At 58.4% G+C, this 56,396-nt stretch carries 52 protein-coding genes, 1 tRNA gene and 1 other RNA gene (2 of these 54 only partly in view); 40 read left to right on the top strand and 14 right to left on the bottom strand.

Annotation, left to right across the window (positions count from 1 at the left end; genetic code table 11):
* The 5 genes from ACQZ5Y_RS06545 to ACQZ5Y_RS06565 all read left to right on the top strand — a co-directional run.
* Positions 1-950 carry the 3' portion of a tetratricopeptide repeat protein gene (locus ACQZ5Y_RS06545; protein ID WP_019564913.1) on the top strand. Its footprint begins 151 nt before the window's first position, so only the last 950 of its 1,101 coding nucleotides appear in the window; the start codon falls outside the window, past its left edge; its stop codon occupies positions 948-950.
* A gap of 164 nt (positions 951-1,114) precedes the next feature.
* Positions 1,115-1,915 (top strand): inositol monophosphatase family protein, encoded by an 801-nt coding sequence (locus ACQZ5Y_RS06550; protein WP_003511424.1) that lies wholly within the window; start codon positions 1,115-1,117, stop codon positions 1,913-1,915.
* A gap of 200 nt (positions 1,916-2,115) precedes the next feature.
* Complete coding sequence (locus ACQZ5Y_RS06555; protein ID WP_174060106.1) at positions 2,116-3,135, top strand: flagellar motor protein MotA; 1,020 nt, start codon at positions 2,116-2,118, stop codon at positions 3,133-3,135.
* A 2-nt stretch (positions 3,136-3,137) separates the two neighbouring features.
* On the top strand, positions 3,138-4,169 hold the full coding sequence (locus tag ACQZ5Y_RS06560; RefSeq protein ID WP_003511422.1) for a peptidoglycan -binding protein: 1,032 nt from the start codon (positions 3,138-3,140) through the stop codon (positions 4,167-4,169).
* A gap of 89 nt (positions 4,170-4,258) precedes the next feature.
* Positions 4,259-5,893, top strand: coding sequence for an FAD-binding dehydrogenase (locus tag ACQZ5Y_RS06565; protein WP_174060105.1), 1,635 nt, complete (start codon positions 4,259-4,261; stop codon positions 5,891-5,893).
* Between the two features lie 24 nt (positions 5,894-5,917).
* On the opposite strand, the gene ACQZ5Y_RS06570 is transcribed toward ACQZ5Y_RS06565, so the two are convergent.
* On the bottom strand, positions 5,918-7,717 hold the full coding sequence (locus tag ACQZ5Y_RS06570; RefSeq protein WP_174060104.1) for an ABC transporter transmembrane domain-containing protein: 1,800 nt from the start codon (positions 7,715-7,717) through the stop codon (positions 5,918-5,920).
* Between the two features lie 261 nt (positions 7,718-7,978).
* On the opposite strand from ACQZ5Y_RS06570, the gene rpmE reads away from it, so the two are divergent.
* Entirely contained in the window at positions 7,979-8,200 is a 222-nt protein-coding gene (gene rpmE, locus ACQZ5Y_RS06575) for a 50S ribosomal protein L31 (RefSeq protein ID WP_003506183.1), read from the top strand.
* 152 nt (positions 8,201-8,352) lie between these two features.
* Here rpmE and rcdA read toward each other — a convergent pair whose 3' ends face one another.
* The 3 genes from rcdA to ACQZ5Y_RS06590 form a co-directional block, all read right to left on the bottom strand.
* Positions 8,353-8,868 (bottom strand): protease adaptor protein RcdA, encoded by a 516-nt coding sequence (rcdA, locus tag ACQZ5Y_RS06580; RefSeq protein ID WP_003511419.1) that lies wholly within the window; start codon positions 8,866-8,868, stop codon positions 8,353-8,355.
* Between the two features lie 405 nt (positions 8,869-9,273).
* On the bottom strand, positions 9,274-9,465 hold the full coding sequence (locus tag ACQZ5Y_RS06585) for a DUF1192 domain-containing protein (RefSeq protein WP_003511418.1): 192 nt from the start codon (positions 9,463-9,465) through the stop codon (positions 9,274-9,276).
* Complete coding sequence (locus tag ACQZ5Y_RS06590; protein WP_003511417.1) at positions 9,462-10,751, bottom strand: MFS transporter; 1,290 nt, start codon at positions 10,749-10,751, stop codon at positions 9,462-9,464. The genes ACQZ5Y_RS06585 and ACQZ5Y_RS06590 overlap by 4 nt, the downstream gene beginning before the upstream one ends.
* A 136-nt stretch (positions 10,752-10,887) precedes the next feature.
* Between ACQZ5Y_RS06590 and ACQZ5Y_RS06595 the strand changes: the two genes are divergently transcribed.
* A complete protein-coding gene (locus ACQZ5Y_RS06595) occupies positions 10,888-11,043 on the top strand; it encodes a hypothetical protein (protein ID WP_013761835.1) in 156 nt (51 codons plus the stop codon).
* Between the two features lie 56 nt (positions 11,044-11,099).
* Here ACQZ5Y_RS06595 and ACQZ5Y_RS06600 read toward each other — a convergent pair whose 3' ends face one another.
* The 3 genes from ACQZ5Y_RS06600 to ACQZ5Y_RS06610 form a co-directional block, all read right to left on the bottom strand.
* Positions 11,100-12,125, bottom strand: coding sequence for a class I fructose-bisphosphate aldolase (locus ACQZ5Y_RS06600; RefSeq protein ID WP_003511414.1), 1,026 nt, complete (start codon positions 12,123-12,125; stop codon positions 11,100-11,102).
* Positions 12,126-12,315: 190 nt separating this feature from the next.
* Positions 12,316-13,518 (bottom strand): phosphoglycerate kinase, encoded by a 1,203-nt coding sequence (locus tag ACQZ5Y_RS06605; protein WP_112391344.1) that lies wholly within the window; start codon positions 13,516-13,518, stop codon positions 12,316-12,318.
* 68 nt (positions 13,519-13,586) lie between these two features.
* Positions 13,587-15,452 (bottom strand): potassium/proton antiporter, encoded by a 1,866-nt coding sequence (locus ACQZ5Y_RS06610; protein ID WP_026330715.1) that lies wholly within the window; start codon positions 15,450-15,452, stop codon positions 13,587-13,589.
* Positions 15,453-15,838: 386 nt separating this feature from the next.
* On the opposite strand from ACQZ5Y_RS06610, the gene ACQZ5Y_RS06615 reads away from it, so the two are divergent.
* Complete coding sequence (locus ACQZ5Y_RS06615) at positions 15,839-16,105, top strand: hypothetical protein (protein ID WP_003511410.1); 267 nt, start codon at positions 15,839-15,841, stop codon at positions 16,103-16,105.
* Between the two features lie 199 nt (positions 16,106-16,304).
* Here ACQZ5Y_RS06615 and gap read toward each other — a convergent pair whose 3' ends face one another.
* Together gap and tkt are read right to left on the bottom strand one after the other, a co-directional pair.
* The gene (gap, locus tag ACQZ5Y_RS06620) at positions 16,305-17,315 is read right to left on the bottom strand and encodes a type I glyceraldehyde-3-phosphate dehydrogenase (protein WP_003511409.1); all 1,011 of its coding nucleotides are present in this window, start codon (positions 17,313-17,315) and stop codon (positions 16,305-16,307) included.
* A 62-nt stretch (positions 17,316-17,377) separates the two neighbouring features.
* Positions 17,378-19,360: a transketolase gene (gene tkt, locus ACQZ5Y_RS06625; protein WP_174060103.1), complete on the bottom strand. Its 1,983-nt coding sequence runs from the start codon at positions 19,358-19,360 to the stop codon at positions 17,378-17,380.
* A 324-nt stretch (positions 19,361-19,684) separates the two neighbouring features.
* On the opposite strand from tkt, the gene ACQZ5Y_RS06630 reads away from it, so the two are divergent.
* From ACQZ5Y_RS06630 to ACQZ5Y_RS06660, 7 genes are all read left to right on the top strand, one after another.
* Positions 19,685-19,957, top strand: a complete 273-nt coding sequence (locus ACQZ5Y_RS06630; protein WP_003511407.1) for a DUF4164 domain-containing protein — start codon at positions 19,685-19,687, stop codon at positions 19,955-19,957.
* An 11-nt stretch (positions 19,958-19,968) separates the two neighbouring features.
* Positions 19,969-20,346: a cell division protein ZapA gene (locus tag ACQZ5Y_RS06635; RefSeq protein ID WP_003511406.1), complete on the top strand. Its 378-nt coding sequence runs from the start codon at positions 19,969-19,971 to the stop codon at positions 20,344-20,346.
* A gap of 78 nt (positions 20,347-20,424) precedes the next feature.
* Positions 20,425-20,583, top strand: a non-coding RNA gene (gene ssrS / locus ACQZ5Y_RS06640) — 6S RNA.
* A gap of 234 nt (positions 20,584-20,817) precedes the next feature.
* The gene (locus ACQZ5Y_RS06645) at positions 20,818-22,080 is read left to right on the top strand and encodes a hemolysin family protein (RefSeq protein WP_003511405.1); all 1,263 of its coding nucleotides are present in this window, start codon (positions 20,818-20,820) and stop codon (positions 22,078-22,080) included.
* Complete coding sequence (locus ACQZ5Y_RS06650; protein WP_003511404.1) at positions 22,080-22,661, top strand: 5-formyltetrahydrofolate cyclo-ligase; 582 nt, start codon at positions 22,080-22,082, stop codon at positions 22,659-22,661. Before ACQZ5Y_RS06645 ends, ACQZ5Y_RS06650 begins: the two co-directional genes overlap by 1 nt.
* Positions 22,662-22,766: 105 nt before the next feature.
* Positions 22,767-23,591, top strand: a complete 825-nt coding sequence (locus tag ACQZ5Y_RS06655) for a TIGR00282 family metallophosphoesterase (RefSeq protein WP_003511403.1) — start codon at positions 22,767-22,769, stop codon at positions 23,589-23,591.
* 127 nt (positions 23,592-23,718) lie between these two features.
* Positions 23,719-24,561: an MBL fold metallo-hydrolase gene (locus ACQZ5Y_RS06660; protein WP_174060102.1), complete on the top strand. Its 843-nt coding sequence runs from the start codon at positions 23,719-23,721 to the stop codon at positions 24,559-24,561.
* Between the two features lie 37 nt (positions 24,562-24,598).
* Here ACQZ5Y_RS06660 and ACQZ5Y_RS06665 read toward each other — a convergent pair whose 3' ends face one another.
* The gene (locus ACQZ5Y_RS06665; RefSeq protein ID WP_003511401.1) at positions 24,599-25,102 is read right to left on the bottom strand and encodes a pyridoxamine 5'-phosphate oxidase family protein; all 504 of its coding nucleotides are present in this window, start codon (positions 25,100-25,102) and stop codon (positions 24,599-24,601) included.
* Between the two features lie 200 nt (positions 25,103-25,302).
* On the opposite strand from ACQZ5Y_RS06665, the gene ACQZ5Y_RS06670 reads away from it, so the two are divergent.
* Positions 25,303-26,049 carry a YebC/PmpR family DNA-binding transcriptional regulator gene (locus tag ACQZ5Y_RS06670; RefSeq protein ID WP_003497595.1) on the top strand — a complete coding sequence of 249 codons (747 nt, stop codon included), beginning with the start codon at positions 25,303-25,305 and terminating at the stop codon, positions 26,047-26,049.
* A gap of 54 nt (positions 26,050-26,103) precedes the next feature.
* Here the strand turns inward: ACQZ5Y_RS06670 and ACQZ5Y_RS06675 are convergent, their stop codons facing one another.
* Positions 26,104-27,105, bottom strand: coding sequence for an LLM class flavin-dependent oxidoreductase (locus ACQZ5Y_RS06675; protein ID WP_019564904.1), 1,002 nt, complete (start codon positions 27,103-27,105; stop codon positions 26,104-26,106).
* Positions 27,106-27,237: 132 nt separating this feature from the next.
* Entirely contained in the window at positions 27,238-29,547 is a 2,310-nt protein-coding gene (locus tag ACQZ5Y_RS06680; protein WP_174060101.1) for a methyl-accepting chemotaxis protein, read from the bottom strand.
* Between the two features lie 248 nt (positions 29,548-29,795).
* Between ACQZ5Y_RS06680 and ruvC the strand changes: the two genes are divergently transcribed.
* The 24 genes from ruvC to ACQZ5Y_RS06800 all read left to right on the top strand — a co-directional run bounded on the left by ruvC (position 29,796) and on the right by ACQZ5Y_RS06800 (position 54,133).
* Positions 29,796-30,308 (top strand): crossover junction endodeoxyribonuclease RuvC, encoded by a 513-nt coding sequence (ruvC, locus tag ACQZ5Y_RS06685; protein WP_003511398.1) that lies wholly within the window; start codon positions 29,796-29,798, stop codon positions 30,306-30,308.
* A 31-nt stretch (positions 30,309-30,339) separates the two neighbouring features.
* A complete protein-coding gene (gene ruvA / locus ACQZ5Y_RS06690) occupies positions 30,340-30,957 on the top strand; it encodes a Holliday junction branch migration protein RuvA (RefSeq protein WP_003511397.1) in 618 nt (205 codons plus the stop codon).
* Positions 30,958-31,083: 126 nt separating this feature from the next.
* On the top strand, positions 31,084-32,124 hold the full coding sequence (ruvB, locus tag ACQZ5Y_RS06695) for a Holliday junction branch migration DNA helicase RuvB (protein ID WP_003511396.1): 1,041 nt from the start codon (positions 31,084-31,086) through the stop codon (positions 32,122-32,124).
* 52 nt (positions 32,125-32,176) lie between these two features.
* Positions 32,177-32,395 carry a hypervirulence associated TUDOR domain-containing protein gene (locus ACQZ5Y_RS06700; RefSeq protein WP_075807662.1) on the top strand — a complete coding sequence of 73 codons (219 nt, stop codon included), beginning with the start codon at positions 32,177-32,179 and terminating at the stop codon, positions 32,393-32,395.
* Positions 32,396-32,432: 37 nt separating this feature from the next.
* On the top strand, positions 32,433-33,011 hold the full coding sequence (locus ACQZ5Y_RS06705) for a DinB family protein (RefSeq protein ID WP_111801837.1): 579 nt from the start codon (positions 32,433-32,435) through the stop codon (positions 33,009-33,011).
* On the top strand, positions 33,011-33,538 hold the full coding sequence (locus ACQZ5Y_RS06710; RefSeq protein ID WP_174060100.1) for an NUDIX hydrolase: 528 nt from the start codon (positions 33,011-33,013) through the stop codon (positions 33,536-33,538). Before ACQZ5Y_RS06705 ends, ACQZ5Y_RS06710 begins: the two co-directional genes overlap by 1 nt.
* Complete coding sequence (locus tag ACQZ5Y_RS06715) at positions 33,535-34,071, top strand: NUDIX hydrolase (RefSeq protein WP_111801836.1); 537 nt, start codon at positions 33,535-33,537, stop codon at positions 34,069-34,071. Before ACQZ5Y_RS06710 ends, ACQZ5Y_RS06715 begins: the two co-directional genes overlap by 4 nt.
* Positions 34,068-34,508, top strand: coding sequence for a tol-pal system-associated acyl-CoA thioesterase (ybgC, locus tag ACQZ5Y_RS06720; protein ID WP_003511391.1), 441 nt, complete (start codon positions 34,068-34,070; stop codon positions 34,506-34,508). Before ACQZ5Y_RS06715 ends, ybgC begins: the two co-directional genes overlap by 4 nt.
* Before the next feature lie 261 nt (positions 34,509-34,769).
* On the top strand, positions 34,770-35,489 hold the full coding sequence (tolQ, locus tag ACQZ5Y_RS06725) for a protein TolQ (protein WP_003511390.1): 720 nt from the start codon (positions 34,770-34,772) through the stop codon (positions 35,487-35,489).
* Between the two features lie 46 nt (positions 35,490-35,535).
* A complete protein-coding gene (tolR, locus tag ACQZ5Y_RS06730; protein WP_003511389.1) occupies positions 35,536-35,994 on the top strand; it encodes a protein TolR in 459 nt (152 codons plus the stop codon).
* An 8-nt stretch (positions 35,995-36,002) separates the two neighbouring features.
* Positions 36,003-37,172, top strand: coding sequence for a hypothetical protein (locus ACQZ5Y_RS06735; protein ID WP_013761817.1), 1,170 nt, complete (start codon positions 36,003-36,005; stop codon positions 37,170-37,172).
* Between the two features lie 20 nt (positions 37,173-37,192).
* The gene (gene tolB / locus ACQZ5Y_RS06740) at positions 37,193-38,500 is read left to right on the top strand and encodes a Tol-Pal system beta propeller repeat protein TolB (RefSeq protein ID WP_003511387.1); all 1,308 of its coding nucleotides are present in this window, start codon (positions 37,193-37,195) and stop codon (positions 38,498-38,500) included.
* Between the two features lie 210 nt (positions 38,501-38,710).
* The gene (gene pal, locus ACQZ5Y_RS06745) at positions 38,711-39,244 is read left to right on the top strand and encodes a peptidoglycan-associated lipoprotein Pal (protein ID WP_003511386.1); all 534 of its coding nucleotides are present in this window, start codon (positions 38,711-38,713) and stop codon (positions 39,242-39,244) included.
* Between the two features lie 158 nt (positions 39,245-39,402).
* Positions 39,403-40,395 (top strand): tol-pal system protein YbgF, encoded by a 993-nt coding sequence (ybgF, locus tag ACQZ5Y_RS06750; RefSeq protein ID WP_003511385.1) that lies wholly within the window; start codon positions 39,403-39,405, stop codon positions 40,393-40,395.
* A 30-nt stretch (positions 40,396-40,425) separates the two neighbouring features.
* Complete coding sequence (gene tilS, locus ACQZ5Y_RS06755; RefSeq protein WP_174060099.1) at positions 40,426-41,763, top strand: tRNA lysidine(34) synthetase TilS; 1,338 nt, start codon at positions 40,426-40,428, stop codon at positions 41,761-41,763.
* Positions 41,764-41,917: 154 nt separating this feature from the next.
* Positions 41,918-43,882: an ATP-dependent zinc metalloprotease FtsH gene (gene ftsH / locus ACQZ5Y_RS06760; RefSeq protein ID WP_013761814.1), complete on the top strand. Its 1,965-nt coding sequence runs from the start codon at positions 41,918-41,920 to the stop codon at positions 43,880-43,882.
* A gap of 188 nt (positions 43,883-44,070) precedes the next feature.
* Positions 44,071-45,423 (top strand): phosphoglucosamine mutase, encoded by a 1,353-nt coding sequence (gene glmM / locus ACQZ5Y_RS06765; RefSeq protein ID WP_003511381.1) that lies wholly within the window; start codon positions 44,071-44,073, stop codon positions 45,421-45,423.
* A 188-nt stretch (positions 45,424-45,611) separates the two neighbouring features.
* Positions 45,612-46,457, top strand: a complete 846-nt coding sequence (locus ACQZ5Y_RS06770) for an outer membrane protein (RefSeq protein ID WP_174060098.1) — start codon at positions 45,612-45,614, stop codon at positions 46,455-46,457.
* Positions 46,458-46,673: 216 nt separating this feature from the next.
* Entirely contained in the window at positions 46,674-47,852 is a 1,179-nt protein-coding gene (locus ACQZ5Y_RS06775) for a phosphoserine transaminase (protein WP_003511379.1), read from the top strand.
* Positions 47,853-47,935: 83 nt separating this feature from the next.
* A complete protein-coding gene (serA, locus tag ACQZ5Y_RS06780) occupies positions 47,936-49,531 on the top strand; it encodes a phosphoglycerate dehydrogenase (RefSeq protein WP_003511378.1) in 1,596 nt (531 codons plus the stop codon).
* Positions 49,532-49,756: 225 nt separating this feature from the next.
* Complete coding sequence (locus ACQZ5Y_RS06785; protein WP_111788882.1) at positions 49,757-50,839, top strand: Tim44 domain-containing protein; 1,083 nt, start codon at positions 49,757-49,759, stop codon at positions 50,837-50,839.
* A gap of 489 nt (positions 50,840-51,328) precedes the next feature.
* Positions 51,329-52,519 carry an OpgC family protein gene (locus ACQZ5Y_RS06790; RefSeq protein WP_035199646.1) on the top strand — a complete coding sequence of 397 codons (1,191 nt, stop codon included), beginning with the start codon at positions 51,329-51,331 and terminating at the stop codon, positions 52,517-52,519.
* Positions 52,520-52,724: 205 nt separating this feature from the next.
* Positions 52,725-53,921, top strand: a complete 1,197-nt coding sequence (gene mnmA, locus ACQZ5Y_RS06795) for a tRNA 2-thiouridine(34) synthase MnmA (protein WP_003511375.1) — start codon at positions 52,725-52,727, stop codon at positions 53,919-53,921.
* A 135-nt stretch (positions 53,922-54,056) separates the two neighbouring features.
* Positions 54,057-54,133, top strand: a tRNA-Met gene (locus tag ACQZ5Y_RS06800).
* A gap of 849 nt (positions 54,134-54,982) precedes the next feature.
* On the opposite strand, the gene ACQZ5Y_RS06805 is transcribed toward ACQZ5Y_RS06800, so the two are convergent.
* On the bottom strand, positions 54,983-55,465 hold the full coding sequence (locus ACQZ5Y_RS06805; RefSeq protein WP_448781367.1) for a formyltransferase family protein: 483 nt from the start codon (positions 55,463-55,465) through the stop codon (positions 54,983-54,985).
* A 62-nt stretch (positions 55,466-55,527) separates the two neighbouring features.
* Positions 55,528-56,396, bottom strand: the 3' portion of a protein-coding gene (locus ACQZ5Y_RS06810) for a GNAT family N-acetyltransferase (protein ID WP_174060096.1). It continues 253 nt past the right edge of the window; 869 of the gene's 1,122 nt are visible here — the last part of the coding sequence; the start codon falls outside the window, past its right edge; its stop codon occupies positions 55,528-55,530.

The following is a 56,396-nucleotide window of genomic DNA, read 5'->3' on the forward strand; positions in this document are numbered from 1 at the left end:
GTCAGGGCAGGGTGCAGTCCGAAGAGCAGAAGGACTTGCAACCGTCGCAGGGCGTCAACGTCTATCAGCGCATGGGCGCGGACCTGCCGGCCTTGCCGCCTGAAAAGGAGTTCAAGGGCCGGGTGGATGAGGCCTATGGGCATTTCCAGCGCGGCGAATATGTCCAGGCGCTCGACAAGGCGCTCAACCGTGCGCAGAACGGCGATGCGGCCGCCCAGACGCTGGTGGCGGAAATGATGTCGCGTGGTCTCGGCATCGCCCGCGACGAAAAGACCGCGGCCTTCTGGTACCAGCAGGCGGCACAGGGTGGCGATCCCGTCGCGATGTTCAAATTCGCCCTCATTTTGATGGAGGGCAAGTTCGTTACCCGCGACAAGGCGAAGGCCGACGATTACATGCACCGTGCGGCGGAAGCCGGCAATGCTTCGGCTCAGTTCAACTGGGGGCAGATACTGGTTTCGGAAAATCCCGGCGTAAAGGGATTGCTGATGGCCATGCCGTATTATGAAAAGTCCGCCGAGCAGGGCATTGCCGACGCGCAATATGCGGTGTCGCAGATCTACCACTCGGTCAAGGATGTGCCGGCCGAAAAGAAGGCCAAGGCGCGCGATTGGCTGACGCGGGCCGCAAAGGCCGGCTACGATACCGCGCAGGTTGATCTCGGCATCTGGCTGGTCAACGGTTTTGGCGGCGAGCGAAATCTGGATGAAGGCTTCCGCTGGCTTTACGGTGCTGCGCAGCGCGGCAATGTCGTGGCGCAGAACAAGGTGGCGCATCTTTACATTCAGGCGCTCGGCACACGGCCCGATCCGGTGGAGGCGGCCAAATGGTACGTGCTTTCCCGCCGCGCCGGGCTGAAGGATCCCTCTCTCGAGGATTTTTATCTCGGGATCACCGACGAGCAGCAGAAAAAGGCTATCGAGGCGGCAAATCGTTTCCGTCCGATGTGATGCAAGGCCGGTTGTTCTGCGCCAGCGTGCATGTGCAGGCTTTTTGCCTTGAATTTCCGCGCGTTTTGTGGTCTTGAACCGCAAACTTTCAGTTCAAGAAAATAATGACGTTCCTGCCCGGCTAGCTTGCGGGTGGTTCGCAAGCTTTCCAGGAAACAAATTCGATGGCACGTTCAGCCCTTCTCAATGTGATGGTTCAGGCCGCCCTCAAGGCGGGTAAGTCTTTGTCGCGTGACTTCGGTGAAGTGCAGAACCTTCAGGTTTCGGTCAAGGGACCGAGCGATTTCGTATCGCAGGCGGACCTCAAGGCTGAAAAGATCGTGCGCGACGAGCTGATGAAAGCCCGCCCCACCTACGATTTTCTGGGTGAGGAAGGCGGCGAGGAAAAGGGCAGTGATGGTGCGCATCGCTGGATCGTCGACCCGCTGGATGGCACGACCAACTTCCTGCACGGCATTCCGCATTTCGCCGTTTCCATCGCGCTCGAGCGTAACGGCGAAGTCGTAGCCGGCGTGATTTTCAATCCCGCGACCGACGAACTCTACACCGCCGAGCGTGGCGGCGGCGCGTTCCTTAACGATCGTCGTATCCGCGTTGCCGCGCGCAAGGCGTTGACGGATTGCGTCATCGGCTGCGGTGTGCCCCATCTCGGTCGCGGCAATCACGGCAAATTCCTTGTCGAACTTCGCCATGTCATGGGTGAAGCAGCCGGCATCCGCCGCATGGGTGCTGCAGCACTCGACCTTGCCTATGTTGCAGCAGGTCGCCTCGACGGTTTCTGGGAAGCAGAGCTTTCGCCGTGGGATATGGCGGCCGGTCTGGTGCTGATTCGCGAAGCTGGCGGGTTCACCTCCGACGCCAAGGGCGGCGCGGATATCTTCGGCAGCGGAAGTGTTGCTGCCGGAAACGAATATATCCACAAGGCACTTGTGGAAGTTGCCAACCGTCCGATTCCGGGTCGTTGATCGATTTCGGCAGAAAACCTGCCGTTTAATCCAGGTTTTAGGCGCCCGGCGAACTATCGCCGGGCGTTTTTGTTTTTTCGGTCTTCGGTCAAGCCGGCTTTCGTGAAATGCCTGTGACGAAAGACAGGCTTTTCGCTTCAAATCGTCGCAATTTTCAAATAGCGTCCGGTTGATACGTGACCGAAGGGAATGCGAACGTTATGGCGGATTCGGAGTTGCTCGAGCTCGGCGTGGAAAAGCCGGTGACCACACGGCAATACAGCCACAAGCTGTCCAGCCCCACACCGTTTCTGTGGACGATGGTTCTGTTTCTGATCCTCGTCGGCTTTCTGGCGGCCATTCTTTACCGGCAGGCGCACACGGCCTTCATGACGAATCCGGGCTTGAACGGCTTCATTCTCGGCGTTCTCGTCATCGGCATCATTCTGGTATTCACGCAGACCATGAGCCTGCGTTCGGAAGTCCGCTGGTTTAACGCATTCCGGGCCGCCGGCAGCGCCGAGAAAGTCGGCCGCGCTCCAAAACTGCTGGCCCCCATGAGCACGTTAATCGGCAAGCGTGGCGAAGTCCGGCTTTCTGCAGTTACGCAGCGGACAATTCTCGATTCCATCGCGACACGCCTTGATGAATCGCGCGATACTTCACGTTATCTTGTCGGCCTTCTGGTGTTTCTCGGCCTGCTCGGCACCTTCTGGGGTCTGATCGGCACCATCGGCGCCATCAGCAATGTCATTCAGTCGCTCGATCCCAGCGCCGGCACCAGCAACGATATTCTAAGCTCGCTCAAGACCGGTCTCACCGCGCCGCTTTCCGGCATGGGAACGGCGTTTTCCTCGTCGCTCCTCGGCCTTTCAGGCTCGCTGATCCTCGGTTTCCTCGATCTTCAGGCCGGCCGTGCCCAGAACCGTTTTTACACCCAGCTCGAAAACTGGCTGTCGTCGGTGACGGATACGTCGGCGGATGGGCCAAGGGAATTCAACGCTGAACCCGGCGCAATGGTCAGCACTGAGCGCTCGCTTGCCGCCATGACGAGTCTTGCTGAAGGCATTCAAGGTCTGGTCAAGAACATGCGCAGCGAGCAGCAGATGTTGCGTGACTGGATCGAGGCGCAGCAGGAGGAATCGAAATCGCTTCGCCGCACGCTCGACCGGTTGTCGACACGTATCGACGGCGAGACAAAATCCTCCGGACGCACCCGGCACGATAACGGGAGCGAGTAGCCATGGCGCTTGCGCGCAACCGCCGCCGCGACAGGGGTGTGGATTATTGGCCGGGTTTCGTCGATGCGCTGTCGACGCTGCTCATGGCCATCATGTTCCTGCTGACGGTCTTCGTGCTGGCGCAATTTGTTCTGTCGCGGGAAATTAGTGGCAAGGACGAGGTGTTGACTCGCCTCAACAGCCAGATTGCCGAATTGACTGAACTTCTGGCCATGGAAAAGGGCAGCAAGCAGGATATCGAGGATGCGCTGGCGAGCCTGCAATCAACCCTTGCCGCATCTGAAAGCGAGCGCTCACGTCTGCAGTCGCTTCTCGATGCGGGATCGGGCAACAATGCAAGCGCCAATGCCCGGATTGGCAGCCTGACCGGCGAGCTGGATGACCAAAGACAGGCCAATTCCCGCGCCTCCGCACAGATCGAATTGCTCAACCAGCAGATTGCGGCGCTCAGGGCGCAGATCGCATCGGTGGAAGCCGCCCTGCAGGCGTCGGAAGCCAAGGATACCTCATCACAAGTCAAGATCGCCGATCTCGGCCGCCGTCTCAATGTTGCGCTGGCGCAGCGGGTTCAGGAACTCAACCGCTATCGTTCTGATTTTTTCGGGCGTCTGCGTGAAATCCTCTCGGATCGCGAAAACATTCGCATCGTCGGCGACCGCTTTGTCTTCCAGTCCGAAGTGCTCTTTCCATCCGGTGGTAACGACCTCAATCCGCAAGGGCAGGCGGAGATGGAGAAGCTGGCGGCCGCGCTGATCGATCTTGCCAAGGAAATCCCCACCGAGATCAACTGGGTTCTGCGCGTGGATGGCCACACGGACAATGTCCAGCTTTCCGGGTCCGGTCGCTTCCGTGACAATTGGGAACTTTCCTCGGCACGCGCAACCTCCGTGGTGAAGTTCCTGATCTCCAAGGGTGTTCCGGCCAACCGGCTGGTCGCTGCCGGTTTCGGTGAATATCAGCCGATTGCCGAAGGCGACACGCCGGAAGCACGCCAGCAGAACCGCCGTATCGAACTGAAACTCACCGAGCGCTGACACCTTAAGCCGTATCATAGCGGTTGCCTTGAGCTGCAAGTGAATTTACGTTCGCGTAAACGTAATTCTGTCGCATCTGGGAGGAGCTGATGGAGCGATATGATGTGATCGTTGTCGGCGCGGGGCTTGCCGGTCTGGTCGCAGCGACAGAGGCTGTTGAGCGCGGTTTCAGTGTTTGCCTTGTGGATCAGGAGGGGGAGCAGAACCTTGGCGGGCAGGCCTTCTGGTCGCTGGGTGGTCTGTTTTTTGTTGATAGTCCCGAACAGCGCCGAATGCGGGTGCGCGACAATCTCGATCTTGCAAGGCAGGACTGGTTCGGCTCCGCCGGTTTTGATCGCTTGGAAGATCATTGGCCGCGCCGCTGGGCGGAGGCTTATCTCAATTTCGCCGCAGGCGAGAAACGTCAATGGCTGCATCGGCTGGGCATGCGCTGGTTTCCCGTGGTCGGCTGGGCCGAGCGTGGCGGTGCTCTTGCTCATGGCCACGGCAATTCCGTTCCGCGTTTCCATGTCACCTGGGGCACTGGCCCCGGTGTGGTGGCGCCTTTCGTTGAAAAGGCAAAGACCATGACGGCAAGCGGTCGGCTCACCTTTCGGTTCCGCCACCGCGTCGATCATCTGGATATCACCGACGGCAGGGTGACGGGCATTTCCGGTGTTGTTCTTGCCAGGGATCCGGTGTTGCGCGGGCAACCAAGCAGCCGGGAAGAGCAGGGTGATTTTGTCCTTTCGGCCTCGGCGGTCATCGTCAGTTCCGGTGGCATCGGCGGCAATCAGGAACTGGTGCGGCGCAACTGGCCGCTGGAGCGGCTGGGTAAGCCCCCCGCGACCATGGTCTGTGGCGTGCCTGCGCATGTGGATGGCCGTATGATCGCCATTACGGAAGCAGCGGGCGGAACGGTCATCAATCGCGACCGTATGTGGCATTATACCGAGGGCGTGAAAAATCACGATCCGATCTGGCCGGACCATGGCATTCGTATTTTGCCCGGCCCCTCGTCTTTCTGGTGCGATGCGGATGGAAACCGGCTCGGAGCACCCGCGATGCCGGGCTTCGATACGCTCGGCACGCTTAAGATGCTGGGCGAACGCGGCAGCGGTCACAGCTGGTTCATTCTGACCAAGGCAATCATCAAGAAGGAATTTGCGCTTTCTGGTTCGGAGCAAAATCCGGATCTGACGGGCAAGGATGTGCGGCTACTGCTCAAACGGTTGGGCAAGGAGCCGCCGGGGCCGGTGCGGGCTTTCATGGAACGCGGCGAGGATTTCGTCGTCCGTGATACGCTGGAAGAACTCGTGGCGGCGATGAATACCATAAACGGGGACAATCGGCTGAATATTGAGCACATCCGCTATCAAATAGAGGCACAAGACCGGGAGATCGAAAACGGTTTCAGCAAGGATGCGCAGGTTACGGCGATCCACGGAGCGCGGCGTTATCTTGGTGATCGGTTGATGCGCACTGCAAAACCACATCGGTTGCTAGACCCGACAAAAGGGCCGCTGATTGCGGTGCGCCTGCATGTGTTGACGCGCAAGACGCTTGGCGGTTTGCATACGGACCTAGAGGCGAGGGTGCTGGACGCGGCCGGCAACCCTGTTCCGGGCCTTTATGCTGCCGGAGAGGTGGCAGGCTTCGGCGGCGGCGGCATGCACGGATATAATGCGCTGGAGGGCACATTCCTCGGCGGTTGCCTGTTTTCGGGCCGTGTTGCGGGGGGGTAGCGTGCTGGCTTAAGCCCACACGGCTCACGCTTGAGCGCGCAGCTCGTCCGGCCCTGTCTGGAATTGCAGCCGCGCAAGTCTCGCATAAAGGCCGTTCTGGCGGATAAGGCTCTGGTGCGTGCCTTCCTCGATGATACGGCCCTCATCCATCACGAGAATGCGGTCGGCCTTCAGCACGGTGGCGAGGCGATGGGCAATGACGATGGTGGTGCGGGTGTTCATCAGCTCATCGAGCGCCTTTTGCACCAGCGTTTCGCTTTCGGCATCCAGTGCGGAGGTCGCTTCGTCAAGAAGCAGGATAGGGGCGTTACGCAGGATGGCGCGGGCAATGGCGATGCGCTGGCGTTGACCGCCGGAAAGCGTTACGCCGCGCTCGCCCACCTGCGTGTCATAACCATCGTTCAGCCGGGCGATGAAGCTGTCTGCCTGAGCGGCGATAGCGGCCGTGCGCACTTCTTCGCGTGTCGCAGCCGGCCGACCGAATGCGACGTTATCGTGGATGGAGGAGGCAAAGATCGCCACATCCTGTGGAACAATAGACAGTCGCGCGCGCAGATCGGCAAGGCTAACATCGCGGATATCAACGCCATCGATGGTGATGCGGCCCTCCTGCGGATCGTAGAATCGCATCAGCAGCGAAAAGACCGTGCTTTTTCCCGCCCCGGAAGGGCCGACGATGGCGACGGTTTCGCCGGCATTGACCTTGAAGGAGAGGCCGGAGATGATCGGGCCACCGGTTGCGAGTGGATAAATGAAACCGACATTCTCGAATGCCGCTTCGCCGCGCGGCGGCTGAACCATCGAAACGGGTGCTGACGGCTCGGCAACTGGCGAGCGCTCGTTCAGCAGTTCGGAAAGCCGTTCGGCCGCGCCGCCCGCCTGCGCCAGTTCACCCCAGACTTCTGAGAGCTGGCCTAGGCCGCTTGCCGCGATGACCGAATAAAGCACGAACTGGCCAAGCGTACCCGCCGTCATGCCGCCGGACAAAACGCTTTGCGCACCATACCAGAGAATGCCGACGACGCTGCCGAAAACGAGCGCGATGGCGACGGCGGTGAGAATGGAGCGGGCGCCTATCGCTGCGCGTGCACCCTGATAGGCTGCTTCTACGGAGGCGCCGTAGCGGGCATTTGCAAGCGCCTCGGCGTTAAAGGACTGCACGGTGCGGCTCGCCCCGATCGTTTCCGAGGCATAGGCGGCGGAATTGGCCAATGTGTCCTGCGTATTGCGGGAGCGGGCACGAACGGAGCGCCCGAAAGCAATCAAAGGAAAAACGATGAACGGGATGGCCAGGAGCGCGAGGCCGGAAAGGCCGGGGCTGGTATAGATCATCATTGCCACCGCGCCGCAACACATGATGATGTTACGCAGCGCAACGGAAGCTGACGAACCGAACGCCGAGCGAATCTGTACGGTATCCGCGGTCAACCGAGAGGTCAGCTCTCCCGAGCGGTTGGCATCGAAAAACTGCTGCGACAGCGTGGTGAGATGAGCAAAGACATCCCGGCGCAGATCGGCAACGACCCTTTCGCCGATGGTCATGACATAATAATAGCGCATGGCGCTGGCGAGAGCGAGAAGGACGGCAATGGCCAGAAGCACAGCGAAGTAGCTGTTGATCATGCCACCGTCCGGCGTCTGGAAACCGTGATCGATGATGCGGCGAACGGCAAGCGGCAAGGCAAGCGTCGTGGCGGAAGAAAGCACAAGCGCAAACAGGGCCGCCGCCATCAGGCCGCGATACCGCCTGAGATAGGGAAACAGGCCAAGCAGCGGCTTCAGGTTTCTCTGTTTAGCCGCTTTCTGCTCTTCAATGTCTGCCACGTCCGCTACACTCCTCGTTCCGTGCCGTTTTTCGGCCTTTTGCGGGTGAATTTCCGGCGCGCGGTAAAATTCTAGTCCCTGCGGCTATCTCCTTTCACAAGGGGATAGCAGGCTCTTGTTATCTGGGCGACCTTCATGTATAGGCTCCGCATCGAATTGGGAAGCCATAGCCCATCAGGACTATGGCTTCATTTATTGAAATGGCTCAGTTGACGCAATTGCGGCAAATGGACCGCACGTCACTTAACCAGGAAGATTGTCATGAAGGCTGATATCCATCCCGCTTATCACACGATCAAGGTCGTCATGACCGATGGCACCGAATACGAAACCCGCTCGACCTGGGGTTCGGAAGGCGCAGTCATGAACCTTGAAATCGACCCCAAGTCCCATCCGGCATGGACGGGCGGCAACCAGCAGCTTATGGACCGCGGCGGTCGCGTTTCCAAGTTCAACAAGCGTTTCGGCGGCCTCGGCCTCTAATCCACTTGTGGACGGATCATTTAAAAAAAGCCCGGTTTTACCGGGCTTTTTTGTTGTCTGTCGATCCGGTGAAACGAGCCCATTGTAGGCCAAAACAAAAAAGCAGGCCCATGAGCCTGCTTTTCAAATTGTCCGGATAAGGTCGTCTTTTCTCAGTTGATCGAGAAAGCCGTGCGCAGAAGGTTAAGCTGCGCCTGCACGCTGTTTTCGTTGTCCGGTACCTTGGTGGCTTCGGACGGACGGTAGATTTCGCGGTCGAGAAGCGCAACGCGGTTCTGGAGGCGGAGCGACCGCTCGATGAGGTCACGGAAGGACTCAGGCAGGTCGTTCCAGCCTGGAGCGTTGCGATCGACGTTGAAGCTGTCGAGCCGCACCTTGCTTTTTTCGCTGAGAACCTGATCGCGTGTCATCTCGCCATTGTTGACGGCGCGCTGCAGAAGCAGCCAGGACGCCATCTGCATCAGGCGGGTGGTGAGGCGCATCGATTCTGCCGCGTAAAGGACAGACGCCATGCGCGGCAGAACCTTTGAAGCGGTACGACCGGCTCCATCAAGATAGCTCGCCGTTTCCTCAACCAAGGTCATGCCTTCGGTATAGAGGGTCTTGAACTGGTTGGAAGCAGCCGCGCGACCCGCAAAGCTAATGGTATTTAAAACCTGTTCCGACATTTTCTTTAAATCCCTGCTCACGCACCACACTGTCAGGCAACGACGACCGGTAATATTTTGTTCCGGCCTTTAGTGTTTTCAGGATGGTATCTTTACCTGAAATGCGCAAGGCAATTATTAAAGAAGGGTTAATACCCACAGTTTTACGAAATCCGGTGATCGGTAAAAAAAGAGCCGCGAAAGCGGCTCTCAAGGTAAAACAGGGAGAAAAATCAGACCAATTCGCCGTATGGAGAAGATGCCTGAGGCCCAGAAGAACTGGACATGTATAGTAATCTCTCAGAAAGCTTAATTTTTGGTTAATGGTAAACGAAAGACTGCATCAGAATCGTTAATCTCGTTTGCCTTTGTGGCAGCAGCTTATCGAGTTAAGACTTGGCCGGAGGTTTTGCTGAAGGCCGCCTGTCAGGACCGGAAGAGGTTCTCCGCCGCAAGCCGGCCGGCAGACTTCCTTTTCCTCTCCTCTTCAAGTCGGGTGATTTCGGTTTGAAGAATGTCGATGCGGTTGCTCAGCTCGTCCACCGAAAGAAGGCTGAGATCGCTGCCGATCTCATGCGCTACCGGTTTTTGCGGACGGTCATCGTCCAAGAGGCTCATATGCCTGCTCCTTTTTCAACATGGTCGCCATCGTCCTCGGGATATTGCGGCGCGCGCGGGTCAAGCGCAATGCTTTCCGGTGTCACGAGCGGTGAGGGCGTTGTCGGCATCATCGTCGAGAAATTGTCCTTTTCGGCGTTCGAAAGCGTGGCGCGCTGACGGCTTCTGATGATGGCATAGGCCGTGATCAGCACATGGGCGACGGCTGTCACCAGGAACAGCGCATAGGGGCCGGAATAGGTCATGACCGCGCCGCCGAGCGTCGGGCCGATGATGGTGCCGATGCCATAAAGCAGTAGCAGTCCACCGGAAACCTTGACGAAGTCTTCCGATGCCGCAAAGTCGTTGGCATGCGCCACGGCGATGGGATAAAGCGCGTTGGCGGCGGCGCCGTAAATGGCGATCATCGGAATGAGCACATAGACATCATGCGGCTGCACGGCCGCCACGGCCAGGCCCGCAACCGCGCCAAGCCCCGCCAGTCCTGCAAGCACATAACGGCGGTCAATCCGGTCCGAAAGGCGGCCTGCTGGAAACTGGGCGAGTGCGCCGACGAAAATCGTGACTGAAACCATGATGGCGATCATGGTCGGATCAAGGCCCGCCCGCGCGCCGAAAACGGCGCCAAGCGTACCGTAAGCACCATTGGCGATGCCGATCATCAGGATACCGACGAAGGAGACCGGCGAATTCCGATAGAGGGCGGGTAAGTCCAGCTTCACCTTTTGCAAGGGCTGGGGACTGGCAGCCTTAGAAAGCGTGGCCGGCAGAATGGCGATGCAATAGATGATGCCGCAGATCATGAACAGCGAGCTATTGCTGATATCGCCCATCGGCACGATCATCTGCCCAGCCACGACGCCAAGCAGCGTTATGGCGATATAGAGCGAAAAGATCATGCCGCGGCTCTCATTGGTCGCGCGCTCGTTCAGCCAGCTCTCGATGATCATGGAAGTGCCGGCGGTGCAGAACCCTGTAAGCGCGCGGAGCGTAATCCACCAGACATCATCGATAACGAGGCCGGTCATCAGCACGGTCAGGCAGACAAGCGCCACGAAGGAGGCAAATGCCCGCACATGCCCCGCACGGCGCACGATGGCGGGCGCCACAAAACAGCCAATGACGAAGCCTGCCGCCCAGGAGGTGCCGAGAAAGCCCAGAATTTCATTGGAATAGCCTTCCGCCGAACCGCGCATGGGTAGCACGAGACCCTGAAGGCCGTTACCGAGAAAAAGAAACAGAGTGCTGGATAAAAGAGCGAATACGGGTAGAAGATTTCTGCTCATGAAGACACTCTCATGCGTTCGAACGTATGGTCGGCAGGCCATAAGACGGGGGTTACCCGAATGAGTTGCACTCTTCTGGTGAACGGTAAAAATGTCCAGCCTGTGACGATGCAGAAATAAAGAAAAGGCTCAATAAATGACAAAGGCGATCGGCCTTTTTTTACTGCTGGCGATGATTGTGCAGATCATCCGCCCCTTGGGCCTGCCCGGCCTCAAGAAAAGAGGCGATTGCTGGAAGATAGCGGTTGCCGCCTTCGTCATCTGGTCGGCGACGCTGCTTTTGCGCCCATAAAGAAAAAGCCGCCCAAGGGGCGGCTTCAATTTTTTATAAATGCCTGGGGCTATGCCTCAGGCAGCCTTTTCGAGTTCCTGCTTCCAGTTGCCCTTGGCAGCCAGGGTGTTCATCATCGCGCGGTGTGTGAAAGCACGCTGGCCGGCGGCGACATTTTCCTGTTTGCCGCCCCAAGCCTTGAGTGCGGTGTCCTGAAGGGCGCGGCCGTACGAATAGGTCAGCGACCAGGGCAGGTCGTAACCGGCATTCATGGCGGAGAGATGCGCCGTCGCCTCTTCGGAGGACTGGCCGCCGGAAAGGAAAGCGATGCCGGGAACGGCAGAAGGCACGGTCGCCTTCAGAACCTTCACGGTCTTTTCCGCCACTTCATCAACGGAAGCCTTGCGGGCATTCTTGCCGTCGATGATCATGTTCGGCTTGAGGATCATGCCTTCAAGGTTGACGCGGGCGTCGAACAGATCCGCGAACACGGTCTGGAGAACCCATTGCGTGACTTCCGCACAGCGATCGATATCGTGCGTACCGGGTTCGCCGTCCATCAGCACTTCCGGCTCCACGATCGGCACGATGTCCGCCTGCTGGCAGAGGGCGGCGTAACGGGCGAGCGACTGGGAGTTTGCCTTGATCGAACCCCAGCTCGGACGCTGATCACCGATGGTGATGACGCCGCGCCACTTGGCGAAACGCGCGCCGGCTTCATGGTACTTGCGCAGGCGCTCATACAGGCCGTCAAGGCCTTCGGTGATGAATTCACCCGGGTGGAAAGCCATCGGCTTGGCGCCGATATCCACCTTGATGCCCGGCAGGCTGCCGGCGGCCTTGATGATGTCCACGAATGGCGTACCGTCGGCGGCCTTCTGGAACAAGGTTTCTTCGTAAAGGATGACGCCGGAGATGCACTTCTTCATGGCGTCGTCGGAGCGGAACAGCATTTCGCGATAATCGCGGCGGGCGGTCTCGGTTGATTCCAGGTTGATGCTGTCGAAACGCTTCTTGATCGTTCCTGTGGATTCGTCGGCGGCGAGCAGGCCCTTGCCGTCTGCAACCATTTTGATTGCGATGTCTTCGAGACGTTCGGTCATTTGCTATTCTCCCAAGGCACAATAAATTCCCGATAACAGAAGTTCCAGGGCAGGGAAATGGCATGCTAACTCATTGAAACGATTGAAATCATTTCAATCGTTTGAAACTTTCCTCCCATGCGCACCTACCAAAAAACAAGGCCGGCCAAGCATCGCTTGTCCGGCCTCGTGTCAGGCAAGTGTGGGAAGTCTACTTGGCGGCGGTCAGGATGGCAACGCCCGGCAATTCCTTGCCTTCCATCCATTCGAGGAAGGCGCCGCCTGCCGTCGAGATATAGGTGAAATCGTCCGAGACTCCGGCATGGTTGAGTGCCGCGACCGTATCGCCGCCACCGGCGACGGAGACGAGCTTGCCGGCCTTCGTGCATTCGGCGGCATGTTTTGCGGCAGCAACGGTTGCCGCATCGAAGGGCTCGATTTCGAAGGCGCCAAGCGGGCCGTTCCAGACCAGCGTTTCCGCGCGCGAAATCCAGGCTTTGATGCTTTCGACCGATTTTGGGCCGACATCGAGAACCATGGCGTCAGCGGGAATGGCGTTGATATCGACGATTTCATTTGCCGCACCGGCCTTGAATTCGCGGGCAACCACGCCGTCTTCCGGCAGTACGATCGCACAGCCGGATGTCGCCGCCTCGATCATGATCTGTTTTGCGGTTTCGGCAAGGTCGTGCTCGCAGAGGGACTTACCGACTTGTGCGCCACGCGCGGCAAGGAAGGTATTGGCCATGCCACCGCCGATGACGAGGGCATCGACCTTCTTGACGAGGTTCATCAGGAGATCGATCTTGCTTGAAACCTTGGCGCCGCCGACGATGGCGACGACCGGGCGAACAGGCTGGCCAAGGCCTTTTTCCAGCGCCTCAAGCTCGGCCTGCATGGTGCGACCGGCATAGGCGGGCAGATGACGCGCCAAGCCCTCGGTGGAGGCGTGCGCACGGTGCGCGGCAGAGAAGGCGTCGTTCACATAGATATCGCCATTGGCTGCCAGAGCCTCGACGAAGGCGGTGTCATTCTTCTCTTCGCCCTTGTGAAAGCGGGTGTTTTCCAGAAGCAGGATATCGCCATCATTCATTTTCGCGACTGCGTCGGCTGCCGGCGCACCGATGCAATCGGATGCGAAGAAAACGGCGTGATCCAGCACTTCCTCGACCGCAGGCACGATCTGGGAGAGCGACATGTCGGCGACCGGTTCACCCTTGGGGCGACCGAAATGGGCGAGCAGAATGACTTTTGCGCCTTTTTCGGAAAGCTCCAGAATGGTCGGTGCAACCCGCTCGATACGGGTGCTGTCCGTCACTTTGCCATCCGCAACCGGCACGTTGAGATCAACACGGACAAGGACGCGCTTTCCGGCAATATCGTTAAGGTCATCGATGGTCTTGAAGGCGTGCATAGGTCGATCCTGATTTCGTTGCGAGTTCGGGACGGACCATACTATGCCTGATTGCCGACGCAAGCCGGTCAGGCCTCATTTTCTCTTGCCTCGTCTGAAGGCGCGGAAATGCCCTTGCCGGCAGCGGTGGAGCCCGACTGGCGCCGCTGCGCCAGATAAGCGCGCACGCGGCGGAGAATTTCCGAAAAGCTGATAAAGATCGGCAGGCCGATAGCCGGTTCGACCGGCTCAAGCGAAATTCCGATCCCGGTAATCGCCTCATGTTCGTCCAGCGCCCGAACGATGAGAACAATAGAACCGAGGCGCACCCGGTCGGCATAATCTGCCTTGCCAGAAAGGCGCGCCTCGATCAGTTCCGCGATGCTCATGGCATGCTCGTTGGCCGAAATAAGGCCGGGGCCGTAGGCGGCGTCAAGCTCCGTGGCCGGACGCGCGGGAGAGATTGCAAAGATTCCGAAGAAATCGGCGTCGTCATCCGCAACCGGCAGGGCGCTTGCAAACAGCCGGTCGATCAGCCGCGTATAACCTGGCGCGATAAAAAGATAGACGAGATCATTTTCGCGCAGGCGCCCGGCATATTGGTAGCGAATGGATTTGCCGTCGCGCACGACGAGCGAGGGCATTGCCCAGCGGGGAATACGCTCGCCCTGCATGATGGCGCTGCCTTTGGCCACGCGGTATGAAATCAGTTCGTGATTGGCAGTGCCGGGAAGGTCCACTTCCAGTTTGTCGACATCACCCATGCGCGGCGGCACGATCAGCCCGAGCCGTGTTGCCACCGGCTTGATGGTCCAGCCTTGCAGCAGAAGCGACACGAGCACGATGATGAAGGCGGCATTGAAATAGATTTGCGCATCGTCCAGGCCGCCAAGAATGGGCATGATGGCAAGCAGGATGGAAACCGCTCCACGAAGGCCCACCCATGCCACGAAGGAGGTTTCCTGCTGGGTATAGTTGAAGGGCATGAGGCTGAGCCACACCGCAAGCGGGCGGGCGACAAAGATCAGGAAAAGCGCAAGCAGCACGGCCGGAATGGCAATCGCTGGAAATTGCGATGGCGTTGCCAGAAGGCCGAGCATCAGGAACATGATGATCTGGGCAAGCCAGGTCAGCCCTTCATGGAAACGGCGGATGGTCTCCTTGGCAAAAATCCGGCGGTTGCCGGCAACGATGCCCGCCACATAGACCGCAAGAAATCCACTGCCGCCAATAGCGCCGGTGAAGGAGAAGACCAGCAGGGCAAGAGCCAGCACGAAGATCGGCGCCAGCCCGCGGTCGGCAGCGAAACGGTTGACGACTGTTGCGATCATGACGCCGCCGAGCAGGCCGAAAATAACACCGAGACCCATTTCCTCGACGAACAGCAGCAGGAAGCCGGTGTCGATGCCGGCCAGTCCCTGTCCCTTGGCGATGATCTCGACCAGCGCGACGGTGAGGAAAATCGCCATGGGATCATTGGTGCCGGATTCGACCTCAAGCGTTGAGCGGACCTGATCGCGGATATGAATGCCGCCGATGCGCAATAGAAAGAATACGGCTGCCGCATCCGTAGAAGCGACGATGGCGCCGAGCAGCAGGCCCTCCAGCCACGACAGTCCGAGCAACAGGGCGGCAGCGCCTGCGAAAAACACGGATGTGAGGATGACGCCGACGGTGGCGAGGGCGACGGCGGGCGCTGCCGAAAGCCGGAAGGATTGTATCGACGTACCGAAACCGGAATCGAAAAGGATGACGGCGAGAACGAGCGAGCCGAGCATATAGGCGAGCGGATTGTTGGTGAACTGGATACCGAGGCCATCCACGCCTGCCGCAAGGCCAATCATCAGGAAGAGTAGCAGGAGCGGTGCGCCGAACCGGAAGGCGATGAGGCTTGAGAACGCTGCGACGAGAACCAGAACAGTTGCCACCAGCAACAGAAGATAAAATGATTCCACGTCCACCGCCTCTTTCAAACCGCGCTGGCCGTCGCAATCAATGCCCTGCACGTTTGCAGTCAATGCGCCACGGGTTGCGGTCTGTCAGCGCTGTTGTGGGTGGCGATGAAAGGCGACGCAAGGCGGGGTGTATCGAATGATACGGCAGGGCCGAAGTGCATTGCGCACGACCGTTGTCCCTGTTCTTCTTGTCCGTTTCAAAGTGGACCAGACGAAGGCAGGAAATGGGATTTTTTTCGGCGCCCGGGCGAAACGTTCATGGCGGGCAGCGCTTTGGATGTTCCGCGCAAACAATTCGCATGCCGGCGTTTCGACGTAACATAGAGACAATGCAGCTACGTTAGTTGTCGCGTCCGAGTTGCTTTCACCATGACCGGAGCGATCGGATGAAACGGAAATCCATTACTATATTTATTGCCTTGCTGGCGGTCGGCCCAATTGTTTCGGGCTGTTCGAGCACGGAACAGACGGCTGAAAACATGGCCGCCCAACGCGAGCGTTGCCGGGTGTTTGGTTACCCTGAAGGTTCGCGTGATTTCGCTGACTGCATGATGAAGCTTTCCATGCAGCAAAGCGATTTGAGGCAACAGACTTTCGATACGATCTGGAGCGGTAGCAGCTCGGATCAGATTATCATCAACAACAAGAAATAACGGGTTGTGCAGCTCATCAGACTTGGTCGGCTTGGTCTCATGCGCCTCTTGCCGGGCGATGGTTTTCGATCCGAAGCGCCCCGCCTTGCTTCATGATCGATGCCGGCGGGTCCCTCGTCCCGCCGGCAATTTTTTGGCAAAGAAAAACCGGCAGGATTGCGCCTGCCGGTTTTTCTTAATTCGCGAACTTGGTGCCTGTTCAGATGGTCTTCGCAAATGCGACGGCCGTATCCGACATGCGGTTGGAGAAGCCCCACTCGTTGTCGTACCAGGAAAGAACGCGCACGAACTTGCCTTCCATGACCTTGGTCTGATCGATCGCGAAGATCGAGGAGTGGCTGTCGTGGTTGAAGTCGCGGGAGACCAAAGGCTCTTCGGTGTAGCCGAGAATGCCCTTCAGCTTGCCGTTGGAAGCGGACTTGATTGCTTCGTTGACTTCCTCAACTGTCGTGTCGCGCTTGGCGATGAACTTGAAATCAACGACCGAAACGTTCGGGGTCGGAACGCGGATCGACGTACCGTCCAGCTTGCCCTTGAGGTGCGGCAGAACGAGGCCAACGGCCTTGGCTGCACCCGTCGAGGTCGGGATCATGGAAAGGGCTGCGGCGCGGGCGCGGTACAGATCCTTGTGCATGGTGTCCAGCGTCGGCTGGTCGCCCGTATAGGAGTGGATCGTGGTCATGAAGCCGTGATCGATGCCAACGACGTCATCGAGAACCTTCACAACTGGCACGAGGCAGTTGGTGGTGCAGGACGCGTTGGAAATGACCAGATGGTCTTTCGTCAGCTGATCGTCGTTGACGCCGAAGACGACCGTGAGGTCAGCGCCGTCAGCAGGAGCGGAAACGATGACGCGCTTGGCGCCTGCCGTCAGGTGTGCAGCGGCCTTGTCGCGGGCGGTGAAGATGCCGGTGCACTCGAGCGCGATGTCGACACCCAGTTCCTTGTGCGGCAGCGTTGCCGGATCGCGAACGGCCGTAACCTTGATCGGCTTGCCGCCGCCAACGATGATCGTGTCACCTTCGACCTTCACATCTGCCGGGAACTTGCCGTGGATCGAATCGTAGCGCAGCAGGTGGGCGTTGGTTTCAACCGGGCCGAGGTCGTTGATGGCAACGACTTCGATATCGGTGCGGCCGGATTCGACGATGGCACGCAGAACATTGCGTCCGATGCGGCCAAAGCCGTTAATGGCAACTTTTACAGTCATTTATAGTCTCCCGAACAAGATATGTGCTTGGTCTTTGCGGAATGTGAGGGCTTGGGAAGCCCTCATGCAAGTTTTGCCTCGACTGCGGCGACGACAGCTTCCGCCGTGATGCCGAAGTGCTTGAAGAGATCCTTCGCCGGCGCGGACGCACCAAAGGAATGCATGCCGACGAAAGCGCCGTCGGAGCCGATGAAGTAATCCCAGCCCTGGCGGATGGCGGCTTCCACCGCAATTTTGACCGGAGCCTTGCCGATGATGGCGTTGCGGTAGGTTTCCGGCTGTTCCTTGAAGAGCTCGAAGCAGGGAACGGAAACGACGCGGGCGGAAACGCCCTTGTCCTTCAGCGTTGCTGCGGCCTTGAGCGCTACTTCCACTTCCGAGCCGGATGCAAAGATCGAAACCTTGGCATCGCTTGCGGATACGAGTTCGTAGGCGCCGTAAGCGGAAAGGTTCTTTTCTTCGTATTCCTTGCGCGAAGGCGCAAGGTTCTGGCGGGTGAGCGCCAGCGCCGAAGGACGATGCTTCTGCTCAAGCGCCAGCTGCCAGCATTCCGCCGTCTCGGTTTCATCCGCCGGGCGGAAGACGAGCAGGTTCGGGATGGCGCGCAGCGCGGCGATCTGCTCCACCGGCTGGTGGGTCGGGCCGTCTTCGCCGACGCCGATGGAATCATGCGTCAGAACGTGGACGACGCGGATGCCCATCAGGGCAGCCAGACGGATCGACGGACGGCAATAGTCCGAGAAGATCAGGAAGCCGCCGGCATAGGGAATGAGACCGCCATGCAGTGCGATACCGTTCATGGCTGCTGCCATGCCGTGTTCGCGGATGCCGTAGTGCAGGTAACGGCCGGAGAAATCCGTCGGGGTGATGGACTTCATCTGGCTGGTCTTGGTGTTGTTGGACGGCGTCAGGTCGGCAGAGCCGCCGATCATTTCCGGCAGAATGCCGTTGATGACTTCAAGCGAGTCTTCCGAGGCCTTGCGGGTCGCAACGGTCGGGTTGTTCTCGATGATCTTCTTCTTGAAGGCATCGATCGCGCTGTCGAAGTTGCCGGGCAGATCGCCGGCGAAGCGGCGCTTGAATTCGGCCTTCTTGCCGGCTTCGGTGGCTTCGAGACGGGCTTCCCAGTCCTGACGGGTCTTGGTGGAGCGCAGGCCGGCGAGACGCCATGCATCCAGCACGTCTTCCGGAATGACGAAAGCTTCGGCTTCCCAGTTGAGGCTCTTGCGGGCGGCGGCGATTTCTTCGGCGCCCAGCGGGTTGCCGTGAACCTTGTGGGTACCCTGCTTGTTGGGTGCGCCGAAACCGATCACGGTCTTGCAGGCGATGAAGGTCGGGCGGTCGGATTTATGTGCAGCTTCGATCGCGGCGGCAATCGCATCCGGATCATGGCCGTCGACGCGTATGGTGTTCCAGTGAACAGCCTGGAAGCGGGCGATCTGGTCGGTGCTGTCGGAAAGGCCAACTTCACCGTCGATGGTGATGTTGTTGTCATCCCAGAACAGAACGAGCTTGTTGAGTTTCAGATGGCCGGCAAGCGCGATGGCTTCATGGCTGATGCCTTCCATGAGGCAGCCGTCGCCACACAGCACATAGGTGAAGTGGTTCTGCAGATCGGAGCCGAATTCTTCTTCCAGCTTGCGTTCGGCAATTGCCATGCCAACGGCGTTGGCGATGCCCTGGCCGAGCGGGCCGGTCGTCGTTTCGATGCCGGTCGCGTGGCCATATTCGGGATGGCCGGCGGTCTTGGAGCCGAACTGACGGAAACGCTTGATCTCGTCGATCGTTATGTCCTCGTAGCCCGTCAAATAGAGCAGCGAGTAAAGCAACATCGAACCATGGCCCGCAGACAGCACGAAGCGGTCACGATCCGGCCACAGCGAGCTCTTGGGATCGAACTTCAAAAAGCGGGTGAAAAGAACAGTGGCGACATCAGCTGCGCCCATCGGCAGGCCGGGATGGCCGGAGTTGGCCTTCTCTACTGCATCCATGGCAAGAAAGCGGATTGCATTGGCCATCCGGTCGTGTTTGTCGCGAGAAATCATGGCTTTTCCGTCTGTTTCCGGGTGAAGGGAGATAGTTTTACGCAACTATCCAAAAAGCGGGTTGATCCATAGCAGGTGAGGCAGGCAAGTCAATAAATCCACGGGCAATTGCGGTTCTCTCAAGGATAAAAATCGTTTAGCAAAACGGGTGTCTCGAGAAAAATCGTGCGATATGTGTCGCCATTTCCTCGTTCATCCACAGAGCAAAACGCCTCAATGCACTGGTTTGATTGACGTGATGATAAATCGGGTAATAACCTCTTGGATGTTGAAAAGGCCTGAAACCGGACGATTCGGCCGGTTACTTGCGAGTTGGAAAAAACGATGTCGGCTGAGAAGACCGTACAATCTGCGGTGACGGAGCTGAGCGCTGCCATCACAAATCTCGAAAATGCCATCGATATGCGTATCGAACGGCAAAGGGAGACGGGCGAAATCGATAACGAGGTCAAGCGGGTCCATGTCGATCGCGCAAGGCTCGCGCACGAGCTGGACCAGGCCGAGTTTCGCGCCAATCGTCTCGAAGAAGTCAACCGCGAGGTTTCCCGCCGTCTGGTGACGGCGATGGAGACGATTCGCGCGGTGCTGGATCGATAGGGAGCGGTTTCATGGCGCAAGTTACTGTTATGATCGACGGCAAGGCCTACCGCATGGCTTGCGAGGCAGGGCAGGAAGAGCACCTGACCGATCTCGCTACCCGTTTTGACCGTTATGTGGGGCATCTAAAGAGCCAGTTCGGCGAAATCGGTGATCTGCGCTTGACCGTCATGTCGGGTATCATGGTGATGGACGAACTTTCCGAGCTCAACCGCAAGATCGAAAAGCTGGAGGGGGAAATAGCGTCCCTTTCTCGCAACCGCGACGGTATGGCCGAACACAAGGCAAGATCGGACGAGATGGTTGCCGTTGCCATCAGCGATCTGGCCGACCGTCTGAACGGTATTACCGAAAAACTCTTGGCGCGGCCAAAGCCTGCGGCGCATTGATCGCCGGCAAAGCTTTCCAGTAACAAAATTCGTTCTTGGCCCTCTGGTGGTTTGGTTGGATACGTCCTATATCTAATAGGCGTTCTGCGCTTCCCGACAGGAACCACAATCCCTGGGGCCATACTCGATCCAAAGGGAGCTGTCCCTGGCCAGTCCCGTGGGGCTGGACACATGGCGCCCACCTACATTTGTAGGCACCCAGGATCGTAAATCTCCATCGGTCGCCGTGGATCGCACTTGAAGTTTCGGGTCACTCCCCGATTCTTCTTCTGACTCATATAGTGTCGACAGTTATTTTTCATTGCTGCCGGAGACGGCTTTTTTATGCTGCTGTCATTGCAATGGCGGAACAATTCCCTATTATCTCAATTGGTATGTCTGTCATGCCCTTTTTTTTGAAAGAGGGCGCTGCGGCCAAAACCGCGACGTGCCGTTCAACAGCCCAAAGAGCTAAACTTGTTTACTGAAATTATGATCGTGGTCCTGCTCACCGTATTGAACGGTGTGCTTGCCATGTCCGAGCTTGCCGTTGTCTCCTCCAGACCGGCGAGGCTCAAGGTGCTTGCCGCGCACGGCAGCAAGGGCGCCACGATGGCGCTCGGTCTTTCCGAAAATCCCGGACGCTTTCTTTCCACGGTGCAGATCGGCATCACGCTGGTCGGCGTTCTCTCCGGTGCGTTTTCCGGTGCCACCCTCGGCGCCCGGTTCACGGCATGGCTGTCGGTGCAGGGCGTCCCCGATCGGGTTGCCGATGCGTTGGGCGTGGGCTCCGTGGTCGTCGCCATCACGTATTTGTCGCTGATCGTCGGCGAACTGGTGCCGAAGCAGATTGCGCTGCGCGATCCGGAAAAGATCGCTGCCCGTGTTGCACCCACTATGGTGATGCTCTCCAAGGTCGGCGCGCCACTGGTCTGGTTTCTCGACAAATCCGGTAAAGCCATCCTTGCGCTTCTCGGCCATAGCGGCACGTCTAATGCATCGGTCACGGATGACGAAATCCGCACGGTTCTGGCGGAAGCTCATAGCGCCGGCGTCATCGAAACCGAGGAATCGGCGATGATCACCAGCGTCATGCGCCTTGCCGACCGCAATGCCCGTGGCCTGATGACGCCGCGCCGCGACGTGGAAGTCGTCGATATTGAAGACAGTGCGGAAGAAATCCGTGTTCAGCTTCGGGAAACGCAGCGTTCCCGCCTGCCCGTGCGCAACGGCGCCTCCGATGAAATTCTGGGCGTGCTTTTCGCCAAGGACGCTTTCGATGCGCTGGCATCCGGCAAGGAGCTGAACGTGCGCGAGCTTCTGCGCGAAGTTCCCGTCGTCTCGGATCTGACGAGCGCTGTCGATGTCATCCAGTCATTGCGCCGTTCCACCGTACATATGGTGCTGGTCTATGACGAATACGGCCATTTCGAAGGTATCGTCAGCTCTGGCGACGTCTTGGAAGCAATCACAGGTGCCTTCCAGGAAGACAATGACGAGGAGCCGGCGATCGTCGAGCGCGAGGACGGTTCGTTCCTCGTTGCCGGCTGGATGCCCGCCGACGAGTTCGCTTACCGCATGGGCTTCCAGATCGACGAAGACGCCGAGTTCGAGACCGTTGCCGGTCTGGTGCTTGATGAGTTCCGTCGCCTGCCGGAACTGGGCGAACACATCACCCGCAACGGCTGGCGTTTTGAGGTCATAGACCTTGATGGACACCGTATCGACAAGGTGCTCGTGAGCCGGGCTGCCTGATGTCCGGCGACATCGCCGAAAAAGCAAGGCTGCGCGGCGAAAGGCTTGCCGCGCGTGATGCGTTGCCACAAGCCGAGCGTCAGCAAAAAAGCGAGGCGATGACGGCATATGGTGCATCTGCCATTCCGTTCTCGCCAGGTGCCGTTATTTCCGGTTTCATGCCCATCCGTTCAGAGGCCGATATTCGGCCGCTGATGGAGGCACTGCGGACAAGAGGCGGGCGCCTCGCCCTTCCCGTTGTGCTGAACCGGGAGACCATCGTTTTCCGCGCCTTTGATGCGGATGCACCGCTGGTGAAGACGGGCTTCGGCACGACCGGTCCGGCAGAGGACGCAGAAGTTCTCGATCCGGATATTCTGCTCGTCCCGCTTTCCGTCTTTGACGGGCAGGGTCAGCGTATCGGTTATGGCGCGGGTCATTATGATCGCGCGATTGCGAGATTGCACGGCAAAGGCCGAGCGCCCGTTCTCATCGGCGTCGCATTTGATTGTCAGGAAGTGCCATCCGTGCCGGCGGAGCCGCATGACGTGCCGCTTCAGGCGGTTCTGACGGAGAGTGGCCTGCGCTGGTTTTCGGCTTAGCCGTTGATGACCGATGGGAAAAAGGCGCTTTAGCACTTTTTAAAAGATGGATTACCCGTTAGAGGGGACGGAATTTAGGAACATGCGCAAGATCGGGGCGGGTGAATGAGGCTTCTTTTTCTCGGAGATATGGTTGGCAAGACCGGACGCACGGCTGTCTGGGACAGGTTGCCCGGGCTTATTTCCGATCTGAAGCTCGATTTCGTCATCGTTAATGGCGAAAACGCCGCCGGTGGTTTCGGCATCACCGAGGATATCTACCTCGAAACCATCAATGCCGGTGCGGATGTGGTGACGACCGGCAACCATGTCTGGGACCAGAAGGAGGCCGTTTCCTTCTGCGAGCGCCATGACCAGTTCCTGCGGCCAGCCAATTATCCCGATGGTACGCCGGGCAAGGGCTCGGGCATTTTTTACGCCCGCAACGGCGCGCGTGTGCTTGTCGCCAACATCATGGGCCGGGTCTTCATGCATCCGGAACTGGACGATCCCTTCAAATCGGCGGAGAACATTCTCGCTGCCTGCCCGCTGAAGGAGCAGGCCGACGCCATCATCTTCGATTTCCACGCGGAAGCGACGAGCGAAAAACAGTGTTTCGGTCATTTCGTTGATGGACGCGCAAGCTTTGTTGTCGGCACCCACACCCATGTTCCGACTGCTGACGCCCAGATCTTGAACGGTGGCACGGCCTATATGTCGGATGCCGGTATGTGCGGTGACTACGACAGCTCGCTTGGCATGGAAAAGGAAGAGCCGATCAACCGCTTCATTTCCAAAATGCCGAAGGGCCGTTTCGAAGCCGCCAGTGGACCTGCGACGATCTGCGGCGTCGGCGTCGAGATTTCCGACCGGACCGGCCTTGCGGAAAAGATCGCACCGCTGCGAATTGGCCCGAGGCTCTCCGAAACCCTCCCGTCCTTCTGGGCGTGAGCTTTCGGCTTCTAGCGCTCATCACCCGTTCACAATGACGAGATCGTGAGCCTTCCGCCGCTGTTGGCGCTGGACGCCCTGCAAAACCTGCCTCATCTTCCTTTCTTCGCAAGTTCGAGGGAGTGGCATGATGCTGCGCGTGCTAATGCTTGCAATGGCCGGACTGGTTGCGTGCGCGGGAGCGGCCTTTTCCCAGGCTGGAAGCCGCCCTCCCGTCAGCCAGTGCCAGGCAATCGCCCGCAACATTCCCGGCGTCATGTTCGCCAGCTTCAAACCGGCAGGTGCCCAGCTGGCGCAGGCCACGGCTAAGGAAGAGGTGAAGATCAGCTTCATCGGCCATTCCACCTATCTCATCGAAAGTCCTGGCGGCGTGACGATCGCCACAGATTATAATGGCGTCTATCGCCCACCGGTCACGCCGACAGTGGTGACGATGAACCGGGCGCATATGACGCATTTCACTCTTAGTCCGGATCCGGCCATTCAGCATGTGCTGCACGGTTGGAGCGATACGCCCGGAGAAAAGGCCGAGCACAAGCTTCTGGTCGGTGATGTCTATATCCGCAACGTCGCGACTGACATTCGCAACCGCTGGGGCGATTACGAATCCTTTCAGGAAAACGGCAATTCCATTTTCATCTTCGAAGTTGCGGGGCTGTGTATCGGCCATCTCGGCCATCTGCATCACGAACTGACGGACAAGCATTATGCCGAAATCGGTCATCTGGATGTGCTGATGGTTCCAGTGGATGGTGGTTTGACGATGGGGTCCGACAGCATGAGCCGCGTGGTCAAGCGCCTGCGCTCCGCACTGATCTTGCCCATGCACCGCACTGGGCCTCCGTTGGAGCAGTTTTTGACGATGTTTGGGGAAAGCTTCCAGATCGCCTACGCAAAAGATGCGATCATCCGGGTCTCAATGAGGAACCTTCCCCGCCAGCCGCAGATACTGGTGCCAAAAGGCATGTAATAAAGCGACCGGCGAGGAAAGTCGGGGGAGTCGTATCTCAGGCGAAGGCGAGGTGCTGGCGAACGCCGACATCAGGCATTTTATCGTCGGACATATTGGCCTTGGCGATTTCCCAGCCGAATTTTAGCGTGCTGTCAGTCGAGGCCCAGATTTCCGCGTCGTCAACATGCAGCGCCAGCATCGTCAGTTGCGGATCGCTCTTACCGTGCTCGTACCAGGCTGCGGTGACAGAGTTCCAGTATTCTTCGATCTTTGTCCTGTCGTCGCGCGCCTCGAGTACACCCGAGAGGCAGGCGTGATAATCATGGTCCTTGCCGACGACACAAAAATGCGCGCGAGAACCCGGCTTCAGCGTTTTGACGAGATCGGTGTCTTTCTTGGAGAAAAACCAGATCGTGTTGGTCTTGGGGTCGGCGTGCGGTGCCATCGGCTGCATATGATTGTGCAGGCCCTCGAGGCCAAGCATGCCGGCATGGACCGAATTGACCTCATCCCAGAGCTGGCGGGCAGGGTTTTCTCTTGCTTCAGTCAGGCTGACCATGTGTTTCCTCCGTTGGGTTTGCTGCGGCGACCGGGAGGGTGAAAAATGTCCCGCTCTTCCGCTTTCATTGTCAAAACGAAAAGCGGATAAATCAGTTCCTTATATTCTTGCGGCCAAGAGAAAGCGCTTGCGGGCTTGAACGGCGGGCATATCGCACTTATAAGGCCCGCAATCTCCAAATTAAGACAATCAGGTTTTCCATGGCTGGTCATTCACAGTTCAAGAACATCATGCACCGCAAGGGCAAGCAGGACTCCGTTCGGTCCAAAATGTTTTCCAAGCTTGCGCGTGAAATCACCGTTGCGGCAAAGGCGGGCATGCCCGACCCGAACATGAACGCGCGCCTGCGCCTGGCAATTCAGAACGCCAAGGCCCAGTCCATGCCGAAGGACAATATCGAGCGCGCGATCAAGAAAGCTTCCGGTGCAGACAGCGAAAACTACGATGAGGTCCGTTACGAGGGTTACGGCCCGGGTGGCGTAGCCGTCGTCGTCGAGGCCTTGACCGACAACCGCAACCGCACCGCCTCCAACGTCCGCTCCATCTTCACCAAGGCTGGTGGCGCACTCGGCGAAACCGGATCGGTTTCCTTCTCCTTCGACCGCGTCGGTGAGATCACTTACAAGGCCGAAGTCGGCGATGCCGACAAGGTCATGGAAGCGGCTATCGAAGCTGGTGCCGACGATGTCGAATCTTCTGAGGACGGTCACACCATCATCTGCGGTTTCGAGGCGATGAACGAGGTTTCCAAGGCGCTGGAAGGCGTGCTCGGCGAAGCTGAAAGCGTCAAGGCCATCTGGAAGCCGCAGAACACGGTGCCGGTGGATGAGGAAAAGGCGCAGTCGCTGATGAAGCTCATCGACAATCTCGAAGACGATGACGACGTGCAGAGCGTCTATTCCAACTTCGAAGTTTCGGAAGAAATTCTCGCCAAGCTTTCCGCCTGACGGTTCATATTTAAAAAAAAGCCCCGGCAGCGTCATCGCTCCGGGGCTTTTTGTTTAGGCGGCCTTCCTGATGGAGGTCCGCACATCGGCGAAGATCTCCACGGATCGCAGCCGTTTTTCGATATTGTGGATCGGCATCGAGACGATCAGTTCGTCGGCCTGCGTTTCGGCGAGGAAGCCGTCGAGGTGGCGTCCGATTGTTTCAGGCGAGCCGACGGCGGCGAAACGCAAGGTATGTTCCACCGAAAAACGCTCCATCTCGTTCCAGTGGTCGTCCATGCTGTGAACCGGCTTGGGGAACGGGACGCGTACATTGCGGCGCAGGTTGACGAATTGCTGCTGTGACGAGGTGAAGAGATATTGCGCCTCCTCGTCGGTATCGGCGCCGACTCCCATCACTCCAACCATCACATAGGGCTTGTCCAGCGTCGCAGAGGGCTGGAAGCGCTCGCGATAGATATGGATCGCCTCCATCAGCATGTCAGGCGCAAAATGCGACGCAAAGGAATAGGGCAGGCCGAGTGCCGCTGCCAGATGCGCGCTATAGGTGCTTGAGCCAAGCAACCAGAGCGGCACGTGCGAATTCATGCCGGGCACGGCAAGGATCGCCTGATCCTGCTGGGGCTGGCCAAGGTACTGCTGGAGCTCGATGATGTCGTGCGGGAAGTTCTCCGCACCGGCATCAAGGTTGCGGCGCAGCGCCCTTGCCGTCCGCATATCCGTTCCCGGCGCGCGGCCAAGTCCGAGATCGACCCGGCCAGGCAACAGCGCCGCCAGCGTGCCGAATTGTTCGGCAATGACGAGCGGGGAGTGGTTAGGCAGCATGATGCCGCCTGAACCGACGCGAATATGTTTCGTGGCGGCACCAACATGGGCGATCACGAGCGATGTGGCTGCGCTCGCAATACCAGGCATGCCATGGTGTTCCGCAAGCCAGATGCGGTTGTAACCGTGGTCTTCAGCCTTGATCGCCATGCGGCGAGAATTTTCAAGCGCCTGGCTGACGCTCTCGCCTTCGCCGATTGGCGAAAGGTCGAGAATGGAAAAGGGGATCATCCAACGCTCCTACACAAATTCTGTCTTTGATGCGGATGTAAGGCGCGTGTCCCGATTTACCATAGAAGTCGCGCAGAATTGAAGGATGGTTCAAAAAAATTGGGGCCTCGAAAGAGGCCCCTTTTCATTTTTTTAGCCCGCTCGACGGAATTGCCGGGTTTCGCGATGGTCTGGAGGTTGCCGGTCGGAAGCGAGCACGAATTGTCCGAGCCTGCCGTCCATCTCGCCCGCCTCGGAAGCGAGATTGTGAATGGCCGCCGTCGTCTCCTCCACCATGGCGGCGTTTTGCTGGGTCATGGTGTCGAGACTGGTGACGGTGCTGTTGATTTCCGCAAGCGTATGCGCCTCCTCGCGGGTGGATTCCATGATTTCTTCAATGCGGGAACTGATGGTCTGCACGTGCTTGCCGATGCCGGTTAGCGAGGCGCCCGCCTTTTCGACCAGTGCCACGCCGGTGGAAACCTCGTCGGTGGAGCGCTTCAGCAGGCTGGTGATTTCTTTTGCGGCGGCGGCCGAGCGTTGTGCCAGCTCGCGCACCTCCTGCGCCACAACGGCAAAACCCTTGCCGGCCTCGCCCGCACGCGCGGCTTCCACACCTGCGTTCAGGGCGAGAAGGTTGGTCTGGAAGGCGATTTCATCGATAACGCCGATGATCTGGTTGATCTGGCGCGACGAGGTCTGGATCGCTTCCATGGCGGCGATGGTCTGCTCCATGACTTGGCTGGACGCAGTGGCCTGCGTACTGGCGTCGCGGGCGATCCGTGTTGCCTGTTCGGCGCGTTCGATCTGGTCGCGGACGGCTTCGGTGATTGCCTTGATGGCGCTTGCCGTCTCGGTAATGGAGGCGGCCTGCCGTTCAGTGCGCTCAGCGAGCTGGTCTGCACCTACCCGCATTTCCTCCGAGCCGCCGCGAACGGCGGCGGAATTGCCGCCGATGGCCTGCATGGTCTCGCTGAGCCTTGCAAGCGCCGTATTGAAGTTGTGGCGCAGGCTTTCAAGATCGTCTGGGAAGACAGTCTCAATGCGATAGGCGAGATTGCCGTTTGCCAGTCGATCCAGCCCTTCGTCAAGAGAACGCACGACCATCTGCAGCGTGCCGGCCTCGGCCTCTCGTTCCGCGAGATGTGCGCGGCGTGCCGTTTCGGCTTCCTCGCGCGTGCGGGACGTGGTCGCTTCCATTTCCCGCTGCAAAATGAGTTTTTCACGGAAACTGCCAAGCGCGCGCGCCATGCGGCCGATCTCGTCCTTGCGGTCCTGATTGCCGATCTCGGCATCGAGACGGCCTGCCGCCACTTCGCCAGTCAGCCCGGCCAGCTTCTCCAGCGGTGCGAACAGGCGCCGTGCAAAAAAGGCGGTTGCCGCGCACATGGCTGCCAGAACGCAAAGGCCGATGACGGCTAACGTGCCGGCAATCGAAATGGAACCGGCGTTCAACTCGCTGCGCAACATGCTTTCCACCGCGAGGTATTTTTCACCGGCAAACGAGAAGGCGCGGGCATAGGCATTGGCTTCGCCGTCCGGACGGTTGATCTTGGCAATCGTCATGCCGGACGTATTGAGTGCTTGTGCATGGAAGGCATAGATTGCCGGATTAAGGCTGACGAGACCGTTGCCATCCACGCCCAGAACCTTGCCATCGGCGGAAACGATCGCGGATTGTTCGGAGCTGCCGGCGGAGATGCCTTTCGCGAGGATCTGGCTGAAGACCTCTTGTTTGACGCGGAAGAGAACGATGCCCTTGAACGCACCGAATTTGACTACCGGAATGCCGAAATAGATGCCGGCCTCTTTGGTCGCGGCGTCGATGCGCAGACCGGAGAAACTCGTCTGCGCCACGTCGTTCACGGCTTTTCCTGCGTTGGTGGCTCCGCGCGCAAAAGCAGCCCCAAGGCCGCTATCCGCCCAGGCGCCACCCGTGACGGTTTCCCCGAAAGCCGGTCCTTTCAGATAGGAGTAATAAACCGTGCCGGCCGGATCGATGAATAGAACATCGCTGAATGGGGTTCCCTTGAGGTAGCCGCCGATATCCGTCTGGGTTTTTTCATGGGTGGAATAATAAAAGCCGCTCGGATTTTCGGGCTTGATGAGCTTTTCTTTCTCTCCGTAGGGGTTCTCCTTGACGAAGACGCGTTGCAGTTCCGCCTTTGCGTCGCCGGAACTCTTCTGCACGGTGCCCCAGCCGCTGCGCATGGAAACTACCGCCATTTGCAGGGATTCGATCTTGGCGATGGAATCCGCCTGCGTTTCAAGCTGCTCAAGGCGTTCCTGCAGCATATCGCCCCTGAAGACGAGAATGCTCTCCATGGATTTCGACGCCTGTTCCTCGAGAACGCCGCTGCTGCTTTGATAGCCGAGAAGCGTGAGAGCCCCGGTCGAGATCGTCATCAGCGCAAGGAAAATCACGAGCACTTTGGTGGATATGGAATGAAAACGGTTCAGCATGGCCGATGCAGCCCTCAATGCCGTATCACTTCCCGCACCATGCATTGATGGCGCCACCGGATGGCTGATATGGCGAAAATATTGCGCTGCGGATCATCATGTCCGCAGCTCCCCTTTTTTGATTTTGTGCGGGAACAATGCGGTACGCGGTTTAAGCAGAGGTAAATGCTGCACTGCAAATTTGATCAATGTTGTCGTTTTGTTCACTTATCGCTGGCAGGGTCGCAGCCGAAAAGATAGGGTGGCTTATGCAAAAGACGATTCGAATCATCGGTATCGACCCCGGGTTGCGGCGCACCGGATGGGGTGTCATCGAAACCTTCGGCAACAGCCTTCGGTTTGTCGCTTCCGGCACGGTGACATCGGATGGTGATATGGATCTCGCCTCCCGCCTGTGCCAGCTGCATGATGGGCTGGCGGATACTGTTCACAGCTATCAACCCGATGAGGCGGCGGTGGAGCAGACGTTCGTAAACAAGGATGCTGTCGCCACGCTGAAGCTCGGTCAGGCGCGCGGCATTGCCATGCTGGTTCCGGCGCGGGCAGGGTTGCCTGTTTTCGAGTATGCGCCGAACGCGGTCAAAAAAGCCGTCATAGGTGTTGGGCACGGCGAAAAGCAGCAAATCCACATGATGCTGAAAATCCTGATGCCGAAAGCAGAATTCAAGGGTAACGATGCGGCGGACGCCTTGGCGATCGCAATCTGCCACGCCCATAATCGCGGCGGCGACAGGATGGCGCGGCTATTGGCAGCCGGTTGAATATTGAAGTCTCATTGCAGCGGGCGGCATCATGATCGGAAAACTTAAAGGCACCATCGAGGAAATCGGCACGGATTACGTGCTGGTGGATGTGCACGGCGTTTGTTACGTCGCCTATTGCTCGGCGCGCACACTCTCAAAAATAGGTTCCGCTGGTGAAGCGGTCGTCCTCTTCATCGAAACCTATGTGCGCGAAGACCAGTTGAGGCTGTTCGGCTTTTTGTCGGCACTTGAGCGGGAATGGTTCAATCTGCTGCAGAGCGTGCAGGGGGTCGGTTCGAAAGTGGCGCTGGCCGTCTTGTCTACCCTGTCGCCTTCTGAACTCGCCAATGCGATAGCGCTGCAGGACAAGGTGATGATTTCACGTGCGCCGGGCGTAGGGCCGAAGGTGGCGGTGCGCCTCGTTACCGAGCTTCGCAACAAGGCGCCTGCCTTTGCAGGAGAAGCTTCGGCTTCCATCGGACTCAAGCAGGAACTTGGCGAGGGTGTGGCCTCCGCGCCGGTGGCGGATGCCGTGTCGGCGCTCACCAATCTCGGCTATTCACGCGATCAGGCCGCAAATGCCGTTGCGGCCGCGCTGAAGAACGGCGGGGAGGGCGGCGACAGTGCCAAACTCATCCGGCTCGGCCTGCGCGAACTTTCACGCTAAGCTGCGCGCAGCAAGCGAACGAAGCCGGGTGCGATGCTGAATTTCGTGAAGCGCCTTCGTGCGACAGTCGTGATATAGCGGCGAAGACCATCTCTTGAATTGGTTTAGAACAATGGAATGCCCTCTATGAGCGATGCGGACAGACTGATTTCGGCGGACAAGCGCGGTGAAGATATCGACACCACAATGCGCCCGCAGTCGCTGGACGATTTTACCGGCCAGGCCGAGGCTCGCGCCAATCTCAAGGTGTTTATCGAGGCGGCAAAGAACCGTGGCGAGGCGCTGGACCATGTGTTGTTCGTCGGGCCTCCCGGTCTCGGCAAAACCACGCTGGCGCAGATCATGGCAAAGGAGCTTGGCGTCAACTTCAAGTCCACCTCCGGACCAGTGATCGCCAAGGCTGGCGACCTTGCCGCACTTTTGACCAATCTCGAGGAGCGCGATGTGCTCTTCATCGATGAAATCCATCGTCTCAACCCGGCAGTCGAGGAAATTCTCTATCCGGCAATGGAGGATTTCCAGCTCGACCTCATCATCGGTGAGGGGCCTGCGGCCCGCTCGGTGAAGATCGATCTTTCCAAGTTCACCCTCGTTGCCGCGACCACGCGTCTTGGTTTGTTGACAACGCCGCTGCGCGACCGCTTCGGCATTCCTGTCCGTCTGGCCTTCTACACTGTCGATGAGCTGGAGCTGATCGTTCGGCGCGGCGCGCGGCTGATGGGTCTGAACATGACCGACGATGGCGCACGCGAGATAGCAAGGCGTGCACGCGGCACGCCGCGCATCGCCGGACGGCTCTTGCGCCGGGTTCGCGATTTCGCTGAGGTGGCCCGGGCGGAAGCCGTCACCCGTGAGATTGCCGACGAAGCGCTGACGCGGTTGCTTGTCGACAAAATGGGTCTCGATCAGCTGGACATGCGCTATCTGACCATGATCGCGGTCAATTTCGGCGGCGGCCCTGTTGGTATCGAGACCATCGCCGCTGGCTTGTCGGAGCCGCGTGATGCGATCGAAGACATCATAGAACCCTACATGATCCAGCAGGGTTTCATCCAGCGCACGCCGCGCGGCCGCGTTCTGACCGGCACTGCCTGGAAACATCTGGGCATGCAGCCGCCTAAAGATCTCGAGGCGGCGCAATTCCGGCTGACGCTGGAAGAGGATTGAGGGAACAAGCCCGGCGCTTTCGCATTTGATTTTCTTTGGTCAGGAAATGATGATGTCTGGATATCGCAAGGGTACGAAGGTTCGCTGGAAATGGGGCAACGGAACCGGTGAAGGAAAAATCGTCGAGACGTTTACTGATGATGTCGAAAAAACGATTTCCGGTTCCACGATAAAGCGCAAGGCCAGCAAGGACGAACCCGCTTATCTTATCGAGCAGGAAGATGGGGCGAAGGTTCTGAAGAGCAAGTCCGAGCTTGAACACGTCGATTGAAAAGCGCCGTTATCAGGCGCCATGAGAAGGGACGTCGATGGCCTACGATCCGATGCGGGTTTTCCGCAAACTCGCGCGCAACAACCGGCTGGCTAATTTAAGGCTGCATCAGGCTTGTCTTCAGCTGTTGCAGGAGGAATTCGTGGCCGCTCGCGTCAGCTTCTTTCCAACCCTTCGGGCGACCCTGAACCACATCTACACCGTTGACCTGTTTTATATCGACGCGATTAAGGGCGGGGCGCTCGGCCTTGCCGCTTTTGAAGAGGAAGAGCCTTTCGCCACCATGGCGGAGCTGCATGCTGCCCAAGCGAAACTGGACGAAGAACTGATCGATTTTGTCGACATGCTGGATGAGGACGGCCTCGCTGCCATCGTCAATATTCATCGTGGAACACGCATCCAGCAGGATCGCTGCGATGATGTGTTGTCCCATCTCTTCCAGCATCAGACGCATCATCGCGGGCAGGTGCATGCCATGTTGTCCGGCACTATGATCAAGCCGCCACAACTGGATGAATTCATTGTGGGAGACGACGCAAAGGCGAGAAAAGCCGAGATGGATGCGTTAGGTTGGACGGAAACCGATTTGATGTTTCCAGCCAGCAGGTTCAGATAATGACGCAAGACACCACGGTGCAGGACACCCGTATCCGCATGAAATTCAAGCCGAAACGCATTTTCCAGATGCGCGTTGCGGGGCTGGCGTTTCGGGATGGCCACGTGTTGGTGCACCGCGCGTCCCATGAGAAATTCTGGACCTTTCCGGGTGGCCGCGCCGAAATGGGCGAGCGTTCCGAAGAAACGCTGGCGCGCGAAATGGTCGAGGAACTTGGTGTCGAAGCAAAGGTCGGGCGGCTTTTATGGGCGGTCGAGAATTTTTTCCATTATGAGGGTAAGGACTGGCACGAACTCGGTTTCTATTACCTGATGGATTTGCCGGAGACCCTTGCCTTTCACCCGACGGATATCATTCACCGCGTTAAGGATGGCGATAACGAGCTCGAGTTTCGCTGGGTCGCTGCGACCCGTGATGCATTGACCAAACTCGATATTCCGCCCTATTTCATCGCGGATGAAATAGAACACCTGCCTGAGACCACAAGACACCTTGTCTGGTATGACGGCGACCTGGACGCCAAATGACTTCTGCCCCTGAGCGCCATATGATCCGGCTGGACCGCAAGCCGCAGCTGTTCAGCATGCGTGTGGCGGCGTTGATTTTCCAAGACAACTATCTTCTCGTCCAGCGTGGCGCCAAGGATAGCTATTGGGCCCTTCCGGGCGGGCGGGCGGAAATCGGTGAAAGCTCCGAGCAGACCATCATCCGCGAGATCGGCGAGGAGCTTGACCGGGATTGCGCCGTCGAGCGTCTTCTCTGGTCGGCGGAGAATTTTTTCGCCTATGATGATTATGCCGCGCATGAACTGGCATTTTATTATCTGGTTTCGCTGCGCCAGCCTTTGCCGTTCCATGAAAGCGATATAGTGCATCGCGTGCTGGATGGCGTCGAGGTGGAGTTCCGCTGGCTGCCCGCGCAGCCTTCCGCGCTGCTGGAACACGATCTCAGACCCCGTTTCATTGCTGAGCGCATCGAGATGCTGCCTCAGCGCCACGAGCATCTTATCGTCCGCGAAGGTCGTTCAGGTGCGGCCGAACTTTCCAAGGAGATATCATGAGCGAGCTTGTGGTTTCGCTTTCCGGCGAACTCATCGAACATGGGCACCGCCTGACCCAGCGGGTCTATTATGAGGACACGGATTTTTCCGGCCTCGTTTATCACGCGCGCTATCTGCATTTTCTCGAGCGCGGTCGAACCGACTACCTGCGTTGCCTCGGCTGCGAGCAAAGCGCACTCCTGACCGCCGACGAGGAGGGTCTCGTTTTCGTCGTCCATCGTATGGAGATCGATTTCAAGAGCCCGGCCCGGATGGATGATGTGTTGACGATCACCACCCTTACCGAAAAGGCCGGGGGCGCAAAAATGGTGCTCAATCAGGAAATCCGGCGCGGCGAAACGCTGCTTGTTGCCGCCAAGGTCATCATCGCCGTCATCAATGCCAATGGCCGGCCAAGGCGCCTTCCGGAGACGGTGGCCGAAAAATTCCTGAAGTAAGTTCGGGGCTGGTCCAGTAAATCCATCAGACGTGGCGCGGTTGTAACACTCCTTTAACCATAATGGTGTCTTACTTTAGCAACTGGCATTTGTGCGGCGCACGCCTTCCTTTCACCAAATTTATTGGCAAGTAAGGCTTACTGGCAAGTATCGGGGTATGGCAAAGGGGTTTGCGGCTGTTGCTGCATAGCTTCGAGCGTTAACACGCGTTTGAATCGCCCGGTCCCGTACCGGGCGTTTGGATTCGGGGATTGGATATTTATGGAACAGGCAGGTTTGGCAGCGGCGACGCACGATGTAAGTCTCTGGGCGCTGTTTATGCAGGCGGGCCTCATCGTGAAGTTCGTGATGATTGGACTTATCGCCGCCTCGGTCTGGACGTGGGCGATCGTCTTCGACAAATACGTAAGCTTCGGCAAGGCAAAGCGCCAGTTCGACCAGTTCGAACAGGTCTTCTGGTCTGGCCAGTCGCTCGAAGAGCTTTACCGCACTCTGGCAGAACGCCAGAATGTTGGTCTCGCGGCAATTTTCGTTTCCGCCATGCGGGAGTGGAAGAAATCATTTGAACGCGGCGCCCGTTCACCCATCGGTCTGCAAATGCGTATCGACCGGGCAATGGACGTGACGATTGCTCGTGAAGGCGAACAATACGAGGCTCGCCTCGGTTCGTTGGCGACGATCGGTTCTGCCGGTCCGTTCATCGGCCTCTTCGGTACGGTCGTTGGTATCATGACCTCGTTCCAGGCGATTGCCGGTTCGAAGTCCACCAATCTTGCGGTCGTGGCGCCGGGTATCGCCGAAGCGCTTCTGGCAACGGCCATCGGTCTTGTCGCGGCTATTCCGGCGGTTATCGCCTACAACAAGTTCACGGCTGACGCGCACAAGCTTTCCGCTCGTATGGAAGGTTTCGCCGACGAGTTCTCCGCGATCTTGTCGCGCCAGATCGATGAAAAACTTCAGACGCGGCAGGCAGCCCAATAAGCGCGCCGCGCAGTAATTTGCCGCAAGGCAAAATGGAGTAGATGTTATGGGTATGTCAGCAGGTGGCAGCAGCGGCGGTTCCGGTGGACGCCGTGGGCGCGGCGGACGTCGCAGGGGCGGCGCGATCAGCGAAATCAACGTGACGCCACTGGTTGACGTCATGCTCGTGCTGCTCATCATTTTCATGGTGGCCGCACCGATGATGACGGTCGGCGTTCCGATCGACCTGCCGCAGACATCTGCCAACGCGCTGAATTCGGATACGCAGCCGATCACGATTTCCGTCAATGCCAATGGCCAGATCCATTTGCAGGAAACGGAAATTCAGGCGGCCGAGGTGGCCGACAAGCTGCAGGCAATCGCCACGACAGGTTATAACGAACGCATCTTCGTGCGCGCGGATTCCGTTGCCGCCTACGGCGTCGTCGCCGACGTGATGGCACGTATCCAGGCAGCGGGCTTCAAGAATATCGGCCTTGTGACCCAGCAGAAACAGGATAATTGACGTCAGCGATGAAGGGCAGCCTTACCACATCCGCGATCGTGCACGCATCGCTTCTGGCTTTCGCCCTCGTTTCCCTGGGCTCGCCGGAGCCTCTTGACGTGTCGCAGGCTGAGGCACTGCCTGTGGAGCTGGTGCCAATCGAGGAATTGAGCCAGATCCAGCAAGGCGACAAGAACGCGCCGAAGGCGGAAAAGTCGGCCCCGGTTCCGACTACACGTCCGGATATCGTTCCGAACGCACAGAATGTCGGCAACAACGTGGCCGATATAGAAGCGCCGCCGACGCCTACTACAAAGCCGAACGACAATATCAGTGCGGCCGCTCCGCCAAAGCAGGAAAAGCCGCAGCCGGTTGTCGACACCAAGGCGAATGAGGTGAAGGAAATCGTCAAGGAAGAGACCTCGGCTCCGAAGCCGCAGGAAATGGCCGCCTTGCCGCAGACCAAGCCCGAGATCGCGCCGCAACCGAAGACGGAGCCGCCGCCGCAGGAAACGAAAGCGGAAGAGCCACCCCCGGTGCAACAGGAACCGGCCGAAATTCCCGTGCCGCCGAATGTGCCGCGCCCGAATTCCCGCCCGGAGCCGCCGAAGCCGGAAGTGCCGAAACAGGCTGAGACCAAACCTGCCGAGCAGAAGCCCGCTGAGAAGCCTGCAGAGACCAAGCCCGATCAGGCAAAGTCCACGGACAAGCCTTCCGACAAGAAGCCGGGTGAGAAAAAGCAGGAAACGGCGAAATCCGCTTCGTCGAAGGAAAGCGATTTTAACGCTGACGATGTTGCCGCGCTTTTGAACAAGCAGGCGCCCTCCGGTGGTGGTGCAAAGCGCTCCACCCAGCAGGCATCGCTTGGCGGCAAAAAGACCACGGGCGGTTCGACGCTCAGCCAGACGGAAATGGATGCGCTGCGTGGCGCAATCCAGAAAAACTGGCAGATCATTCCCGGCATGGCGGATGCCTCGGACGTTCGCGTTCGGGTCACCATGAAGCTTGACCGTGATGGATCCATCATCGGCCGACCCGAGATCGAAGCAACGGGTGGTTCCGAGGGAACGCGTCGCGCCCTTTCCGGTGGTGCCTATCGCGCCATCATGCGTTCTGCTCCGTTCACGAACCTTCCTGCCGACAAATATGATGCATGGAACGAAGTCGTAGTGAATTTCGATCCCAGTGAATTGCTATGAATGCTGAAAGGCCTGGCAACATGAAGATATTTTCGCCGATCCGGCTGGTGCTCGCTGTCGCGGCCCTTATGTCGGTTTTCTCCGCACCGGCTTTTGCGCGGGTGGAAATCAACATCAACAAGGGCAACGTCGAACCCTTGCCCATCGCCATCACCGACTTCATCTCGGGTGACGGCATCGGCGCGCAGGTATCGGCCGTAATTGCTGCCGATCTGCAGCGTTCCGGCCTGTTTGCGCCAGTCAACAAGAGTGCCTTCATCGAAAAAATCGCCAACCCGGATCAGCAGCCGCGTTTTGAGGACTGGAAGGTTATCAACGCGCAGGCACTCGTAACGGGCCGCGTGACGCGTGAAAGCGATGGCCGTCTGCGTGCGGAGTTCCGCCTTTGGGATACTTTCGCAGGCCAGCAGATGACCGGGCAGCAGTTCTTCACGCAGCCGGAAAACTGGCGCCGTGTCGCCCACATCATCGCGGACGCCATTTATGAGCGCGTCACCGGTGAAAAGGGTTACTTCGATACCCGCGTCGTTTTCGTCTCCGAAAGCGGCCCGAAGACAGCCCGCAAGCGTCAGCTGTCGATCATGGACCAGGACGGCTTCAACGTCCGTAACCTCACCAATTCGAACGACATCGTTCTGACGCCGCGTTTTTCGCCGAACCGTCAGGAAGTCACCTACATGTCGTTTGAAGGCCAGCAGCCGCGCGTTTACCTGCTGCAGCTGGAAACCGGACAGCGCGAAGTGGTCGGTAATTTCCCCGGCATGACATTCTCGCCGCGCTTCTCGCCGGATGGCCAGAAGGTCATCATGAGCCTTCAGCAGGATGGTAACGCCAATATCTACACCATGGACCTGCGCTCACGAACCACGACGCGCCTGACGAACACGTCCGCGATCGATACTGCACCGTCATTCTCCCCGGATGGGCAACGTGTTGCCTTTGAAAGCGACCGTGGCGGCCGTCAGCAAATTTACGTAATGAATGCCGATGGTTCAGGACAGCAGCGTATTTCGTTCGGCGACGGGTCGTATTCCACGCCGGTCTGGTCGCCACGCGGCGATCTGATCGCCTTCACAAAACAATCGGGCGGCAAGTTCTCGATTGGCGTGATGAAAACCGACGGTTCGGGTGAGCGCATTCTGACCAGCGGCTTTCATAATGAAGGCCCAACATGGGCGCCGAACGGCCGTGTGCTGATGTTCTTCCGCCAGAACGCTGGCGCTGGCGGTCCGCAGCTCTATTCGATCGACTTGACCGGCTACAACGAACAGCTGATCAAGACTCCCACCTTCGCTTCGGACCCGGCCTGGTCGCCGCTTCTGGACTGATATTGACTGCCATGACGGCGCCGGCCCAACCGGCGCCGTCATGTTTTTACACATGCCGTACGGGAAACTGCCTCTTTCTTGCCGCAAAGTGTTGTGAGGGAGCAAAAAAGTGGGACGTTTCCTTTCTGTTAACCATAAGCGTTTGTCGGCTATTAACCTCGATCCGTTAGTGTCTGGCAACGTTATTGCAATCCCAAGGAGAGACCGGCGATGAGCCGTACACACACTTCGGCACTCAGCCCGATGCAGAAACTGGCCCGTAATCCGGCTGTTATCGCCATGACGCTCGCTCTTGCTCTCGCAGGCTGCGCGAACAAGAAGAACATGCCGAATAGCGCCGGTGAGCTTGGTCTCGGCGGTGCGGGCTCTGCGACGCCCGGCTCCCAGCAGGACTTCACGGTTAATGTTGGCGACCGCATCTTCTTTGATACGGACTCGACGTCCATCCGTGCAGACGCGCAGCAGACGCTGCAGCGCCAGGCACAGTGGCTTGCCCGTTACCCGAAATACGCCATCACCGTCGAAGGCCATGCCGACGAGCGCGGTACGCGTGAATACAACCTGGCGCTCGGCGCCCGTCGTGCCGCTGCAACCCGTGACTTCCTGGCATCACAGGGCGTTCCGGCAAGCCGCATGAAGACGATCTCCTACGGCAAGGAAAAGCCGGTCGCCGTCTGCGATGACATTTCCTGCTGGTCGCAGAACCGCCGCGCTGTGACGGTTCTCGGTGGCGCAGGCATGTAATCGCCTGACGCTTTTGTGATCTCGAATGGAAGGCGGTCTATGGGCCGCCTTTCGTTTTTTTCATAGTTTGGCCGAAGTTAAGTTGCTTTTTCGGTTGATATGGAAAAAATCCGGCTTGCGCCATTCCGGTGCAAATCAGTTAAGGCAGGGCAAATGAGATGAAGAAACTTGTCGTGGCGGGAATGCTGGGGCTTGCAGCCTGCACCGGCTTGAGCGGCACAGCCGTTTCGGGTCCGCTGTTCGGTGCGGGGGGTAGCTTCGGCACGATCAACTCTCAGCAGGTCCCAATTGTGCGGGTTCAGGCCAATGAAGCCTATAAGGTTCAGCAGCTTGAAGAACAGATCCGGCAGCTCAACGGCCGTATCGAAGAAATGAGCTTCCAGCTTTTGCAGATGCAGGAAACGATCCGCAAGGCGCAGGAAGACAATGAATTCCGTTTCCAGGAACTGGAAGGCGGCAAAGGCGCGAGTACCACCGCGCCGAAAAAGAAGGCGGAGGCCACTCCGGCCGCTCCGCCGAGCGACGACGTTGCAACGATCATCGAAACGCCACCTCAGGGTGGCGCTTCCGTTTCGCCGTCCTCTTCCGCGAACGCGCCGACGAGTGCACCGGGAGAGACGACGCTTGGCTCCATCGAGCTTGATTCCAAGGGCATGCCGATCGGTGGCTCATTGAACCAGGGTGCCAACAATTCTTCCGGTAGTCTTCCGGGCGTTACCACCGGCAACGGTTCGCGCAAGACCGATCCGGTCAACACTGCAGCACTCACCAGCGAGGGCGATATCTATCAGGCTGCTTACGGCCATGTTCTTTCCGGCGATTACAAGCTGGCGGAGCAGGGGTTCCAGCAATATCTCCAGGGTTACCCGAAGGGCACCAAGGCCGCCGATGCCAGCTTCTGGCTGGGCGAGGCACAATATTCGCAGGGCAAGTTCAACGAGGCCGCAAAAACTTTCCTGAACGGCCATCAGACCTATGGCAAGTCTCCGAAAGCACCGGAAATGCTGATGAAGCTCGGCATGTCGCTTGCAGCTCTGGACAACACCGAGACCGCCTGCGCCACGCTGCGGGAAGTGCCGAAGCGTTATCCCAGTGCTTCAAAGACTGTGCTGAACAAGGTTGCCAGCGAACAGAAGCGGCTGAGCTGCTGATCTTGCTCCTGCCATGGCGGCGGTCTTTTCATGCCGGTTGATGTCCGCATTTTGAACGAAAAGACGGTTGCGCCGCTCGCTGCGGCAAGGTCCTTTGTCGAAAATCTTCGCAAACCCGTCCATATTCTCATCGCAATCTCCGGCGGTAGCGATTCCACCGGTCTGTTGCTGGCAATGCATGAGGCGAGGGCGGAGGCAGACCTCGACCGGGTGCGGCTTTCCGCCGTCACGGTTGACCATGCCCTAAGGGCGGAATCCGCTGATGAGGCTCACAAGGTCTCCCTGCTCTGCGCGGAACTCGGTATCCCGCATACCGTGCGCCGATGGGATGACCCCAAACCCGCTTCCGGCATTTCCGAAGCCTCTCGTCTTGCCCGATATAGTCTGATCGCCGACGTTGCGAGCGACATTGGCGCTGATCTCGTCGTGACGGGGCATACTCTTGGCGACCAGCGGGAAACCGTGGCGATGCGTGCCGCCAGAAGCGGCAGTAGCGAAAATCTCGGCCTCGCCGGCATGGCGGATGCTGTCTTATACGGTGGACGCCACTGGATCATGCGGCCGTTTCTGACCTGTGAAAGACAGGAGATCCGCGATTTCGTATCATCTCGCTCGCGTGGCTGGTTTGACGACCCGAGTAATGACAACGCGCGCTACGAGCGGGTTCGTGTGCGGCAGTCGCTTTCCGACTCTCCGCCGCCGTTTGATGCGCAGGCCGCTGTTAAACGACAGGCATATTCCGAGAAAACCGCCTTTTTTCTCCAACAAAACGTAGAAGTCTTTCACGCCACGCTCGCCAGATTGTCGGTTGAAGGCCTGATGCCCGATCTTCCCGAATTTCGGCACGGGCTAGCGGTGCTCATCGCTAATCTCGGTGGAAGGGCCTATTTCCCGGCGGCCAGCAGCATGGATCGGGTGTTGCAGTTTCTAAAAACCGGTGAGAACGGGCGGATAACGGTTGGCCGCGTTCTTCTCGATCGCCGAAAGGACGGGCTTTATCTTTTCCGCGAGCATCGGAATATGCCGGAACTGCAAGTCGAGGCTGGTGGGCAGGGCCTCTGGGACGATCGTTTCCTTGTGAAAAACACATCGGCTTTTCCGGTCAATATTGCGGCGGGCAGGACGGGTGGCATTGTGGATGCGGCAGCGCTTTTTCCAGCGGTGCCGCCAGGGATTGCAAAACAGGCGATGGCGATCCTACCGCAAATTGCCACGTTGGTTCCCGGTCGAGCCTCTTCGGAAGGTGCCATCAGTATCGTGCCGAGGCTTGCCCCCTTCGATCTTTTTCTGCCGCGCTTCGACCTTGAGTTGGCGAATGCCATCGCGGTTTTATTCGGCCGTGCGGCCTATCCACAGCCGCCGGTTTAAATCCGGCCTCTTTTTCGTGAATTGCCTTGGAATAGTTTTTACACCAAAACGCATCAGATAACGCCCTTTGCCTTGGCAACGGCAGATGTCGTCCTTATGTTAGGGTCGAGTAATAGCGGGCAGCAAACATGTCCGTGTGAGTTCGGGGAGTTCGATGAACCCAAATTTCAGAAATTTCGCCTTGTGGGCCGTGATTGCCCTCTTGCTGATCGCTTTGTTCAGCATGTTCCAGACTTCGCCGACGCAAACGGGTTCGCGGGAAATTCCGTATTCCCAGTTTCTCCGCGATGTGGATTCCGGGCGAGTTCGCGACGTGACCGTCACCGGTAACCGGGTTCTCGGAACCTATACCGAGAACGGCACGGCCTTTCAGACCTATTCCCCAGTAATCGACGACAGCTTGATGGAGCGCTTGCAGAGCAAGAACGTCACCATCGTCGCGCGTCCCGAGAGCGACGGTTCTTCCGGTTTTTTGAGCTATCTCGGCACGCTTTTGCCGATGTTCCTCATCCTCGGCGTCTGGCTGTTCTTCATGCGGCAGATGCAGGGCGGTTCGCGCGGCGCGATGGGCTTTGGCAAGTCAAAGGCCAAGCTTTTGACGGAAGCGCACGGCCGCGTGACGTTTGACGACGTCGCAGGTGTGGACGAAGCCAAGCAGGACCTTGAGGAAATCGTGGAATTCCTGCGCGATCCGCAGAAGTTCCAGCGCCTCGGCGGCAAGATTCCGCGCGGCGTGCTGCTGGTCGGCCCTCCAGGTACTGGTAAGACGCTACTGGCGCGCTCCGTCGCGGGTGAAGCTAATGTGCCGTTCTTCACCATTTCCGGTTCTGACTTCGTGGAAATGTTCGTCGGCGTCGGCGCAAGCCGTGTGCGTGACATGTTCGAGCAGGCCAAGAAGAATGCGCCGTGCATCATCTTCATCGACGAAATCGACGCTGTCGGTCGTCATCGCGGCGCCGGTCTCGGCGGTGGCAATGACGAACGCGAACAGACGCTGAACCAGCTGCTGGTCGAGATGGACGGCTTCGAGGCAAATGAAGGCATCATCCTCATCGCCGCTACCAACCGTCCGGACGTTCTCGATCCCGCGCTTCTGCGTCCCGGCCGTTTCGACCGTCAGGTCGTCGTGCCGAACCCGGATATCGTCGGCCGTGAGCGCATCCTCAAGGTTCACGTTCGCAACGTGCCGCTGGCTCCGAATGTCGATCTCAAGGTTCTGGCACGTGGCACCCCCGGTTTCTCGGGCGCTGACTTGATGAACCTCGTCAACGAAGCCGCCCTGATGGCTGCTCGCCGTAACAAGCGCGTGGTTACCATGCAGGAGTTCGAGGACGCCAAGGACAAGATCATGATGGGTGCGGAACGCCGCTCCTCCGCCATGACCGAAGCGGAAAAGAAACTGACCGCTTACCACGAGGCGGGGCATGCGATTACCGCGCTCAAGGTTGCTTTGGCTGATCCGCTGCACAAGGCGACAATTATTCCGCGCGGCCGTGCACTCGGCATGGTCATGCAGTTGCCTGAAGGTGACCGCTACTCCATGAGTTACAAATGGATGGTGTCGCGTCTGGTGATCATGATGGGTGGCCGCGTTGCCGAGGAGTTGACCTTCGGCAAGGAAAACATCACCTCCGGCGCATCTTCGGACATCGAACAGGCCACCAAGCTTGCCCGCGCCATGGTAACGCAATGGGGCTTCTCCGACGCTCTCGGCCAGGTCGCCTATGGTGAAAACCAGCAGGAAGTCTTCCTTGGCCATTCCGTCTCGCAGTCCAAGAATGTCTCCGAGGCAACGGCTCAGACGATCGACACCGAAGTCCGCCGCCTGATCGACGAGGCCTATACAGAGGCACGTCGTATCCTGACGGACAATCACGACGGGTTCGTTGCTATTGCCGAGGGTCTTCTGGAATACGAAACCCTCACGGGCGACGAGATTAAGGCTTTGCTGAGGGGCGAGAAGCCGGCACGCGATCTGGGTGACGATTCTCCTGGCAGCCGTGGCTCGGCTGTTCCGAAAGCAGGCACCAAGAAGGACGGTCCAAGCGAAGTCAAGGGTGACGGCGAAGCCAAGGGCGACGGCGAGGCTGAAGGCGGCATGGAGCCGCAGCCGCACTGATTGCCTGGCCAAGACGACTATTGAAAAAGGCCATCCGGTTTTCCGGGTGGCCTTTTCAGTTTGGTAACAAGATATAAGCCATTTTTGCGGTAATTTACGTGCTGTTTATCGTGGTTTGTGGCATTTAGCCAAAAACGCTTCCGGCAGTTTTATGCTATGCCGGAATGCCCGAAAGATTTGGAGTTCAAATGGCACGCCGTTATTTCGGAACCGATGGTATCCGCGGACAATCGAACGTCTTCCCCATGACGCCGGATCTGGCGATGCGTGTGGGCATTGCGGTCGGAACGATCTTCCGCCGGGGCCATCATCGCCATCGTGTCGTGATCGGCAAGGATACCCGGCTTTCGGGCTACATGCTGGAAAACGCGCTGGTCGCAGGTTTCACCGCGGCAGGCCTTGATGTCTTCCTGCTCGGGCCCATTCCAACCCCCGCTGTTGCCATGCTGACCCGCTCGCTGCGGGCCGATATCGGCGTAATGATCTCGGCGTCGCACAACCCATTTTCCGATAATGGAATCAAGCTTTTCGGACCCGACGGATACAAGCTTTCCGACGAGCTTGAGCTGGAAATCGAAGATCTTCTCGACAAGGATCTCTATGCCCAGCTCGCCAAGCCGAGCGAGATCGGACGCGCCAAGCGCGTGGATGGCGATATCTACCGCTATATCGAATTCGTCAAACGTACCCTGCCGCGTGATGTGACGCTGAGCGGGCTCAGGATCGCCATCGACTGTGCCAATGGCGCCGCCTACAAAGTGGCTCCCGCAGCACTCTGGGAACTGGGCGCCGAAGTCGTTACCATCGGCAACGAGCCGAACGGTATCAATATCAATCTCGAATGCGGCTCCACCCACCCGGAAGCCCTGCAGAAAAAGGTGCATGAGGTGCGGGCCGATATCGGCATCGCGCTCGATGGCGATGCGGACCGTGTCATCATCGTCGACGAACGCGGCGAGATCGTCGATGGCGACCAGCTCATGGCGGTGATTGCCGACAGCTGGGCTTCCGACAATACCCTGCGTGGTGGCGGCATCGTCGCAACCGTGATGTCCAATCTCGGTCTTGAGCGTTTCCTTGGCGACAAGGGTCTCACCCTTGCCCGCACCAAGGTGGGCGACCGTTATGTTGTCGAACATATGCGCAACCACAATTTCAACGTCGGCGGTGAGCAGTCCGGCCACATCGTCTTGTCGGATTACGGCACGACCGGCGATGGGCTGGTGGCAGCTTTGCAGGTTCTCGCCAAGGTCAAACGTTCGGGCCTCACCGTCAGCGAGGTTTGCCGCAAGTTCGAGCCGGTGCCGCAGCTTTTGAAGAACGTCCGTATTTCCGGCGGCAAGCCATTGGAAAATCCGATCGTGCAGCAGGCGATCGCCGATGCGGAAAGCGCATTGGCCAATAATGGCCGCCTCGTTATCCGCCCCTCCGGTACGGAGCCTTTGATCCGCGTCATGGCGGAGGGCGACGATAGTGCGAAGGTGGAGCAGATCGTCAACGATCTCGTCGGGGTCATCACCAATGCCCGCTCGGCTGCATAAATTGCGCCACCAAATGTGAAAAGAAAAAGCCGGCTTTCGAGTCGGCTTTTTCTTTGAGTATTGCCTAATAAATATAGTGAATGATCGTGGTTAATCGGGACTTAACCATTTTACGCCAATCTCCGTGACTGAACAGTTCACTGGCATTTGCTGCCGCAACGGCAGGTGCCTCTTCTGGAGTGGAAGTCATGAAAAACGCTTTGGCCGGCATTCTGGCCGTTCTGATGACCGGCACGAGCGCCTTCGCTGCCGATCTTTATCAAGCTGAACCTGCACCTGCCTATGTAGAGGCACCCGAAGTGCAGATCACGCAGGCAAGTGGTTGGTATCTGCGCGGCGACGTCGGTTATTCCTTCAACAAGCTTCGCGGCGCCAACTATTATCAGGGTGGACCGGGTGGTTATCTCGCCGATTTCGATACGGCTAATGTCAAGGATAGCTACATCGTCGGCGCCGGTGTCGGTTATCAGTTCAACAACTATTTCCGCAGTGACGTAACCTTCGATTACATGGGTAAATCGGATTTCCGCGGTTCTACCATCGGCGGCTGTGGTTCCGTGCCCGGTCCCTGCGTTTCAGCGGATCTCAGCTCGATTAGAGCATATACGCTGATGGCAAACGCCTATGTCGATCTTGGTACCTATGGCCGCATCACGCCTTATGTTGGCGGCGGTATCGGCGGCTCCTACGTCAAATGGGATAAGCTGCGCAATACTTCGTGTAGCACCAATGGCCTTGGCTGCGACCCGACCACCGAACATGGCGGCAGAGGCAAGTGGCGCTTCGCCTATGCCCTGATGGCCGGTGCATCGATCGATGTTACCTGTAATCTGAAGGCAGATGTCGGTTACCGCTTCCGCCAGATCAACAAGGGCGACATGTTCGATTTTGCGAATGGTGGCGGTCCTGGCCGCGACAAGGGTCTGTATTCGCATGAGGTTCGCGTTGGTGGCCGTTATGTCTTTAACGGCTGCGATACCGCGCAATACATGCCGCCTGCCGATATTCCGCTGCAGCCTGCCGTTTATAAATAAACGTCACGCCCGACTGTTAGCTTCAAGCCGCTCGCATCCTCCTCCGGTGCGGGCGGTTTTTGTTTTCAGCGGTATCCAATTCGTCGCATGACGCATATGGACTAAAATTCTCATGCGTAGCGACATATTCCGCTTGACGGAGGCCGGTGAGAGGAATAGCAACGGCGTCAGGACACCTCTCCCTAACGAGAGGCGCCTATCTGAAAGGGTAGTCAAATGACAGATATAGTGAAGCCGGACCTCCGTCCGGGCAATACGCATTTTTCTTCTGGTCCCTGCTCGAAGCGTCCCGGTTGGTCGCTAGATGCTCTCTCCGATGCACCGCTCGGTCGCTCGCATCGCGCCAAGGTTGGCAAAGCCAAGCTGAAGCAGGCCATCGATCTCACCCGTGAAATTCTCAATGTTCCCGCCGATTATCGCATCGGCATTGTTCCCGCGTCCGACACCGGCGCCGTTGAAATGGCCCTTTGGTCGCTGCTCGGTGAACGCGGCGTCGATATGCTTGCCTGGGAAAGCTTCGGTGCCGGCTGGGTCACCGATGTCGTCAAGCAGCTGAAGCTGAAGGACGTACGCAAGTTGGAGGCCGATTACGGTCTGCTGCCGAACCTGGCAGAAGTCGATTTCGACCGCGATGTGGTTTTCACCTGGAACGGCACCACCTCCGGTGTCCGCGTTCCCAATGCCGATTTCATTCCTGCTGACCGCAAGGGTTTGACGATCTGCGATGCCACCTCGGCGGCCTTCGCGCAGGATATGGACTTTGCAAAGCTCGACGTCGTCACCTTCTCCTGGCAGAAGGTTCTGGGCGGCGAGGGTGGCCACGGCGTCATCATTCTTTCGCCGCGCGCTGTCGAGCGTCTGCTGAGCTACGCGCCGGCATGGCCGCTGCCGAAAATCTTCCGCATGGTCTCCGGCGGCAAGCTCATCGAAGGCATCTTCACTGGCGAAACCATCAACACCCCGTCCATGCTCTGCGTTGAGGATTATATCGACGCGCTGCTGTGGGCGAAGAACCTTGGTGGCCTGAAGGCGCTGATTGGCCGTGCTGATGCCAATGCCAAGGTCATCTACGACTTTATCGAGAAGAACGACTGGATCGCCAACCTGGCCGTCAAGCCGGAAACCCGCTCCAACACCTCCGTCTGCCTGAAGATCGTCGATCCCGACGTACAGGCGCTGGATGCTGCTGCGCAGGCAGATTTCGCCAAGGGCATCGTTGCCCTGCTTGAAAAGGAAAATGTCGCCCTCGATATCGGCGCTTACCGTGACGCACCGTCCGGTCTGCGCATCTGGGCCGGCGCAACCATCGAGACGGCCGATATGGAAGCCGTCATGCCCTGGCTCGCCTGGGCCTACCAGACGCAGAAGGCAACACTTTCCAAGGCTGCCGCCTGATTTTGATACCGGCCCTGCGTTGATGCAGGGCCGCCGATTTCCCGCTTTTAAAACTGCACCGTTTTTCAAGGAGCCCCTGAACCATGGCACCTCGCGTACTCGTATCCGACGAACTGTCGGAAACCGCCGTCCAGATTTTCCGTGATCGTGGCGTCGAAGTCGATTTCCAGCCGAAACTCGGCAAGGACAAGGACAAGCTGGCTGAAATCATCGGCAATTACGATGGTCTTGCCATTCGTTCCGCCACGAAGGCGACCGAAAAGCTGATCGAAGCGGCGACCAATCTCAAGGTCATCGGCCGCGCCGGTATCGGCGTCGATAACGTCGATATCCCGGCCGCTTCGCGCCGCGGTATCATCGTCATGAACACGCCGTTCGGCAACTCTATCACCACTGCCGAACATGCGATTGCGCTGATGTTCGCCGTCGCGCGTCAGCTTCCGGCTGCCGATAGCTCCACGCAGGCGGGTAAGTGGGAAAAGTCGAAATTCATGGGTGTCGAAATCACCGGCAAGACGCTCGGCGTCATCGGTGCCGGCAACATCGGCTCCATCGTCTGCTCGCGCGCACTTGGCCTGAAGATGCACGTTCTGGCCTACGATCCCTTCCTGTCGCCGGAGCGCGCGCAGGAAATGGGCGTGACGAAGGTTGAGCTGGACGAGCTGTTGGCGCAGGCCGATTTCATCACCCTGCATGTGCCGATGACCGACAAGACACGCGGCATCCTCAATGCCGAAAACCTTGCCAAGACCAAGAAGGGCGTACGTATCGTCAATTGCGCCCGTGGCGGTCTGGTGGATGAGGCGGCTCTTGCCGACGCCATCAAGTCCGGCCATGTCGCCGGTGCAGGCTTTGACGTTTTCGAAGTCGAGCCCGCCACCGAAAGCCCGCTTTTTGGTCTTCCCAATGTCGTCTGCACGCCGCATCTCGGCGCTTCGACCACGGAAGCACAGGAAAACGTTGCACTTCAGGTTGCCGAGCAGATGTCGGATTATCTGGTCAAGGGTGCCGTCTCCAACGCCATCAACATGCCATCGATCACGGCGGAAGAAGCACCGCGCCTGAAGCCCTTCATCCGTCTGGCGGATGTTCTCGGCTCCTTCGTCGGTCAGGTGCAGGAAAGCGCCACCAAGGAAATCGAAATCCTTTATGATGGCGCAACCGCCAACATGAACACCAAGGCGCTGACCAGCGCGTTGCTGGCGGGCCTTATCCGCAGCCAGGTTGCGGATGTGAACATGGTTTCCGCGCCTGTTATGATCAAGGAAAAGGGTGTTATCCTGTCCGAGGTCAAGCGTGACAAGACCGGCGTTTACGACGGTTACATCAAGTTGACGGTCAAGACTGAAAACCAGGTTCGCTCGGTTGCTGGTACGGTGTTCTCGGATGGCAAGCCGCGCTTCATCCAGATCAAGAACATTAACATGGATGCGGATGTTGGATCGCACATGATCTACATCACCAACACCGACGTTCCCGGCATGATCGGCTTCATGGGCACCACGCTTGGTGAGGCTGGCGTCAACATTGCCAACTTCCAGCTCGGTCGTGAAAAGGAAGGCGGCGACGCCATCGCGCTTCTTTATGTCGATGGTCCGGTTTCCGAAGACGTGCTGGACAAGCTGCGCGCCAACCCGGCAATCCGCCAGGTCAGGCCGCTGACATTCAACATCGACTGATACCTATCGTTCCTCCCAAGGGGACAATAAGGGCCGGTGCAGGGGAAACCCTGTGCCGGTTTTTTTGTTTCTGAACCGCCGGTTTCACCGAAATGTGTGCGTATTTCTCTCTCTGGTTGCATATCACGAAAAATTTAAGGCGGGCATACTAAAAATGATGATCATGAGTTGCTATATCGCGTGCTGATATGCCGCTCATGGGAGGGTGGCCAACAGGAGATAGTGATGTTTGCTGCCTTTCGGCGCTTCAAAGGTTTGTTCGCAGTCGCCGCGCTTGGTATCGCGGTATCTTTCGTAGCCGTCGATATGGCGGAAGCACGCCGTGCGAGCGGCGGTTTCGGTAGCCGCGGCACAAGGACGTTTTCCGCGCCGCCGTCGACCAGCACTGCCCCCGGCCAGACCGCGCCGATCAACCGCAGCATGACTCCTAACACCCAGCAGAACCAGGCGACGCCCGGTGCTGCACAGCCGGCGCGTCCCGGTGCGCAGGCACCGCAGCAGAGCCGTGGCCTGTTTGGCGGCATGATGGGTGGCTTGATGGGCGGACTGCTGATGGGTGGCCTGTTCGGCATGCTCATGGGCGGCGGTTTCGGCGGCATGGCCGGTTTCTTCGGTATGTTGCTGCAGGTGGCGCTGATTGGCCTTCTGGTCATGTTCGCCATGCGTTTCTTCGCATCGCGCCGTCAAGGCCAGCCGGCTTTCGGTGGCGCAGGCGGATCGCAGCGCACGGATCATTCCGGCTCCTCCTTTAATGGCGGCCCGCAGGCAGGTCCTTCCGCATCCTCGTTCAAGATTCCGAAGATCGGCGCGCTTTCCGGTGCTGCGGGCGGCGCAGCCGCGGCCACTGCCGCAACCGCAAAGCCGGTGGCACATGCCAATGCAATGTCCGAAGGTGACGAAATTGGCATTACCCAGAGCGATCTCGAAGTCTTCCAGAAAATGCTGCAGGATGTTCAGGCTGCCTATGGGGCTGAAGATTACGGCACGTTGCGCAAGCTGACGACGCCGGAAGCCATGTCCTATCTTGCTGAGGAACTGAGCGACAACGCGACGAGCGGCGTGAAAAACGACGTGCGCGACGTCACGCTGCTGCAGGGCGACGTTGCCGAAGCCTGGCACGAAGAGGGCCAGGACTATGCAACGGTAGCCATGCGCTACTCCGCCATCGACATTATGCGCGACCGCACCTCCGGCAAGGTGATCGAAGGGGACGAGCAGCATCCGTCCGAAGCGGTGGAAATGTGGACCTTCGTGCGCCGTGGCGGTAACGACAACTGGCAGGTCGCCGCCATTCAGGCCGCTGCCTGAGACGACGCGTAGTCTTGTCTGAATGAAACAGCCCGGAGGTTTTACCAACCTCCGGGCTTTTGCGTGCCGCGATGCGTGATGCCGCGACATTGTCTTTCGTCGATAATTCAGTGATCGCGGTGGCAGATCGCAACTCTCCAAAAAAATGACTGATAAATCTAACGGGTGATATCTGTATCGTCCCGCGAGTAGCTGTCCGCATTTTCCTTGCCATGCAGGGGTTTGCGCCCTCTTCGTCGAGGTGTGGCGCTGACGCATAGCTCTTTTGCTCCACGGAATTGCCGTTTTTCATTCATCCGGTGTTCAGTCCGCGCATCCTAACCAGCATGCGTACACGTCAATGTTACTTTTCGCGCCGGTTCTAAACCGCTTTGGGAAGGGAACCACAGGCGCAAAACAGCGTTGACAATCCAATTCCCGGCCCGCCTCCCGCAAGCCGGGCTGGGTGGCCGGGCAATGCACGGCCCGCGAGAACGGAGAGCTATCGAGATGAAACGCTTTGACCTGATCGACGGGATGCGTGGTTACTTCCTCGTCTTCATGCTGATCAACCATCTGGTGTTTGCAGGCGGTTTCTGGCTGGTGGAAATCAATCACCGCCAGTTTGCCTTCGTGGAAGACGCGCAGGGCTTCGTCTTTCTGTCTGGTCTGCTGATCGGCATGGTCTATGCCCGCAAGATGATGAAATATGGCTATGACGCCGGAAAACAGATGATCTGGAACCGGGCGATGGAGCTCTATCGCTATGCGATGGGTCTCGTCATCGCCGTGCTGTTCTTCCGCATGGTCATCCCGCATGCGCCGTACATCTGGTACAACTGGCTGGGCATGACGTCGTTCGACGATCCGCTGCGTCTGGCGGCGATTGCCACATTCCTCTTTCAGCCGACATTCATGGATATTCTGCCGCAGTACATTGTTTACATGCTGTTCGCACCCGTCCTCGTTAAACTCTGCCTCGACGGCAAATGGGCTTATGTCATGGCAGGCTCGCTGCTGGTCTGGATGGCCGGCCAGCTCGGTCTTCAGCAGATCGTGACGACGCCTCTCAATGAACTCGTCAAGGGTGCCGACGAGCAGGGTATCCGTGTCAGCTTCAACCTTCTCGGTTGGCAGCTTGTATTCTACTCGGCGCTGGTGCTGGGCGCGATGACGGCGCAGAACCGCATTCCGTGGAAGGCGATCTTCTCACCGCAACAGACATGGCTTCCGAAGGCGGCACTTCTCATCTGCCTGTTTTTCATGCCGCTTCGTATTGCAACCGCCTGGGGCCTGATGCCGGAATTCGTGATGGGCAAGTTCTCCACGATGGAGATCCGTGCCGATTTCGGCCCGGTCTACCTCATCAATTTCCTTGCTGTTGGTGTGGGTCTCACTTGGCTGGTGATCGCCGGTCCGAAGCATCACCGCCCGATCGTCCGCTCGATTGCGCAGGGCGTGATCTGGGTGCTCTCGCTGAAATTCCTGCAGCTGCTCGGCCGCCATTCGCTTCAGGTCTATGTCTGGCACGTGGCTATCGTCTATGGCGTCTATTATCTGGATGGCCGTACGGCCGAACTGTCGCAGGTCAGCAAGACGCTGATCGCCCTTACCGCAATAGGCTTGCTGGCTTTGCCGGCCCTGTGGAGGGAGCGCGACAAGTGGATTGGCAGCAGCGGCCAGAAGACGGCGGGCGCTTAACAACCGGTCACCACCTCACTCTGATGGCTTTACGGGGCGGTTTTCCGCCCCGTACTTGCGTGCGCGGCCATTCCTTTCTATATGCAGCCCTTAAATCCGCATGATGGCGAGGCAGGACAGTCTTTTTCGACTAAGGCTTCCCGCAGCGGATGACCGACAGGCGGCGGGGCCTTTACCCCCGTTATGACTGACGATGGGAAAAAACGTGAATACGCTCGATTTTGACAAGAGGCCGGAAGACACCCGGATCGTTGTCGCCATGTCCGGTGGCGTCGATTCTTCGGTTGTGGCCGGTATCCTCAAGCGCGAGGGCTATGACGTCCTCGGCATAACTCTCCAGCTTTACGACCACGGTGCGGCTGTGCACCGCGCCGGCTCCTGCTGTGCGGGACAGGATATTGACGATGCGCGCAGGGTCTGCGAAACGCTCGGCATTCCCCACTATGTGCTGGATTATGAAGCGCGGTTCCGCGAAACCGTCATCAATCCCTTTGCCGAAGCCTATGCGATGGGTGAAACGCCGATCCCCTGCGTTGCCTGCAACCAGACGGTAAAATTCGCCGATCTGCTCGCCACTGCTCAGGAACTCGGCGCAGATGCGCTGGCGACCGGCCACTACATCCGCTCGCGTCCCAATCCCGTTGCCGGCCAACCAGGACGCCGCGCGCTCTATCGCCCGATCGATAGCGATCGTGACCAGAGCTGGTTCCTGTTTGCAACGACGCAGGAGCAGATCGACTATCTGCGGTTTCCGCTCGGCGGTCTCTCCAAGGCCGAAACACGCGCGCTGGCGGAAGACATGGGTCTCGTCGTCGCCAAGAAGGCCGACAGTCAGGACATCTGTTTCGTACCGCAGGGCAAATATACCGATATCATCAACAAGCTGAAGCCAAATGCGGCGTTGGCGGGCGATATCGTCCATCTGGACGGGCGCGTACTCGGCCGCCATGACGGTATCGTGCATTATACCATCGGTCAGCGCCGGGGTATTGGTGTCGCGACTGGAGAGCCGCTGTACGTCGTGCATCTCGATGCGCGTGGCCGCAGGGTCATCGTCGGTCCGCGGGAGGCGCTGGAGACCCGCCGTGTCTATCTGCGAGACATGAACTGGCTTGGCGATGGCGCGCTTGCGGACGAGGCCCGGCAGGGCTTTGCCTGCTTCGCCAAGGTGCGCTCCACCCGCCCGCCAACCGAAGCGATGTTGCATGCCGATGAAAACGGCATCTACGTGGATTTGATGACCGGCGAGGCGGGTGTTGCTCCTGGTCAGGCCTGCGTGCTCTATTCTGCACCGGGCGCTGATGCCCGCGTTTACGGTGGCGGTTTCATCGAACGTTCGGAACGCTCGGTGGACGCCGAGGCTTCGCTGAAGGCACTTTTGGAAAAGCCGGTTGCTGCCTGAAACAATTCGGTTTTCACCGTCGTGTGGAAAGCGAATTTTTTGCGCGTCATGCGCTTGACACTTTGGGGAGCGGCACCTTATAAGCCGCTCATCCTGATGGAGCGGACGGTCACATGGCTGTCACGTTTTCCCTGTGGCGGGGTAGCTCAGGTGGTTAGAGCAGCGGAATCATAATCCGCGTGTCGGGGGTTCAAGTCCCTCTCCCGCTACCATTCATCTTCAATGAGAAAAGCAAAGTTTGCGTCGTCTTCTGGATGTACCCTGTAGCGCGGTTTCGGAATTTTGACATACGAAATCGGAATTTCTTGCAATTCCGGAAGGTCTGTCAAAACTAGAGAAACGCCGATTTCCCCCCGGCCTCTTTGCCTTTTTGCTTTGCCCCCGGTAAGGTCCCGCCCACAATTCGGGAGAAGAAAATGAGAGCTCTAATGATAGCGCTTACGTTTAGCATCGCGGCTTCGAGCGTCCAGGGGCAAGAGTTCAAAGACAGCACCGAGACCGTTCTTACAGCGGACCAGAAAGCAGCTCTTTTGTCGCTCCTCCTTACTAACGTGACCGACCCTTTCTCAACCCAAATCGTGCGGCTACATCAGTCTAGCACTAAGCCTGATAACTACTGCGGCTTCCTCAATTCCAAGAATCTAAACGGCGCCTACACTGGCTTTAAGCCGTTCCGCTTCATTCCCGACGGGCCGCGAATTTACGTCGACGCAGCCTGCGACTAACCGTGCCCTATCAACCTAAATACGCTTGGAAGCGCACGCAGATCGACGCGAACGATCCGCCGACTGATTTTGACTGGATCGGTTACGACGCCGATGGTGCTGTAGGTCGAGTGAGGAAAGAGATGCACGGCCCGACAAAGGGCAAGTGGCAATGGGCGGGTTGGTACCCTCGCACCTTTAAGGGTACGCCCCCCACACCCAATCTTGGCTATGCTCCCTCGTGCCGCCTAGCGATGCAGAAATGCGAAGAATATTGGGACCGCTCGAAGCAGATAATGAAGTAGCGTTGAGGGGGCTTTAAGCCATCCTTGAGGACGCCTTAAAGCCCCTGTCTGTTCATATCGCGCAGTGCTGTTCCGAGGCCGGAAGGAAGCCATATCCACCAAGATGGTCGACGGCTTTTGTTATCAATTCAACACCCATGGGCGCGAGGCATCGACGCCACAAATCGGCAGGCGTGTCGGCGTTGCGGATAAAACACCAATCCTGAAACACAACATCGCCAGCGTCCATTTCGGCGGAGAGGTGATAGACGGTTCCGCCTGTTACACTTTCACCGGCGTTGATCGCGTCCTCGACAGCGCGTGGCCCTCGGTAGAGAGGGAGGAGCGATGGATGGTAGCCGATGCACCAGGTCGCGCGAGCTCGGACCGCCGGCGGAACATATGCAAAGGAACCCGCCGTTATTAAGAGGTCGATGCCTTCCGGCAGACTGAAATCTTTCAGCCCTCGGCCGCCGTAGGAAAACGTCTCGATGCCTGCACTTTCGGCCGCCGTGGCGAGCCTGTCCTCTCTGTTAGGAGCGGCCACGATCTGCACGGCGTCAGCGCCGCCGATCGCCCTCAACACCTTCTCTCCAATCCATTTCTGACCAATCAAAGCTATGCGCATTCCCGCACCTCTATCCCTTCAATGTATCTGAACCCCTGGACGGCGCGGAAATGGCCGCCGTAGCCTGATTTGGTCGATGTCCCTCGGCCAAGCTCCTTTTCGGTCGCGCCTTTCGGGCCGCCGTAGAGAACGCCGGAAACCTGCGTCCAAAGTGGGTCGCGCCGGAGGGCCGCAGCCAAGCCCGGATGAGAGGTGTGGAAAAGAACCGGCATGGGTTTGCCATAGCGGTTTTGCCCGCGTCGCCACGCGGCGCAAACCGCGTTCAGGAAGCGCGTGCCAACACCCGCCCCTTGCCACTCGGGCATGACGACAAGACGGCAAGCGCGAGCCTCTACGAGGCCCGGCCGGGTGGAGACCGCGAGGTGCGCCACCGGTTCGCCGTTGATGAATGCCACATAACAATCGGCCGCGATCATCAAGGGCATTTTCAGATAGTGATGTTGCTCAAAATAATGCCACCATCGCCAGTCGGTCTTTCTGATTTCCACGGTGATCTGCGGGCGTCGTCGAAGATACCTCCCGGTGAAAGCACCTGTCGCGGTATCAAAGACCCAATCCGGGTCGAGCCAATCGATGATGTCATAATGGCAGGAGAGCAGGACAGCCTGCCCGCCAGTTCGACGCCAAGCCTTGCCGAAGGCGAGCGCTCCAACGCGGGCGATTTGTCGATCGACGACAGACGTGAATTCGTCAATCACGATCTCTGTCGGCCGGTCGCATACGATGCGAGCTAGATCGGCGCGGAAGCGCTCTCCGTTCGACAAAACATGCCAGGGCCGCAACCAACTTGGCACCGAACCGAGGCCGACTGCGGATAGCGCTGCCGTGGCATTGTCGAAGGAGCCGGCCGCGTCAATGA

Source organism: Agrobacterium sp. A3-95 (genome assembly GCF_053521785.1).

Excerpts from the sequence above, each read along its gene's own strand:
- ACQZ5Y_RS06550 (WP_003511424.1), top strand. The coding sequence starts at position 1,115 with ATGGCACGTTCAGCCCTTCTCAATGTGATGGTTCAGGCCGCCCTCAAG.
- ACQZ5Y_RS06555 (WP_174060106.1), top strand. The coding sequence starts at position 2,116 with ATGGCGGATTCGGAGTTGCTCGAGCTCGGCGTGGAAAAGCCGGTGACC.
- ACQZ5Y_RS06560 (WP_003511422.1), top strand. The coding sequence starts at position 3,138 with ATGGCGCTTGCGCGCAACCGCCGCCGCGACAGGGGTGTGGATTATTGG.
- ACQZ5Y_RS06565 (WP_174060105.1), top strand. The coding sequence starts at position 4,259 with ATGGAGCGATATGATGTGATCGTTGTCGGCGCGGGGCTTGCCGGTCTG.
- rpmE (WP_003506183.1), top strand. The coding sequence starts at position 7,979 with ATGAAGGCTGATATCCATCCCGCTTATCACACGATCAAGGTCGTCATG.
- rcdA (WP_003511419.1), bottom strand. The coding sequence starts at position 8,868 with ATGTCGGAACAGGTTTTAAATACCATTAGCTTTGCGGGTCGCGCGGCT.
- ACQZ5Y_RS06585 (WP_003511418.1), bottom strand. The coding sequence starts at position 9,465 with ATGAGCCTCTTGGACGATGACCGTCCGCAAAAACCGGTAGCGCATGAG.
- ACQZ5Y_RS06590 (WP_003511417.1), bottom strand. The coding sequence starts at position 10,751 with ATGAGCAGAAATCTTCTACCCGTATTCGCTCTTTTATCCAGCACTCTG.
- ACQZ5Y_RS06595 (WP_013761835.1), top strand. The coding sequence starts at position 10,888 with ATGACAAAGGCGATCGGCCTTTTTTTACTGCTGGCGATGATTGTGCAG.
- ACQZ5Y_RS06600 (WP_003511414.1), bottom strand. The coding sequence starts at position 12,125 with ATGACCGAACGTCTCGAAGACATCGCAATCAAAATGGTTGCAGACGGC.
- ACQZ5Y_RS06605 (WP_112391344.1), bottom strand. The coding sequence starts at position 13,518 with ATGCACGCCTTCAAGACCATCGATGACCTTAACGATATTGCCGGAAAG.
- ACQZ5Y_RS06615 (WP_003511410.1), top strand. The coding sequence starts at position 15,839 with ATGAAACGGAAATCCATTACTATATTTATTGCCTTGCTGGCGGTCGGC.
- gap (WP_003511409.1), bottom strand. The coding sequence starts at position 17,315 with ATGACTGTAAAAGTTGCCATTAACGGCTTTGGCCGCATCGGACGCAAT.
- tkt (WP_174060103.1), bottom strand. The coding sequence starts at position 19,360 with ATGATTTCTCGCGACAAACACGACCGGATGGCCAATGCAATCCGCTTT.
- ACQZ5Y_RS06630 (WP_003511407.1), top strand. The coding sequence starts at position 19,685 with ATGTCGGCTGAGAAGACCGTACAATCTGCGGTGACGGAGCTGAGCGCT.
- ACQZ5Y_RS06635 (WP_003511406.1), top strand. The coding sequence starts at position 19,969 with ATGGCGCAAGTTACTGTTATGATCGACGGCAAGGCCTACCGCATGGCT.
- ACQZ5Y_RS06645 (WP_003511405.1), top strand. The coding sequence starts at position 20,818 with ATGATCGTGGTCCTGCTCACCGTATTGAACGGTGTGCTTGCCATGTCC.
- ACQZ5Y_RS06650 (WP_003511404.1), top strand. The coding sequence starts at position 22,080 with ATGTCCGGCGACATCGCCGAAAAAGCAAGGCTGCGCGGCGAAAGGCTT.
- ACQZ5Y_RS06655 (WP_003511403.1), top strand. The coding sequence starts at position 22,767 with ATGAGGCTTCTTTTTCTCGGAGATATGGTTGGCAAGACCGGACGCACG.
- ACQZ5Y_RS06660 (WP_174060102.1), top strand. The coding sequence starts at position 23,719 with ATGATGCTGCGCGTGCTAATGCTTGCAATGGCCGGACTGGTTGCGTGC.
- ACQZ5Y_RS06665 (WP_003511401.1), bottom strand. The coding sequence starts at position 25,102 with ATGGTCAGCCTGACTGAAGCAAGAGAAAACCCTGCCCGCCAGCTCTGG.
- ACQZ5Y_RS06670 (WP_003497595.1), top strand. The coding sequence starts at position 25,303 with ATGGCTGGTCATTCACAGTTCAAGAACATCATGCACCGCAAGGGCAAG.
- ACQZ5Y_RS06675 (WP_019564904.1), bottom strand. The coding sequence starts at position 27,105 with ATGATCCCCTTTTCCATTCTCGACCTTTCGCCAATCGGCGAAGGCGAG.
- ACQZ5Y_RS06680 (WP_174060101.1), bottom strand. The coding sequence starts at position 29,547 with ATGCTGAACCGTTTTCATTCCATATCCACCAAAGTGCTCGTGATTTTC.
- ruvC (WP_003511398.1), top strand. The coding sequence starts at position 29,796 with ATGCAAAAGACGATTCGAATCATCGGTATCGACCCCGGGTTGCGGCGC.
- ruvA (WP_003511397.1), top strand. The coding sequence starts at position 30,340 with ATGATCGGAAAACTTAAAGGCACCATCGAGGAAATCGGCACGGATTAC.
- ruvB (WP_003511396.1), top strand. The coding sequence starts at position 31,084 with ATGAGCGATGCGGACAGACTGATTTCGGCGGACAAGCGCGGTGAAGAT.
- ACQZ5Y_RS06700 (WP_075807662.1), top strand. The coding sequence starts at position 32,177 with ATGTCTGGATATCGCAAGGGTACGAAGGTTCGCTGGAAATGGGGCAAC.
- ACQZ5Y_RS06705 (WP_111801837.1), top strand. The coding sequence starts at position 32,433 with ATGGCCTACGATCCGATGCGGGTTTTCCGCAAACTCGCGCGCAACAAC.
- ACQZ5Y_RS06710 (WP_174060100.1), top strand. The coding sequence starts at position 33,011 with ATGACGCAAGACACCACGGTGCAGGACACCCGTATCCGCATGAAATTC.
- ACQZ5Y_RS06715 (WP_111801836.1), top strand. The coding sequence starts at position 33,535 with ATGACTTCTGCCCCTGAGCGCCATATGATCCGGCTGGACCGCAAGCCG.
- ybgC (WP_003511391.1), top strand. The coding sequence starts at position 34,068 with ATGAGCGAGCTTGTGGTTTCGCTTTCCGGCGAACTCATCGAACATGGG.
- tolQ (WP_003511390.1), top strand. The coding sequence starts at position 34,770 with ATGGAACAGGCAGGTTTGGCAGCGGCGACGCACGATGTAAGTCTCTGG.
- tolR (WP_003511389.1), top strand. The coding sequence starts at position 35,536 with ATGGGTATGTCAGCAGGTGGCAGCAGCGGCGGTTCCGGTGGACGCCGT.
- ACQZ5Y_RS06735 (WP_013761817.1), top strand. The coding sequence starts at position 36,003 with ATGAAGGGCAGCCTTACCACATCCGCGATCGTGCACGCATCGCTTCTG.
- tolB (WP_003511387.1), top strand. The coding sequence starts at position 37,193 with ATGAAGATATTTTCGCCGATCCGGCTGGTGCTCGCTGTCGCGGCCCTT.
- pal (WP_003511386.1), top strand. The coding sequence starts at position 38,711 with ATGAGCCGTACACACACTTCGGCACTCAGCCCGATGCAGAAACTGGCC.
- ybgF (WP_003511385.1), top strand. The coding sequence starts at position 39,403 with ATGAAGAAACTTGTCGTGGCGGGAATGCTGGGGCTTGCAGCCTGCACC.
- tilS (WP_174060099.1), top strand. The coding sequence starts at position 40,426 with ATGCCGGTTGATGTCCGCATTTTGAACGAAAAGACGGTTGCGCCGCTC.
- ftsH (WP_013761814.1), top strand. The coding sequence starts at position 41,918 with ATGAACCCAAATTTCAGAAATTTCGCCTTGTGGGCCGTGATTGCCCTC.
- glmM (WP_003511381.1), top strand. The coding sequence starts at position 44,071 with ATGGCACGCCGTTATTTCGGAACCGATGGTATCCGCGGACAATCGAAC.
- ACQZ5Y_RS06770 (WP_174060098.1), top strand. The coding sequence starts at position 45,612 with ATGAAAAACGCTTTGGCCGGCATTCTGGCCGTTCTGATGACCGGCACG.
- ACQZ5Y_RS06775 (WP_003511379.1), top strand. The coding sequence starts at position 46,674 with ATGACAGATATAGTGAAGCCGGACCTCCGTCCGGGCAATACGCATTTT.
- serA (WP_003511378.1), top strand. The coding sequence starts at position 47,936 with ATGGCACCTCGCGTACTCGTATCCGACGAACTGTCGGAAACCGCCGTC.
- ACQZ5Y_RS06785 (WP_111788882.1), top strand. The coding sequence starts at position 49,757 with ATGTTTGCTGCCTTTCGGCGCTTCAAAGGTTTGTTCGCAGTCGCCGCG.
- ACQZ5Y_RS06790 (WP_035199646.1), top strand. The coding sequence starts at position 51,329 with ATGAAACGCTTTGACCTGATCGACGGGATGCGTGGTTACTTCCTCGTC.